At 48.0% G+C, this 57,671-nt stretch carries 44 protein-coding genes and 1 riboswitch (1 of these 45 cut by a window edge); of the genes, 14 read left to right on the forward strand and 30 right to left on the reverse strand.

All coding sequences use genetic code 11. From position 1 onward, the window contains the following. Nucleotides 1-121: 121 nt before the first annotated feature. The 7 genes from ACDE64_RS20000 to ACDE64_RS20030 form a co-directional block, all read right to left on the reverse strand. The gene (locus ACDE64_RS20000; RefSeq protein ID WP_411348020.1) at nucleotides 122-940 is read right to left on the reverse strand and encodes a hypothetical protein; all 819 of its coding nucleotides are present in this window, start codon (nucleotides 938-940) and stop codon (nucleotides 122-124) included. Nucleotides 941-1,044: 104 nt separating this feature from the next. Next, nucleotides 1,045-1,461 carry a hypothetical protein gene (locus ACDE64_RS20005; protein WP_411348021.1) on the reverse strand — a complete coding sequence of 139 codons (417 nt, stop codon included), beginning with the start codon at nucleotides 1,459-1,461 and terminating at the stop codon, nucleotides 1,045-1,047. 393 nt (nucleotides 1,462-1,854) lie between these two features. Then, nucleotides 1,855-3,135: a helix-turn-helix domain-containing protein gene (locus ACDE64_RS20010; protein WP_411348022.1), complete on the reverse strand. Its 1,281-nt coding sequence runs from the start codon at nucleotides 3,133-3,135 to the stop codon at nucleotides 1,855-1,857. Between the two features lie 186 nt (nucleotides 3,136-3,321). Then, nucleotides 3,322-4,008 (reverse strand): thiamine phosphate synthase, encoded by a 687-nt coding sequence (gene thiE, locus ACDE64_RS20015; protein WP_411348023.1) that lies wholly within the window; start codon nucleotides 4,006-4,008, stop codon nucleotides 3,322-3,324. After that, a complete protein-coding gene (thiD, locus tag ACDE64_RS20020) occupies nucleotides 4,005-4,814 on the reverse strand; it encodes a bifunctional hydroxymethylpyrimidine kinase/phosphomethylpyrimidine kinase (RefSeq protein ID WP_411348024.1) in 810 nt (269 codons plus the stop codon). Before thiD ends, thiE begins: the two co-directional genes overlap by 4 nt. A gap of 21 nt (nucleotides 4,815-4,835) precedes the next feature. After that, nucleotides 4,836-5,669: a hydroxyethylthiazole kinase gene (gene thiM, locus ACDE64_RS20025; RefSeq protein WP_411348025.1), complete on the reverse strand. Its 834-nt coding sequence runs from the start codon at nucleotides 5,667-5,669 to the stop codon at nucleotides 4,836-4,838. Nucleotides 5,670-5,806: 137 nt separating this feature from the next. Beyond that, a riboswitch (TPP riboswitch) is annotated at nucleotides 5,807-5,908 on the reverse strand. Nucleotides 5,909-6,006: 98 nt separating this feature from the next. Beyond that, nucleotides 6,007-6,837: an alpha/beta hydrolase gene (locus ACDE64_RS20030; RefSeq protein ID WP_411348026.1), complete on the reverse strand. Its 831-nt coding sequence runs from the start codon at nucleotides 6,835-6,837 to the stop codon at nucleotides 6,007-6,009. 482 nt (nucleotides 6,838-7,319) lie between these two features. On the opposite strand from ACDE64_RS20030, the gene ACDE64_RS20035 reads away from it, so the two are divergent. Next, complete coding sequence (locus ACDE64_RS20035) at nucleotides 7,320-7,988, forward strand: DUF1129 family protein (protein ID WP_411348027.1); 669 nt, start codon at nucleotides 7,320-7,322, stop codon at nucleotides 7,986-7,988. 74 nt (nucleotides 7,989-8,062) lie between these two features. Here ACDE64_RS20035 and ACDE64_RS20040 read toward each other — a convergent pair whose 3' ends face one another. The 3 genes from ACDE64_RS20040 to ACDE64_RS20050 are packed head-to-tail and all read right to left on the reverse strand — an operon-like array spanning nucleotide 8,063 to nucleotide 12,039. Next, complete coding sequence (locus ACDE64_RS20040) at nucleotides 8,063-9,061, reverse strand: FecCD family ABC transporter permease (protein ID WP_411348028.1); 999 nt, start codon at nucleotides 9,059-9,061, stop codon at nucleotides 8,063-8,065. Further along, on the reverse strand, nucleotides 9,058-10,104 hold the full coding sequence (locus ACDE64_RS20045) for a FecCD family ABC transporter permease (RefSeq protein WP_411348029.1): 1,047 nt from the start codon (nucleotides 10,102-10,104) through the stop codon (nucleotides 9,058-9,060). Before ACDE64_RS20045 ends, ACDE64_RS20040 begins: the two co-directional genes overlap by 4 nt. Nucleotides 10,105-10,122: 18 nt before the next feature. Further along, on the reverse strand, nucleotides 10,123-12,039 hold the full coding sequence (locus ACDE64_RS20050; RefSeq protein ID WP_411348030.1) for an ABC transporter substrate-binding protein: 1,917 nt from the start codon (nucleotides 12,037-12,039) through the stop codon (nucleotides 10,123-10,125). A gap of 388 nt (nucleotides 12,040-12,427) precedes the next feature. Here ACDE64_RS20050 and ACDE64_RS20055 point away from each other — a divergent pair, with 388 nt between their 5' ends. Beyond that, on the forward strand, nucleotides 12,428-13,486 hold the full coding sequence (locus tag ACDE64_RS20055) for an ester cyclase (RefSeq protein ID WP_411348031.1): 1,059 nt from the start codon (nucleotides 12,428-12,430) through the stop codon (nucleotides 13,484-13,486). 115 nt (nucleotides 13,487-13,601) lie between these two features. Here ACDE64_RS20055 and ACDE64_RS20060 read toward each other — a convergent pair whose 3' ends face one another. Next, on the reverse strand, nucleotides 13,602-14,642 hold the full coding sequence (locus ACDE64_RS20060) for a YeiH family protein (RefSeq protein ID WP_411348032.1): 1,041 nt from the start codon (nucleotides 14,640-14,642) through the stop codon (nucleotides 13,602-13,604). Nucleotides 14,643-14,825: 183 nt separating this feature from the next. On the opposite strand from ACDE64_RS20060, the gene ACDE64_RS20065 reads away from it, so the two are divergent. The 4 genes from ACDE64_RS20065 to ppk1 all read left to right on the forward strand — a co-directional run bounded on the left by ACDE64_RS20065 (nucleotide 14,826) and on the right by ppk1 (nucleotide 19,568). Beyond that, complete coding sequence (locus ACDE64_RS20065) at nucleotides 14,826-15,710, forward strand: LysR substrate-binding domain-containing protein (RefSeq protein ID WP_411348033.1); 885 nt, start codon at nucleotides 14,826-14,828, stop codon at nucleotides 15,708-15,710. A 99-nt stretch (nucleotides 15,711-15,809) separates the two neighbouring features. Next, nucleotides 15,810-16,799, forward strand: coding sequence for a polysaccharide deacetylase family protein (locus ACDE64_RS20070; RefSeq protein WP_411348034.1), 990 nt, complete (start codon nucleotides 15,810-15,812; stop codon nucleotides 16,797-16,799). A gap of 253 nt (nucleotides 16,800-17,052) precedes the next feature. Next, a complete protein-coding gene (locus tag ACDE64_RS20075; protein ID WP_411343841.1) occupies nucleotides 17,053-17,271 on the forward strand; it encodes a hypothetical protein in 219 nt (72 codons plus the stop codon). A gap of 152 nt (nucleotides 17,272-17,423) precedes the next feature. Further along, a complete protein-coding gene (gene ppk1 / locus ACDE64_RS20080; protein ID WP_411348035.1) occupies nucleotides 17,424-19,568 on the forward strand; it encodes a polyphosphate kinase 1 in 2,145 nt (714 codons plus the stop codon). On the opposite strand, the gene ACDE64_RS20085 is transcribed toward ppk1, so the two are convergent. Further along, the gene (locus ACDE64_RS20085; protein WP_411348036.1) at nucleotides 19,501-21,057 is read right to left on the reverse strand and encodes a Ppx/GppA family phosphatase; all 1,557 of its coding nucleotides are present in this window, start codon (nucleotides 21,055-21,057) and stop codon (nucleotides 19,501-19,503) included. The genes ppk1 and ACDE64_RS20085 overlap by 68 nt on opposite strands. A 476-nt stretch (nucleotides 21,058-21,533) precedes the next feature. Between ACDE64_RS20085 and ACDE64_RS20090 the strand changes: the two genes are divergently transcribed. Next, nucleotides 21,534-22,256 carry an HAD family hydrolase gene (locus ACDE64_RS20090; RefSeq protein WP_411348037.1) on the forward strand — a complete coding sequence of 241 codons (723 nt, stop codon included), beginning with the start codon at nucleotides 21,534-21,536 and terminating at the stop codon, nucleotides 22,254-22,256. A 231-nt stretch (nucleotides 22,257-22,487) separates the two neighbouring features. On the opposite strand, the gene ACDE64_RS20095 is transcribed toward ACDE64_RS20090, so the two are convergent. Then, nucleotides 22,488-24,584 carry a Na+/H+ antiporter gene (locus tag ACDE64_RS20095; protein ID WP_411348038.1) on the reverse strand — a complete coding sequence of 699 codons (2,097 nt, stop codon included), beginning with the start codon at nucleotides 24,582-24,584 and terminating at the stop codon, nucleotides 22,488-22,490. A gap of 196 nt (nucleotides 24,585-24,780) precedes the next feature. Here ACDE64_RS20095 and ACDE64_RS20100 point away from each other — a divergent pair, with 196 nt between their 5' ends. Further along, a complete protein-coding gene (locus tag ACDE64_RS20100) occupies nucleotides 24,781-25,476 on the forward strand; it encodes an ArsR/SmtB family transcription factor (protein ID WP_411343846.1) in 696 nt (231 codons plus the stop codon). Between the two features lie 26 nt (nucleotides 25,477-25,502). Here the strand turns inward: ACDE64_RS20100 and ACDE64_RS20105 are convergent, their stop codons facing one another. Together ACDE64_RS20105 and ACDE64_RS20110 are read right to left on the reverse strand one after the other, a co-directional pair. After that, complete coding sequence (locus tag ACDE64_RS20105) at nucleotides 25,503-25,721, reverse strand: hypothetical protein (RefSeq protein ID WP_411348039.1); 219 nt, start codon at nucleotides 25,719-25,721, stop codon at nucleotides 25,503-25,505. A 46-nt stretch (nucleotides 25,722-25,767) separates the two neighbouring features. Continuing rightward, entirely contained in the window at nucleotides 25,768-26,661 is an 894-nt protein-coding gene (locus ACDE64_RS20110; protein ID WP_411348040.1) for a DMT family transporter, read from the reverse strand. Between the two features lie 460 nt (nucleotides 26,662-27,121). On the opposite strand from ACDE64_RS20110, the gene ACDE64_RS20115 reads away from it, so the two are divergent. Continuing rightward, the gene (locus tag ACDE64_RS20115; protein ID WP_411348041.1) at nucleotides 27,122-30,292 is read left to right on the forward strand and encodes an alpha-mannosidase; all 3,171 of its coding nucleotides are present in this window, start codon (nucleotides 27,122-27,124) and stop codon (nucleotides 30,290-30,292) included. A gap of 172 nt (nucleotides 30,293-30,464) precedes the next feature. Here the strand turns inward: ACDE64_RS20115 and ACDE64_RS20120 are convergent, their stop codons facing one another. Beyond that, entirely contained in the window at nucleotides 30,465-31,034 is a 570-nt protein-coding gene (locus ACDE64_RS20120; RefSeq protein WP_411348042.1) for a CueP family metal-binding protein, read from the reverse strand. A gap of 465 nt (nucleotides 31,035-31,499) precedes the next feature. On the opposite strand from ACDE64_RS20120, the gene ACDE64_RS20125 reads away from it, so the two are divergent. After that, nucleotides 31,500-32,459, forward strand: a complete 960-nt coding sequence (locus tag ACDE64_RS20125; RefSeq protein WP_411348043.1) for a polysaccharide deacetylase family protein — start codon at nucleotides 31,500-31,502, stop codon at nucleotides 32,457-32,459. A 151-nt stretch (nucleotides 32,460-32,610) separates the two neighbouring features. Here the strand turns inward: ACDE64_RS20125 and ACDE64_RS20130 are convergent, their stop codons facing one another. From ACDE64_RS20130 to ACDE64_RS20155, 6 genes are all read right to left on the reverse strand, one after another. Next, nucleotides 32,611-33,258 carry an S-layer homology domain-containing protein gene (locus ACDE64_RS20130; RefSeq protein WP_411348044.1) on the reverse strand — a complete coding sequence of 216 codons (648 nt, stop codon included), beginning with the start codon at nucleotides 33,256-33,258 and terminating at the stop codon, nucleotides 32,611-32,613. A gap of 46 nt (nucleotides 33,259-33,304) precedes the next feature. Next, entirely contained in the window at nucleotides 33,305-35,488 is a 2,184-nt protein-coding gene (locus ACDE64_RS20135) for a S8 family serine peptidase (protein WP_411348045.1), read from the reverse strand. Between the two features lie 340 nt (nucleotides 35,489-35,828). Then, nucleotides 35,829-36,128, reverse strand: a complete 300-nt coding sequence (locus tag ACDE64_RS20140; RefSeq protein ID WP_411343853.1) for a putative quinol monooxygenase — start codon at nucleotides 36,126-36,128, stop codon at nucleotides 35,829-35,831. A gap of 175 nt (nucleotides 36,129-36,303) precedes the next feature. Continuing rightward, nucleotides 36,304-37,575 carry a threonine ammonia-lyase IlvA gene (gene ilvA, locus ACDE64_RS20145; protein WP_411348046.1) on the reverse strand — a complete coding sequence of 424 codons (1,272 nt, stop codon included), beginning with the start codon at nucleotides 37,573-37,575 and terminating at the stop codon, nucleotides 36,304-36,306. Nucleotides 37,576-37,838: 263 nt separating this feature from the next. Next, nucleotides 37,839-38,636, reverse strand: coding sequence for a DeoR/GlpR family DNA-binding transcription regulator (locus ACDE64_RS20150; protein WP_411343855.1), 798 nt, complete (start codon nucleotides 38,634-38,636; stop codon nucleotides 37,839-37,841). A 548-nt stretch (nucleotides 38,637-39,184) separates the two neighbouring features. Beyond that, the gene (locus ACDE64_RS20155; RefSeq protein WP_411348047.1) at nucleotides 39,185-40,108 is read right to left on the reverse strand and encodes a nucleoside hydrolase; all 924 of its coding nucleotides are present in this window, start codon (nucleotides 40,106-40,108) and stop codon (nucleotides 39,185-39,187) included. 342 nt (nucleotides 40,109-40,450) lie between these two features. Between ACDE64_RS20155 and ACDE64_RS20160 the strand changes: the two genes are divergently transcribed. The 3 genes from ACDE64_RS20160 (at nucleotide 40,451) to ACDE64_RS20170 (ending at nucleotide 43,424) form a co-directional block, all read left to right on the forward strand. Beyond that, nucleotides 40,451-41,911, forward strand: coding sequence for an amino acid ABC transporter substrate-binding protein/permease (locus tag ACDE64_RS20160; protein ID WP_411346864.1), 1,461 nt, complete (start codon nucleotides 40,451-40,453; stop codon nucleotides 41,909-41,911). After that, entirely contained in the window at nucleotides 41,904-42,632 is a 729-nt protein-coding gene (locus ACDE64_RS20165; RefSeq protein WP_411343857.1) for an amino acid ABC transporter ATP-binding protein, read from the forward strand. The genes ACDE64_RS20160 and ACDE64_RS20165 overlap by 8 nt, the downstream gene beginning before the upstream one ends. Nucleotides 42,633-42,977: 345 nt before the next feature. Beyond that, complete coding sequence (locus tag ACDE64_RS20170) at nucleotides 42,978-43,424, forward strand: GNAT family N-acetyltransferase (RefSeq protein ID WP_411348048.1); 447 nt, start codon at nucleotides 42,978-42,980, stop codon at nucleotides 43,422-43,424. 187 nt (nucleotides 43,425-43,611) lie between these two features. On the opposite strand, the gene ACDE64_RS20175 is transcribed toward ACDE64_RS20170, so the two are convergent. From ACDE64_RS20175 to ACDE64_RS20185, 3 genes are all read right to left on the reverse strand, one after another. Then, on the reverse strand, nucleotides 43,612-43,836 hold the full coding sequence (locus tag ACDE64_RS20175) for a hypothetical protein (RefSeq protein ID WP_411348049.1): 225 nt from the start codon (nucleotides 43,834-43,836) through the stop codon (nucleotides 43,612-43,614). Between the two features lie 142 nt (nucleotides 43,837-43,978). After that, a complete protein-coding gene (locus ACDE64_RS20180) occupies nucleotides 43,979-45,109 on the reverse strand; it encodes a M20 peptidase aminoacylase family protein (RefSeq protein WP_411348050.1) in 1,131 nt (376 codons plus the stop codon). A 96-nt stretch (nucleotides 45,110-45,205) separates the two neighbouring features. Further along, nucleotides 45,206-46,036 (reverse strand): MurR/RpiR family transcriptional regulator, encoded by an 831-nt coding sequence (locus tag ACDE64_RS20185; protein ID WP_411348051.1) that lies wholly within the window; start codon nucleotides 46,034-46,036, stop codon nucleotides 45,206-45,208. Nucleotides 46,037-46,369: 333 nt separating this feature from the next. Between ACDE64_RS20185 and ACDE64_RS20190 the strand changes: the two genes are divergently transcribed. Beyond that, on the forward strand, nucleotides 46,370-47,812 hold the full coding sequence (locus ACDE64_RS20190; RefSeq protein ID WP_411348052.1) for a YfcC family protein: 1,443 nt from the start codon (nucleotides 46,370-46,372) through the stop codon (nucleotides 47,810-47,812). A 300-nt stretch (nucleotides 47,813-48,112) separates the two neighbouring features. Here ACDE64_RS20190 and ACDE64_RS20195 read toward each other — a convergent pair whose 3' ends face one another. From ACDE64_RS20195 to ACDE64_RS20215, 5 genes are all read right to left on the reverse strand, one after another. Continuing rightward, nucleotides 48,113-48,598, reverse strand: a complete 486-nt coding sequence (locus ACDE64_RS20195) for a hypothetical protein (protein ID WP_411343863.1) — start codon at nucleotides 48,596-48,598, stop codon at nucleotides 48,113-48,115. Nucleotides 48,599-48,951: 353 nt separating this feature from the next. Further along, nucleotides 48,952-49,152 (reverse strand): hypothetical protein, encoded by a 201-nt coding sequence (locus ACDE64_RS20200; RefSeq protein WP_411348053.1) that lies wholly within the window; start codon nucleotides 49,150-49,152, stop codon nucleotides 48,952-48,954. A 124-nt stretch (nucleotides 49,153-49,276) separates the two neighbouring features. Beyond that, nucleotides 49,277-49,831 (reverse strand): RHS repeat-associated core domain-containing protein, encoded by a 555-nt coding sequence (locus ACDE64_RS20205; protein WP_411348054.1) that lies wholly within the window; start codon nucleotides 49,829-49,831, stop codon nucleotides 49,277-49,279. A gap of 345 nt (nucleotides 49,832-50,176) precedes the next feature. Beyond that, nucleotides 50,177-50,581: a hypothetical protein gene (locus ACDE64_RS20210; protein WP_411348055.1), complete on the reverse strand. Its 405-nt coding sequence runs from the start codon at nucleotides 50,579-50,581 to the stop codon at nucleotides 50,177-50,179. Nucleotides 50,582-50,592: 11 nt separating this feature from the next. Next, nucleotides 50,593-57,671: the 3' portion of a polymorphic toxin-type HINT domain-containing protein gene (locus ACDE64_RS20215; RefSeq protein WP_411348056.1), read on the reverse strand. 1,504 nt of this gene lie beyond the right edge of the window; only the last 7,079 of its 8,583 coding nucleotides appear in the window; its start codon lies off the right edge, out of view; its stop codon occupies nucleotides 50,593-50,595.

A 57,671-nucleotide genomic window follows, 5' to 3' on the forward strand; every position in this document is an offset into this window, starting at 1 on the left:
TGTATTTGCCGTAAATCAGATGTAGCGTCGGAATCAGATGATAACAATAGCCAGTCTCGTGTAGGCGGATATGCTGCTTAGACGAGACTGGCTATTTTATATGCAAATGAACTTGAGGTGATTATCCTCTCTTTGTCGTTGCGTCCATTCCACCAAACGCGCGTTGCAGATCTTGCTCGCCCGTTGATAGCATCAAGGCTACGTCATCCGGGCATTGCTCGGAATACATCACACGGATGATATGCCCTTGTTGTAGTTGTGAGAGATTACTTTCGAAAATATCTTTTTGCGTATGGATGGTGCGTGTTTCGCCGTTGGATCTAGTTAGGCTCAGTGTGAATTGTAAGGAAAGCTTGCCATTATGAGTGTTGCCAAGGTGCACAACGTCCAGTACTTTGGCATACAGCTGTTCACCATGACGTGCAATCTCTATCGTTTTCGGGTCTACTCCTTGCCGAATCATCTGTTCATTGAGCAAGGACTGCATATCGTACTGCGACACTTGACCATTGCGATCCAGACCGACCTGAGATGGATGCTTGGCAGAGACTAGTAGTGGAATGACACTACCCGGCTGGAATTGTGGCATAGCCGTTTGCGGGATGATGGCTTTGAACGATGCTGGGTAAGGCTCCTGTCCATGACGTGTGACCATCACTTCGATCAGTAACTGTGGTTGCTCATTGATGTATGTGCCCGTTTGCTGAATGTGTCGGATCAGACCGACCGCCGGTTCGCCGGATGTAACCGTGCGCAGACTGAATATGGTACTCAGAATAGGTGGGATACATACCAGTCCGAAGCCGGTGTATAGTAGCGGCTTGTACCATGAGGTATCAATAATGGAGAACGCGTCTCCGCCAGTGAAATTAGCATAGAGTGGTAGGAATAACACCGCCATCAAACATAGTATACCCGTTGTTGTCAGAATTTTAATCATTATTCATTCCTCATTTCACAGCAAAATTTATTCGTTATTCGTTATTCGTTATTCGTTATTCGTTATTCGTTATTCGTTGCAATGGAATATACCCGTAATAGCATTCAGTCAAGTGGTCCCATATAGATAAATGAAGATGGATGCGCGGGGTGAGTGCCAAGCCCGATCACATCGCCGGGACGCGGGATTTGCATCTTTGGTACGAGCGTCTCCATAGTATGGGAATAACGGTCACCACAATTCTCAACTACATTCAGCGACAAGACCACAATCGGATCAAAATTGACCAGTTTGCCCGTATCTGTGACAGATACGACGGTTGCCATTGCGGTTATTGCTACCTGACCGGATGATGCACATTGTCGCTGCTTGGCGGCTTCCAGCCCAGCGTTCATATGCTGACGATGTTCCTGAGGAATCAGCCCTTTGATAAGCATACCGCTCAAGCCTTTGTTTAACGCCTGATCTGCCTGCTGCAATCGGTCGTTAGAATCAGCTTTCTTTTTAAAAAATTTCATCATGGATCATATTCTCCTTTAACGTTCAAATGGTATAGTGTGGGTTGATTCGAGATGAATGGGCAAAGAACATATCAATTGGTTCACTCCTGCATTCCTATGGCTTACTTTCATTATAGAAAGGGTGATTGACTGCTACAATACGTTTGAGAACATACAAAAAAGCAGGCAAAATGCCTGCTTGAGTCACACAAAATGATAGGACTGTGCGGAGAATGGGTGCTTTTTTGCAAATAAATACGGAGAATCCGTCGTTTATAGGAGCGTGGATTGCGTTGATATTGCTTGTTTGGGCGAATATAACAGTGGTTGAGCAACATAATTTCACTTGATTGCATCTAATTCTCCACCTTTCGTTCTCTCACATTCCATTTCTAAACATTCCATCCTCCATCATCAAGCGCGACGCAGCACATAGACTAGCTTGCGATAATAAAGTGCTGCATCCTTGTATCGTCGCTGCTCCTCCGCCACCGTCGCTAATCCTTCATACAGCACACTCAATCTCTCCTGCTGACGAATCTGTTCAAAATACGGCAAACATTGCAGCGCCTGCTCAGCAAACGACTCATTTTGCCCGGCGGATAGCGATAGCTGACTTTCATAAAAGCATAGCGACATCTGCTGATCGGCGGTCAATGTACATGCACGCAGCATATCCAGTAGCTCCACCAGCTTGCCCCAGCTCTGACGCGTCCAAGCGATATCGCAGCGATAGATCAGCAACGTCGGCTCCCACTGCTGCTGGACTTCTTGCGGCTGCATCTGCACGATACTTTGAAAGTTATCAATCTCTTGCTCTGCCTGCGACCATTCCCCACTGCGGGTGAGCATAATAATGCGATTGTTCATAATGGCGCTTAGCGTATCGCTCTGCTGCTGTGTATGTACGAGATGCGCTTCCGCCATAGATAGGGCGGTTAACGCTTCCTGTGTCCACTCCATCGAAAAGCAATATCCGCTATACAGCACATACAAACCGGATAACCGATGAAACATGCGTTGTTGGTAGATATGTGAGGTGATCGTTTCAAAAGAAGCTTTGGCTTGTTCCAATTGCCGCGTATGTACATAAGCTTCAAGGCGAATCTGCTGTGCCGTCAACCATGTTTCGCTGCCATGTGCCAGCAATGGTAGCCACAATTCCAATTGGTGTAGCACATCATGATATTGCCCGAGCGAACGGAAGTGCTGGATTTTATAAAAAAGCAATGCTTGACGTAGCGGTGTCGGCAATTGAATATGATCTTGCCGTCCGAAGTGCTCCAGATATACGTTCAAATAGGACTGATGTACATACCGATACGCATCCTGATCGTTCAACTGCTGATAGTAGGTCGCCTTCATGAGTGCGGTTGTCAACTCCACAGTCAGCGCTGGATGCCGATCCGGCAGAACATTCACGCTCTGCTCCGAAATGGATGAAGCCTGTGCCGACAACATGTCCACAATTCGCTGTGCTTCTCGTAAAATATGCTCCTCAGTGTTGTCCGTCTGTGTAATATAGTCCGTCTCTACGCCAAGACGCTGTGCTACAGCTTGTGCCAGATCATCCGGTAGCGGATAACGCCCCGCCAAAATATTGGAAAAGTGCGCCTGTGTCACCAAGCCGTCAGTTAACTCCTTGCGGGACAATTGCTTCTTATCGCAGAGGTATTGTATTCGTTCTTTTAGCATACAGATTGCTCCTTCCGGCATCGCTTGCGTATGCTCTCCTGTGTGCATATGTTGATTCGATCTCTACATTGATGAACAGTTACTCTATATTTCAGTAGGATCATACGCAGCTCGTATACACACAGGAGATTTTCAATCCCATTATAGGCAAATGCACACAGCAACTCAAACGATGCGGAATAACCTTCAACCTAAGTGTTCCATGATCACTTTTTTCAAATGCTGTGCTGCGGTTGAAGGCTCGTCAGACGCAGCAATGGCGGAGATGACCGCGACACCATCGGCACCGTCGATTAATACCGGCGCAGCATTATGTTCGTGAATGCCGCCGATGCCGACCAGTGGGATAGTCAGTCCAGAGTGGCGTAATTGCTGGATAACTTCTGTGCCGCGTACTGGCTCTGCATCGTCTTTGGATGTGGTGGGATAGATCGGACCGATGCCCAGATAGTCTGCTCCCGCGGCGATGGCGCGGCTGGCTTCGACTAGTGAATGGGACGATACGCCGACAATTTTGTCAGGACCGAGGCGCTCACGTATCCATTCTGCCGGGGCGTCGTCCTGTCCGACATGCAGCCCATCCGCATCCAGCTCCAATGCCAGCTCCAGATCGTCATTCACGATAAACGGCACCTGATGCTTCCGGCAAATATCCTGCAAACGCCGTGCCAGCTTCACATATGCTGAGCCGTGCAGCGCTTGTATGCCCTTTTCCCGGTATTGAAATAGCGTAACGCCACCGGCAATCGCCTGCTCCAGTACCTGCTCTGGCGTATGCTTGCAATTCACACTGCCCATGACGAGATAAAGAGGCAAGCGTTCACGTATCCATTGTATGCGTGTTGTCGTACCGCTGGATGGTAGATGATTCATCGTACAGCACCCCTTTTTCGATAGGCAAAATGATTGGTCGGTCCGTGTACGGAGCCGATGCCCAATCCGTCTTCGATTGCTGCATGCACGAATGCTTTGGCGGTTTGTACTGCTTCCAGCAATCCGTTGCCTTTGGCTAATTCAGCGGTCATAGCTGCGGAATAGGTACAGCCCGTGCCATGCGTATGCGGAGTGTCTACACGCGGACGCTCTACATAATGAAATTGCGTACCGTCGAACAGTACATCGACTGCTTGCGCGGTGGATGTATCATGCCCGCCTTTGATAACGGCGGCACGAGCGCCCATCTGAACAAGTTGCCGCGCCGCCTGTTCGCGTTCGCTTAGTGTGCGGATGGTGTTACCCGTTAAGAGTTCCGCTTCCGGTACATTGGGCGTGATGACTGCCGCCAGCGGCAATAGCTCCTGAATGAGCGCTTGCATCGCCTGTTGTTGCAGCAGTACGGAACCGCCCTTTGCCACCATCACGGGATCGATTACCAGCTTGCTCCACTCATACTGTCGCACGGCTGCTGCCACTTCGCGAATAATGTCAGCGCTGAATAACATGCCGGTCTTCACCGCATCCGGCTGTAGATCGTCGCCGATGGAATGCAGCTGCGCGACCACACCTTGCTGCTCAACAGGATATACGCCCTGTACGCCGGCAGTATTTTGCGCGGTAACAGCGGTCACTACGGACATACCGTATACTCCTAGCTCCTGAAATGTTTTCAGATCTGCCTGAATGCCTGCACCGCCGCCGCTATCCGAGCCAGCAATCGTTAATGCCTGATGAATACGCATCGTATATTCTCTCCTTTCTGTTCAAGATAGATGATGATCTGGCTGATGAATGTCTGATTTCTGAGTCATACGCGCCCGCTGCTGTACTTGCTCCGGCGTAACCGTACCTAACATATTTAACAGCTCGATCTGAAAACTACCCGTTCCATGCTGCCCGGCACGTTCCGCCGCCAGCTCCGCAGCTACTCCGTAAAAGGTCAACGCCGCTACCGACGACTGCAACAATTGCGCCCGACTTCCATCCGTAACCGCAGCAAATGCAGACACAACCGAGCTAAGTAGACAACCTGCTCCTGTGACCTGTGTGAGCAGAGGATGACCGTTGGCGATGCCATACACTTGATCCCCATCTGTCACCAGATCCTCAGCACCTGTAATGACCACGATGCAGTGCAACTGGCGCGCCGCCCGAATTGCCAGTTGTACGCGGTCGCCATCTCCGCCGCCTGCATCGACGCCTTTGATCTGCCACGCTTCTCCAATGACGTTGGCAACTTCCGCCACATTGCCGCGCACAATATCGACGCGCACTTCTTCCGTAATTTGCTGAGCAGAAGCGGTGCGGTAGGGCGTCGCTCCGGCACCTACCGGATCGAATACTACCGGTACACCGGCATGATTCGCCGCTTTGCCTGCTAACAAAATCGACTGCACGACATACGGATCAAGCGTACCGATATTGAGCATGACGGCTCCTGCCATCGCTGCTACATCCTCTACTTCCTCATGTGCAAATGCCATAAATGGCGAGGCGCCCAGCGCCAGCAATCCATTCGCAGTAAAGTTCGTAACGACAACATTGGTAATATTGTGAACAAGCGGCTGACGCTCCCGTACCGTTCGCAAAAAAGACATTCTATTTCCTCCTTCAGATGGTTTACAATACAAACAAACGCAAAAAGACCCACCGTTCTCCCGTAGGAGACAGGTGGGTCGTATCCTTTCACTAGAAACCGCCATGTTATGATCACAATGGCTGTCTGTTGCATGAACGAATCGATGTTCCACTTCCCTCCGCTGGTATCATCCAGATCAGGTTCCAAGGGTCCGGAACAATATTCCGTCTCAGCCGTCAGGCTCCCCTAGTGAAATGCGTATAACCTATACAGTTTGATTGTGCCTATACTAGTTGTTGCATGTTTACCATATCACGCTCATGATCATTTGGCAAAAAAGGATCGGTGTACGATACTCAGATCATCCAGTGCTGCCACTGTGTCTGTGCCGCTTCGCGCTCGGCAAGCCATTGGCGCGTATGATCCAGCAGTTCGCGTCGATGCGGACCGGATGAGTACGTATGGTCTGCCTGAAAAATAATCTGCTTATCACAGCGACCTTCCGTCCGTGTCCAAAATTCCTTTTGGTATAGGAACGAATAGTCGACCGGAATCACATCGTCGCCTGTGCCATGCACGACCAGCACATCGCCAGTAAACCGGCGTGCTTCTTGGAACGGTTGGAAGTTGCCCAACGATTCAAAATAAGCCGGCGTGAACGTATAGCTCTGATGATCTGCTTCCCCTTGAATGACCGCCTGCTCATACGTTTCGCGACCGACGATTTTGACAATATCGTTAAATGGATGACCAACCGCCGACCAGAGCACCAAATGATTCACACGGCGATCCCGCACCGCAGTCAGCAGCGCTACCGCACCACCCAGACTGTGACCGAGCAACGTTACACGCGTTGGATCAATATCATTGCAGTTGACGACATAATCCAATACGGTACGCGTCTGCTCAACCATGGACTCAATGCCCTGTTGACCATATTGACCACCACTCTCACCGCAACCCGCATAGTCAAAACGAACAACCATGTATCCGTCTGCTGCCAGTTCGCGCGCACTGTTGACAAACAGGCGATCTGTACCGATCCGATTGCCGATAAACCCGTGGCAGATCACGACCAGCGGTGTTCGCCCTTTACCCTTGCCTTCCGACTTGTGCTCCTGCGCCGGGTAATGAATACTGGCTGCCAGATCTACATCATGATGACGAATCGTAATATTCCGTTCCATGGTAATTCCTCCTTGTCTGTATGGTTGCTGCATGAGGCATGGCTTCATCAGCGCTCCGATATCCATTTCCTCTATTGTTAGATCTGTCCATCTACATGTCAGCTACACAACGCAAAGTGCAAACCAAATGGACAATTTCATTTAAAATTAAATAATTCCGATATGTTTAGTAAGTTTTATTTATATTCCTATAATATCATTTTGCCGAGTGAATTGTCAATCTTGCGAAAGTGTGGCAAAATAGTGGTTTCCGGGTTGATCGGTACATGCGTGCAAGTACGATTGCAAGCGCTATATGTATCAGATGCAGAGCGCCCTGCGCATGGCATCATAACCTGCGACATATCCCGTGTATTCCGGGTAATAGTGAATATACATATCCTGCATATCAGGTATGATCCGCATGTTCGTCCGTAACATTCACTGTCAGACGACAGGCGGTTTAACTATCATAAAATCTAGCGAGAAATGGAGGAACAGCTATGAGTACAGTGCGTCATTTGGTCAAAGACATCAATGTGATCCGGGATCAGCTCAATACGGAAAATCTGAACTATTATGATGATGTGATCGTCTATGTTCGAGATGCCCGGATCGAGCGCCAGTCCGGCGAAGAATTGCTGCTGGAAATGGGACAGCATCTACTGGATGCACAGAAACGGAAGCAGAGCGCCTTACAGCTGTTCGGCAAAGACTCCGACACATATGCCACTCAGTTGATAGAGAATTTGCCGGAGCGCCGGCAACTCAGCAAACCGATGTATTATATTATGATCGTCTGGATCGCGCTTACGTGGGTATTTCTACTGCAAGCACTTGCCGGCTTTTTCAAAATCAACGTCAGCGGCACGGGTGTCGTCGGCGAGATCAGTCTATCGACGCTTGTACTGGTTGCCGCTGGTGCGATCGTGCTGGTGGAGCTGGTCACGCGTGTAGCGAATCAGCCAGTAGAAAAGAGCGATCTGGATCGTCCGCGTATGCAGATCAACGCTCGTTCTGTATTGACGTATGTGGTCATTCTGGTCGCTATTATCGTGGTCGGCAACTATCTGCGTAATGTGATGCCAGTCGTGATCATTTCGCCGTGGATTAGCCTTGTCCTGTGCATTATCGGTATTCTAGGTCAAAAGTTTATCTTTATGCGCCGCTAACGAATGATCCCTTCTATACTATGAATGATGAAAAGGCACGCTGTCGCTAGATTGTGACAGCGTGCCCTTTTTGATTATGCGCGTGCACGCGCAGGACGGAACTCGCGCCATAACAAATATAGAAAATACGGCGCTCCGATCGCCGCCGTTACTAGCCCTGCCGGAAATTCTACCGGTGGTGCCAGAATACGCCCGATCATATCGGCAAGCAGCACAAGCGCTGCACCGACTAGTGCTGTAACCGGAATCAATATGCGGTGTCCCCGGCTGACTAGTCGCCTTGCCATATGTGGACTGACCAGACCAGCGAATCCGATCATGCCCGCCGCTGCGACCGAACCGCCAGCCAGCGCAATTGCGAATCCGAACAACAATAATCGCACCGGCTCCAAACGCAAACCAAGCCCGCGCGACGTCTCATCCCCTAGCGCCAGTATATCCAGCCGCCGCGCCAGTACCCATGTTACTGGCAACGCTAGCCCGATAATAGGTAGCGACTGTATCACCTGATCCCAAGTGCGCCCCCATAGCGATCCATTTAACCATAACAGCACGGTACTAGCATTCGCCGCAAACCGAGTCACGAGCAGTTGAACAAGTGTACTGCCGCACGCGCTAACCGCAATGCCGACTAACGCCAATCGTACGGGATCAATACCACCGCTATACGACAATCCGTACACTAACATTCCACCGACGAACCCACCAATGAGCGCCGCCAGTGGTGTCACCCATACAGGCTGACCGGGCGGCAATATTAGCACAGTCAGCACCGCACCTAGCGAAGCTCCGGCAGAGATGCCGAGCGTATCCGGTGCTGCAAGCGGATTGCGTAGTAACGCCTGTGTGATCAAGCCCGATACTGCCAATCCGCTGCCAACCAGAATCGCGACGACAATTCGTGGCAAACGGTAATGCAGCACAATATACCTTTGATCCGAATCGCTTCGCCCTGTCAAAGCTTGCAGTATATCCAGCCAGCCGATTGATACCGCCCCTACCTTGATACTCAGCAGACTTAGTAGCAGAACGAGCAGCGACAACATCGTCAATACCATCACATTACGCTTCATGCCTGCCTCCTGCTCTGGCGCCGTGCCAAATAAACAAAATACGGTGCTCCGATCAACGCGGTCACGATACCAACCGGTGTTTCCGCCGGAAAATTCACAAAGCGCGAGCACACATCTGCCATCGTTAACAGAATGGCGCCAAGCAATGCACTAAGCGGCAATAGACGGCGATAGTCCGTTCCTAACAAATAGCGCGCGATATGCGGTACGATCAAGCCAACAAACCCAATCGGTCCCACAACAGCTACCGCCGAACCTGCCAACAGTACAACAATCAGCGTCCCGATCAACCGCACTGTCCAGATTCGTTGTCCAAGTCCACGCGCCATCTCCTCACCGAGACTGATCAGGGATAACGAACGTCCCAGAAACATCGCTGCCAATAAGCCGATCCCACAGCAGATGGACAGCACATATACCTCATCCCACTGCACCCCCGCCGCCGAACCTGCTAGCCAGAATAATAGACGCGATGCTGATTCTTCGTTGAAGATCAACAGCCCTTGTGTAAATGAAGATAGCAGCGCCTGAATCACTACACCGATCAGCGCCATGCGAATATCAGCACGTCCGCCGCGAATCGCAGCACTCATGCCTACGATCAGCAACACAGTCAGTAATCCACCTGCGAATCCCGCCGCTGACAATCCCAATCCATTGATTGCTGGAAAATGGATCGTACAGAGTACAATTACAAACGACGCACCTGCATGAATACCGAATACACTTGGTGATGCCAGCGGATTACGCGTGAGTGCCTGCATGATGCACCCTGCCACGCCAAGCGCTGCCCCAATGAGCAGCACTGTCAGCATACGCGGTACACGTAAAATATGCAGCACAACATGGTCTTTGATCGTTTCCGAATTATTCAACACATATCCGACAATGCTTGACCAGCCAATCCATGCTGGTCCGATCATTAATGACAACAGGGCAAATATGAACAGCAGCACTCCCGCCGCTGCAAAGCAAAACAATGGCAAGCTGTAGATGCCTGTCCGTTTCGCCTGACTGTCGGTACGATTGCTGCTGCTCATCATGTATAGCTCCTGTTCATTTTAGAAATAACCTGCTGCTTCGTTCATAATGTTGTTCAATGCAGGCAGACTGCGCTGTCTGGACCATGTTGCCAGCTCCACCTCGTGTGCTTGACCATGTTGTACCGCCTGCAATTGATTCCAGAGCGGATTATCCTTTTGCGCGTCCAATACGGAATCGTTATCTTCATTGATTAAAATAAGCAAATGCTGCGGATCTATCGCCATCAGCTGTTCGGTCGTCATCAACTGGCTGACTTCCGCATCGTCCTTGAGTGCATAATCCAGTCCGGCTGCTGCCAAGAATGAACCGTGAAACGAAGACGTCGTTCGTACTTGGAACGAATTGCTCTCCTCTTCATCCGGTGCGATGATCAGCACGGATTGTCCTTGCTGCACCGCTTGGCGTAGCGTCTCCATTTGCTGCTTGTGGTCGTTCAACAGTGTCTGCACATCCTGCTCCTTGCCGAGTGCGAGTCCGATTTGTTCAGTGGACTGTACAATCTCGTCGTAATTAGCAGTGTCATTTTTGAAAACGATCGTCGGTGCAATGTCAGATAACTGATCATATACATTGGTGTGACGGCTTGTATCGGCGATGATCAGATCAGGCTTGAGCGTGCGAATCACTTCCAGATTCGGTTCAGAGCGCGTACCTACCGAGGTGTAGCCTTCAATATAAGAAAGGGTATCCTGTGGGAAACGCTCCGGTTTGTTATCGTCCGCCACACCAACAGGCTTGACCTTCAATGCCGCAACCGTCTGGGTAAAGCCCTGCTCCAGCACGACGATGCGCTCTGGGTTTTCTTTGACATCGGTGGAACCGAGATCGTGCTGAATCGTGCGCATACCGTTCTCGGCTGTCGCACTTTGTACCGACTCATTGCCGCTGGTGGCATTGCTATTTGTATTCGGAGCCGCGGATGAACAGGCACCCAGCAACAGACTGAAGCTGAGTAGCAGCATCCATACGGCAGAACGCCGCGAATAGTTATACATCATGTGAGACCCTCCACTGCTTTTTTCTTTTTGAGAATTATTATCAATATAGACATCATTCCCAATCGCAGCAATGGAGAAATCAGACTTACCAGATGGCATATTCGGACGACGCTGCTGCTGACGATATAACCCGGGCGCCAGCCCGCTGTACTTTTTGAACATTCGGCTAAAATGATACACGTCCTCGTACCCGACACTACGTGCAATCTCCTGTACACTGAGTCGGCTTACTGTCAGCAATTCACAAGCACGCTCCATCCGCAAATGCAGTAAATACGACGATGGACTTTGCCCGATGCCTTGCTTGCGAAATAGACGCGATAGATGACGTGTACTGCATCCGAGACGATCCGCCAGTTCATCCATCGTACATGGATCTGTATAATGTTCTTCCATATAACGCATCGCCTGTGCAACGGGATCAAGCATATGCTGCTGGTCTTCGTTGCCAAGCTGATGCAGAATCTCGTACATCATTTGCCCGAACAGCGCGTGCACCCGATAAAGATGCAGTGCATCACCAGTACGCAGACTATCGTACATATGTAGGATGCGATCTCGCATTACCAGCGGCTGCTCTGGTTGCAAATGATACCGTGTGCGCAGTAGCGTCAGGTCATCAGGCAACGCCTGCCGCTCTTCCCACTCCCCGTTCGGTCGGTAAAAGATCAAGTAACACGCTATGCCCTCTTCGCCCGCTCCCGGTCTCAGACTCAGCTTCATCCCTTTTCCGGCGTGCAGCAGATGAAACGGCTCAATCCGGCAAACATAATCATCCAGCACCAGCTGACCACTGCCACCGGTTACATAAATGTATCCATGGAGCGGCATCTCATACTTCGATAGCCGCTTGTTCTGTTCCAGCATTGTATATTCTATATGATCCACGCGCATGGAAATCTGATTCCACAGCGCGGTGTAACGCGCAATATCCATCCTCATCACCCCTGTTACCGCAGTCCAAATATCGATCATGCAGGCTGCAACACTGCAATCTATCTCTCTTTATTTTAATGATAACCATTCTCAATGACAATGGAAAAGAATGGCGAGTGTCGTACCAATTGTCCATATAGCGCAACCTGTTCCTTCCTTTACTCGTCAATACAGGTGAAGGATCTTGTCCATGATGTCGCCAATTTCATGCAGGATAGGCGAGCCTTGTTTGCTTGGACGTATGATTCAGGCAGCGTCATTTCCATCATCCGGTGTCAATTTTGTTCCATTCATCGACCGGGAATATGGTTATATAACGAGAGATAATCATGTGAGTTGAATATGCTGTTCGCTGCCGCAAATCACAACCATCAAAGGAGCTGTCATTATGAAAAAAGCAAGTCTTTTGCTGGCGAGCCTGATGCTAATCGCCATTTTGTCCGCCTGTTCAGGTACATCAGAAGCACCTGGTACAACAACACCGGAAGCTACCGAAAATTCGGGCAACACCGCCCCGGAGACAGGCACGACCACCACACCAGAAAGCACGCCATCTGCTGAAGAAGCCAAAATTATCGCCAATAAGCAGCTGGTACTGAATATGTATAACGATATTTTAAACGGTCATCAATTGGACAAAGCCGACCAGTATCTGGCGGAAGATTATATTCAGCATAATCCGTATGCCGCTACTGGACGTGAAGGCTTCGTATCGTTCTTTACGCCATTTATCAAAGAAAACCCGGATTACAAAGTCAATATGCGCGGTATGATCGGTCAGGGCGATCTGGTCGCTGTGTTCACGACACCGGACACATCCGCTTCGACTCCATCACCGGGTACGACTGAATCCAACGAATCGTCCAGCAATACCGAATCGGCAGCAAGCACCTCAGCTTCTACAGCTGTCGCACCGGGCGCTGTTGTAGACATTTACCGAATTGCCGATGGTAAAATCGCTGAACATTGGGACGTATCGCAGTCCGCTGGCAGTACTACCGATGACGCAGCTCTGCAAAATCTGCTGCCTTCGGCATCAACCGAAGCCAAGCTTGCTGACACAGATCGCGCAACAGTAGCTGCAAATGCCAGCTTCGTAAGCAACTTTGTTAACAGCTTCTTTAACGAACACAACACAGACATCGCCAACGAAGCCGTCAGTGAAAACGTCACGCAACACGGCTCCGATATCCAAAACGGTCGCAGCGCCCTGATCAGTCACTATCTGACGCAGTTCCGTTCCAACCCGAATAGCAAAGCAACCGTAAGCAACACGATTGCCGAAGGCGATCTCGTTCTCGTACACAGCCATATGCAAACTAGCGACACCGACCGCGGCAACTCTGTCATCAACATCTTCCGCGTCGATAATGGTCAAATCGCCGAAATGTGGACTCTGTCTCAACCTGTCCCAGAGAAATCTGCTAACGACAACACCATGTTCTAAATAAGCACAGGACACTACTTGAGGCATATGGTTGCATCTTCAGTCTATGCCTTTATATTGCAACACAACAATGCAAAACACCTGCTAGTTTTGAGGCAGGTGTTTTGCGTTGTTATTAGCTCAATCCCAACCATTGCACCAGCTCAAATCCCAATCCTGCCAAAATGATCGAACCTAGCAATCCTGCGACAAATGGACGTAGCCCCATCCGACGAAAAGTAGCCAAATGGACATTTAACCCCAATCCAGCCATAGCCATACCAATTAATAGATAAGCAATATCCACCATATGATCTGCCCAAGCTTCAGGCAAGATGCCTAGCGTATGCACCCCACTTGCCAGCAGAAATCCTACAATAAACCACGGAATCGGAATATCTCTCCAGCTCGCCTGTACTGCTTGTGCATTGACTTTGCGTTCTCTCGCATTCGTCCAAATTCCTATCAAAATCGCTACCGGCACTAGTAACGCTACACGCGTTAATTTTACGATAACTGCCAGATCGACCGATGCCTGTCCGGCAGGTGCCGCTGCTGCAATCACATGAGCAATCTCGTGCAGCGTCGCTCCGGCAAATATACCGTACCCATTAGCGCTCAACCCAAGCCATGGATATAATACAATGTACATCAATGTAAACAACGTACCTAGAATCGCTACTGTAGCAGCACCAATTGCTGTCTCGTCATCCGTTGCCTTCATTTGGGGAGCAATCGCCACCACTGCCGCGGCTCCACAAATTGCCGTTCCGCAAGCGGTCAGCACGCCTAGCCGATGTTCTACTTTGAAGCAACGAGCAATGCCATAAACGACGGGAATCGTAACCGCAATATTGATAACTGCAATTATCAATACTTTCGGTCCGGCATGAACAATATCCAGCAGATTCAACCGCATCCCCAGCAAAATAATCCCATAACGCAACAATCGTTTGCTTGAAAAGGAAATGCCTTCATGCCATTGATTAGGAATTCCAATCGTACTTCTCCAGATCATACCGATCAAAATAGCAATAACCAGTTGTCCCATTACACTCAAAAAAGGAAAACCAGATATATATTTGGCGATGCCAGCAATGAGTAACGTAATAGCTATACCTAGAATCCATCCTTTATATTGATGCGGTTTCGTGAGATATTGTTCACTCGTATGCATCCTGTTCACTCCTATTCTCAACTTACAATCATGCCTTTGCTTATATTCACTATAAAAGGCGCCAGTCAGAAAGAGAAATACGCATCTGCTATTTCAATGATAAGTAAAACTTATGATTACATTGCGATGTAGCAGGAAGCGATGTACGATGAACAACATGAGATAACGTTAAGGAGTGATGGCATGATTGTCGAGACATTGCGTGTATTTGTTACCGTAGCTGAACAGTTAAACTTCTCACGGGCAGCAGAATTGCTGAATTTGTCGCAACCGGGTGTGAGTTTGCATATACGGAATTTGGAAAATGAATTCGGAGCAACACTCATGCACCGTTCTCCCAAAATGGTCAAACTCACTGAGGCGGGTGACATTTTATATCGTCGTGCCAAAGAGATCCTCCTGCTTCATGAAGCTGCCAAGCAGGATATTATGCGACTGCATGATAAAGTGACCGGTTCCCTACACATCGGTGCAAGTTTTACGATTGGAGAGTATGTCTTGCCACGTATGTTGGCAACGTTTGCGATGAAATATCCGCAGGCAGATATCGAATTAACGATTGGCAATACAGCCGAAATTATTCAAGCGGTTCAGCATCAACGACTGGATCTAGGTCTGGTTGAAGGGGAAGTTTGGCTGTCTTCACTTCATATTCGCCCTTATGCAAAGGATGAGATGATCATTATAGCTGCTGCCAATCATCCACTAGCTGCGTTGCGCGTTGTGGACACCACCAATTTGAACAATCAAGTCTGGGTGTTGCGCGAGCCTGGATCAGGTACGCGTGCTTTTAGCGATCGTCTTCTGGATACTACTGGTTGTACGCCGAAGAAAACGTATGTATTCAATAGCAGTCAAGGTGTCAAAGAAGCTGTTCTTGCAGGTTTGGGCATCTCCATGCTATCCAGATGTATTGTGCAAAAGGAGCTTGAACAGGGAGAATTGGTAGAACTTGTAGTCAAAGGCATTCAGCAGGAACGGAACTTTTCTTTGATCACGTCTCCAGAAATGGCATCAACACGAGTTCATGAAGTATTCATCGAACAGTTATTTTCCTCATCATTATGATTCTTTAGTAACATAAAAAATGCTCCTTCTTTGTCCGATGTTATAGATAGACAACCTTTAACAAAGGATCAACTCACACAAAAAGGAGCTTTCGAAGACATGCAACTGAGACGTATCCGTAATCTAATCATAGTCATGCTCTACATATCGATTGCCTTCGTCGTTGCCTTCTATGTGTTGAGCCTGAAATATCCTCACGCTTCGGCATTCTCGTATGAAACATGCCGGGCGACCTACGATATGCAGGACGACCTGTTCCAGACCTTGAACGGCGATGCACCGGAAGCGGATCAACATATCGCATCCGCCGCTGAACTTCCTGTCGTCAAATCCGTATCTAACGGCAAAGCCAGTCACGTCGCGGTGCTGATGTACCATTATGTCGTACCGGAAAAATACAATGTCGAACCGAACAATGCCCGGATTAATCTGGAAGCATTTGAACAGGGTATGAAATATTTACATGACGAAGGCTATCATACCGCCACACTCAAAGAATTGGAGCAATATGTACGCGGTGAAATTCAACTGCCGGAGAAGACGGTCGTGCTTACCTTTGACGACGGCTATCAGAATAACGTGATTTATGCTTATCCGGTTCTAAAAAAATACGGCTTCCACGCCAACATCTTTATCGTCGGTACCAAATTGACTGCCAAAACGCAAACATTCGTACCAACTGCCAAAACAACCATTTCCCGCGCCGAAATGAAAAAAACCGCAGACGTATTCGATTACCATAGTCATACGTACAATCTGCATTACAAAAGTCTCGTGCAATGCGCTGAATACTATGTGGCTGGCAAAGACGGCAATCGGTTCAACCATGATATTGATCTGATGAAAAGCAAAACCGGGATCGACACACCATATTTCGCCTATCCATATGGCGAATACAACCCACAAATGATCTATGACCTGAAAACACACGGGTATCGCATGGCATTCACCGTTCGCCCCGGCTACGTCCATCCCGGCGACGATCTGATGTATTTGCCAAGATTGAATGTCACCTCTACGACCACGGTCAAGCACTTACTGAGCTTACCGGATGTGGATGATAAGAGTCTGGTTAAGAAGAAACAGTAAATATATATCCACCACGTCCCGACAGAAACGGTGCTGCTTCCAAGCATCGCTGTCGGGGCTTTTTTCGTATTCTGTATTTTGCAATTTCAGCGAGATTCACTCAAAATAGAAGGAAGCGGGTAATACGTTAATACATGCCACCGACACAGCCGACGAAAGTCTACAGGGACAAGCAGTTCTGCATCACATTGCTTATCGTCCTTGATGTCTCTGTTAACGGTCGGTACGCAACCATTGCCCAGGAGGATTTCCCATGACAATCGGCGAATGCCTGAATATGCTGCACGATAGTGTGATTCTAATCGATCTGACCCGTCCCGGTTATCCAACCTTGACAGTCAAACAATTGAAAAAGACGCTGCCGCTAGATGAGGACGGGTATGAAGTCCGTCTGCGCAGCTTTAATTTTGGTCGGACCCAGAAACGTTCCATCGCCAGAATCGACGGACCTAATTTGTGGAACGAAAGTTAACGCTGGTTTTTACACAGCGTTAACAATAACGGGCTATACTGGCTACATACGATGAAATGTTGCAGCATTCGACATTGCTGGTTCTCTGCTGCACCAACCTCTAGCACTACAACCCGGCAAATTCAGGAATAAAATCATGAACCGGAGGCATTATGGAAAACAAACATGGACATCACCAAGCGCAAGCAACTTATATTAACCGGGATCTCAGCTGGATCGAGTTCAATACCCGCGTTATGGAAGAAGCGCAGGATACCGATACACCGCTGCTGGAACGAATCAAGTTCCTCGGTATCGTTTCCCGCAATCTGGACGAGTTTATGAGTGTACGGGTAGCCGGTATCCGCAACCAGATCAAAGCTGGATATACAAAAAAGGATTTTACCGGTTATGCACCCGCTGGATTATACAAACGATTGACCAAACGCGTCGAGAAAATGGTCGCCCAGCAGTACCGTACATACCGGGATCTGTCGCGTCAACTTGTAAAACAGGGCATTATGCTTACTCACTATAACGATCTGAGCGCCACCCAGCGTAAAGCGGCAGATACGTACTACCATGAAGTGATCTATCCGGTATTAACACCGATGGCGGTTGACCAGAGTCGTCCGTTTCCCCTTGTACACGGATTAAGCGTCTATCTGTCGGTCGTGCTGGAGCATCCGAATCTCAAGGCATTGGAATCGGAAGAAGGCGAGGCGTATTATTTTGCCATTATTCAGATTCCATCCAATCTGCCGCGCGCCGTCGTGCTTCCCCATCGCCAAAACAGTAAAAAGCAGCAATATATTCTGATTGAAGACTTGATCTGCCAGCATATACAGACGTTATTCGGCGGCTATACGCCGATTGCGGTCGATGCCTTCCGTCTGACGCGGAATGCAGATCTCGATATTAACGAAGAAGATGCCGAAGATCTGATGGAAGAGATCGAGAACCAGCTGCGCAAACGTAGACGCAGTGCGCCGGTTCGATTGGAGATTCAGAAGGACTTCCATCCGTATGCACTTGCCCAGCTGTTAGAAGAATTTGATGTTAGTGAAGCGGTATACGAGATTGATGGTCCGCTGGATCTGGGCTTTTTGTTAAGCTTTTCCGATTCGATTGTTGGACGCGATTCCCTGCGTTACACGCCGGAGATCCAGCGCTATGCGCCAGAGTTTCCAGAAGGCAGTGAAACTGACTTTTTCAGTGTCATCAAGGAACGGGATGTGCTGCTGTACCATCCGTATGAATCGTTTGATGCGATTAGCGATTTTATCGAACAGGCGGCGGATGATCCAGATGTCATGGCGATCAAAATGACGCTGTATCGGGTTAGCGGCAAGTCATCGCTAATCCACTCACTCGCTCGCGCCGCTGAATCCGGTAAGCAAGTCACGGTTGTCGTGGAACTGAAGGCACGTTTTGATGAGGAGCGCAATATCGTATGGGCGCGCATGCTGGAAAAGGCAGGCTGTCACGTCGTTTACGGTCTCGTTGGATTGAAGACGCACGCCAAGGTCATTCTCGTCGTACGCCGCGAAGGTGCCGCGCTGCGTCGGTATATTCATATCGGTACAGGCAACTACAACGCCTCCACTGCCAAGCTGTATACAGATGTCGGTCTGCTCACCGTCAATCCACAGATCGGCGAGGATGCGTCAGAAGTGTTCAATCATATTACCGGCTACACGGAAACGCATGACTGGCAAGCCGTTGCGGTCGCGCCAAGCACGATGATGAACAAATTCGTCGAGCTGATCCGCCGCGAAGCTGATCATGCACGGGCAGGCAAACCGGCACGCATTATCGCCAAGATGAACTCGCTCTCCAATCAGCAGATTATCGACGAGCTGTATATGGCGTCACAAGCTGGTGTGCAGATTGATCTGATCGTGCGCGGCGTCTGCTGTCTGCGTCCGGGCGTACCGGGACTGAGTGAGAATGTGCGCGTTCGCAGCATCGTGGATCGTTATCTGGAACATTCCCGCATCTTCGCCTTTGACAACGGCGGTGAGCAGGAAGTATGGCTGGCAAGCGCGGACTGGATGACTCGCAATCTGACCCGCCGGGTCGAGTTAATGTGTCCACTGTTCGATAAAAATGCAAAAGCCGCCGTGCTCAATATCCTGAACCTTATCCTTGGAGATAACGTCAAAGCCAGAATATTGCTGCCCAGCGGCAATTATGAATTTTATAAAAATGGAGAACCGCCGCTACGCAGCCAGTTCAAGGCGTGGGAGATCAGCTCCTGGAAACCGTACGTACCACCAGCCGCACTCGGACATCCCACTCCTTCTCCAAATCTTTAACAGCTTCCGTAATTTCAACAACTTCCATAGAGGCTTCGGTGCGACATTGAATGGTCAGCTCGAAGTCTCTTCCTTTGCGTACAGCTTGCATACGTTCCACCGGCTGTGTTTCGCTCGTGTCCATCGATGCTGCCAGTTGCAACAAGGCGCCCAGACGACGAATACGCTCCTCATCATTCGGATGCAGGATATCGGCATATTCGACCGAAATGCGTCTTTTTTTAATTTTCCCCTTGCTGCCAAAGATCGCGATAAAGGCAACCAGTACCGTTTCCCGGTGATCCAGCCCTGCTAGTGCGCGTGTCGTCAATAGGTAGCGGGTATGCTCCTCGTAATCGTGGTAGCTCACCTTCATACCCACCTGATGCAGTAGAGCAGCTGTACGTAGCAATTTGACATTCCACGGATCATCCAGCCCTTCGCCTAACGCCTGATATAGCTGCACCGACAGATCAGCGACTTGACGCAGATGACGCTGGCGTGGCAATGGTTCGCTGTCCATTACCGATTCAATCTCGTATTCCAGCACATCGTCCAAGACAGCATTCGCTTTGCCACGTTCCCATTCAAAATACAGACCGTCGCGTAGACCGCTACCACTGATCACATAGTGCGCACACTGCATATGACGGAACAATGTTCGCAAAATGATCGTGCCCGGCACGATAATATCCGTACGGTTTTTGCTCAGACCAGCGATACGTTTGCGTTCTTCATTGGTCATGGACGGCAACTGCTGGTAATAATAATCCGTATCTTCTGCTTGCAGCTGGTATTGATGAATCTGCTCCATCGAATATTTGCGTTTGCGCTGATGCATTTTACCAATCGCACGGATCGTACCGCCTAGACCGACCATCGGCAGCCCGGGATGCTGGCTAATCCACGGATGTTCGTTGGCTGCTTTCATCACCATCGTTTCCAGTCCCGATATTGCTTTCTCGTCCCAGCGCCCTTCCTGCTTGCCGCCGAAGCGGACATTCATATTGACCGCACCAAATGGGAATGACACGCTGGAGATGCGTTTACGCTCCTGAAACAGCGTAATCTCTGTACTACCACCACCAATATCGATAATAAAGCCGTCTCGAATATCGATCCGGTTCACAACGCCAAGAAAGCCATAATGCCCTTCCATCTCGCCCGGCAGCAATTCGATCGCAAGTCCAGTTTCCTGATTCAAATACTGGATCACTTGCTCGCCATTGACTGCATTGCGAATCGCCGCTGTTGCCACCGCACGAATCTCGCTTACTTCATATGCCCGACTAACTTCAGCAAACTGACGCAGCACCGGTACGATCTGGCTGACCGACTCCAGTGGCATCACACCTTCCGGTGTAACGATAGCGCTCAGTCGCGCCGATTCCCGGCATTCTTTCAGTACTTTAAAGCCCATACCGCTTCCATTCTCATAAATGACCAGTCGAATCGAGTTAGACCCGATATCCATAATGCCGACACGGCTTTGCTTCGATGAATTGTGCATAGTATCCTCCTGTCTCTGCGGGCTTGGCAGGGTGCCATGTGTGCCTCCTGTCGATAGTCAGGCTGGATGATTCCGTACCGTTCTGCTCATCCCTCATGCTATTGATACCCAAATACTGTCCATGTTCTACAATGAATCACGGTTACAGTCTATCTTAATTGGCGCGGGTATACAATACAATGGCTTACCCCCACTTTCCGATGTGCAAACACTTGCAGTAGCAGTGTATGATAGGAAAACAATCAAATGAGGGTAAATACTATTGTGCAAAAAGTGCCATAATGATGATATCATTGCATACGGCGCTATATACGTCACTTTATGTAGTTGCTTCAACCAGCACCATTCGCGTCAAACCGTCTAACGGACTACCTAATACAACGGCAAGTTTTCCTTTCGTCAAGTACGGGATAGACGCGCCCACTCTAACCATGGCTACCATACTGGACCGGTTATTTTACAGGAGGATTATAGAAATGAATCTCATATTCGATGTAGATGATACGTTATACAATCAGCTGGAACCGTTTGGAGAAGCGTACCGGCATACGTTTGGTAAATACAAGTATGATTGCTCACTGGATGATCTGTTCATTCGCAGTCGATTGTATAGTGATGAGGTGTTTGAGCAGGTCAGTCGTGGCGATATGACTGATCAGCAGATGCATATTTATCGGATCACGCACGCCTTTGCCGATCTCGGAATTGATATTCCAGAGGAAGAAGCGATTAGCTTTCAACAGTGTTATGCGGACAATCAGCAGCGACTACGCGTCGACCCACGGATGGAAGAAGCATTGAATTTTGCGCGTGATCAGGGGCTACGGATCGGAATCATTACGAACGGTCCCGCTCAGCATCAGGCGGACAAAGTACGGCAGCTGCGTATGGAGCGCTGGGTACAGCCGCAGGATGTGTTCATTTCGGGCAAAGTCGGCATCGCCAAGCCTGATCCGGGCATTTTCCGTGCCGTCGAGCAGGGCATGCACATTCAGCCGTCCGATACGTATTATCTCGGCGACTCATATACTAACGATGTCGTCGGCGCCAAGCAGTCAGGCTGGTATTCGATCTGGATCAATCGCCATCAGCAGACTATTCCAAGCGATGCGGAGTTTCAGCCGGATTATGTGGTAGATAAGGACGATAGTGTGCTGGATGTGGTGAAGGCGATTTGGGCGAAGACGGCGGGGAAATAAGCATATGTTCCAGTCGTTCCAGCCACCTACAATCACATAGGAACATAAAAAAGAACCGGAACGCATTGTTCCGGTTCTTTTTGCACAGTATGGTCTCTATGCACAATAATTTACCATCTTTACCGTTAAAAGTCTAATTTTCAGGGAAAGTTACTGACACGTACAGTCAGAGATGAGGCATATGCAAGGAAATATGCTGCTTCTGTTCTATCTATTGTACGATGTCGTAGCTTACGTCTCCATCAGAATCCATTTCTCCAAATCCTGAACAAAACTGCGCATCTTACGCGCATACTGCCGGTCGATCTCACCGCTTTCGTACAATTCCTGTACCGTATCGCGCTGATTTTGCACGGCGCTAGTGATCAGGTTGAGCTTATTCTCATCCAGGGTAATATCCGGGGCGATCTTTTCGTTAAAATATTGGATGGAGCTCATAATTTTGCGATAGCGAGAAATGACTTTCTCTGCTGCTTCCTCATTCTGGTCAGTCATGCGACTGCGAATCGCCTCAATCGCTGCCGGACAGGATTGCAGCTTGAGATGCTTGAGCATGCGGATTTTGTCCAGTTTGCTGATCGGAACAACTTCGCTATCAGGCTGCTCGTCGTTCTCCGCATCTTTGGCAGGACCAATTGGTACGGGTACGTGCATCGGCAGCATCCCTTTCCATTTGTCCACACATTCAGCAATCCCTGTATCCATCCGATCAGTCAACACATTCTGAATGCGATCCAGCCGGTATTCAAATTCCATTGCCAACTCTGGCGTAATCTCACCGTTATCCCGCATCTGACGTGCCACTTTACGCTCCGCCTGAATCGCGGTCATGTACATCTCGATCTCCTGCTGATTCAAGTTCGCATCGTGCAGTAGCGTTGCTGGCTGCAAGCTATTCTGCTTGAACATGTACTGCGTAATGTCCGAGATCAGCATTTTGGCAGCATCACGGTTAGAATCATTCGTACTGGATTCGACCGATTGCACAGCTGCAGACAGAATTTTCATCCGAATCTGGTCTTCGGCAAATTTGCGCCGCATCTTGTTCTGCCCTGCAACATCTGCTGGTGTCATCTCCGTCGCCTCTGGTGTAGGAGACAGTAATGGCAGCAGCAGACTTGCCAGCACCAGTGACAGCAAAATCACGCCTGCGGCGATGAACAGAATCAATTCCCGCTGCGGAAATGCCGAATTGTCATCCAGCACATACGGAATCGAAAAGGCAGCCGCCAATGTTAGCGCGCCCCGCACCCCCGATAACGATGTTAACAAAATCCCGCGTACATCTGGACGTTTATCATCCATCTGACGACTCATGACATAACGAACGTTCCAATAACAATAAATCCAGATAAATCGCAGCACATACAGCAGTAGCGTAATGAGCGCCACATAGCCTAATACGAGCCCATTATTGAACTCTGGATTGGTGAAAATGCTGCCCATCACTTCTGGAATCTGCAACCCGAGAATCATAAATACTAATCCGTTCAGCGTATACACAATGACCGACCATGTACTTGTCGAGACAATCTGCATTTTGAGCTGTACCGATTCGGCGCGATCTTTTTCCATCGCATAGACGATACCGCCTGCGACGACTGCCAGGATACCAGATACCCCTACTTCCTCCGCGAGCAAATAAATGACAAACGGAGTCAAAATCTGCCACAGCACATGGACGGTAATATCCTCCATCCCCCATTTACGCACCATCACCTGACAGCGAATGAGCACAAACGATGCCAGCGTTCCAATCGCCAAGCCGCCCAGCGCAACTAGCAGGAAATTCAGAGACGCCTGCCAGAGGGAAAAGGTACCCGTTACCATAGCGGCAACTGCAAATTTGAACGCAACCAGTCCGGAAGCGTCATTCAGCAACGATTCACCCTCTAACAGCCGATGAATCGAACCCGGCAAATGAATCCGTTTCGCCAGTGAGCCAACCGCTACCGCATCCGTCGGTGACAAAATCGCCGCCAGCGCGAATGCAGCCGGAAGCGGAATACTTGGAATCAGATAATGGATCGCATACCCGCCGACAATGACGGTCACAAATACCAAGCCAAACGCCAGCAAAATAATCGGCACCCGCAGATGCCATAGCTCATTACGCGGCGTCTGACGTGCATCGTTATACAATAGCGGCGCGATAAACAGCACCAAAAATAGCTCCGGGTTCAGCTCCACCTTTAACCCGAATAAGGCAACCCCGATTCCAAGTACAATTTGGAATAGTGGCACCGGTACAAAGGGGACTAGCCGATTCAGCACGTTGGAGATGCCGATAAAAAATAAAATAACAAGCACTGCAATAAAATGCTCCATAGCTCTCCCCTTTCGATAATGGCGGAAGATTGCCCCGCCGATCAACACAGCATTCAGTCGGTTGTCAGATCTATCTTTATTTTACCATGCTAGGCAAGTAGAGAAACGGATGCTGTATAGGTTTGCTTTTCTATGTATACTATAATTAAATAAGTATCGAAATATGAATGTATCTCTACAAAAAGGAGCAAGTATCATGACCCTTCATTCCAATATATCCAATGTTGCCGTCATTCTGGGCGAGCCTTCGCGTGCCAATATGCTGACCGCGCTGCTCGACGGACGATTTCATACTGCTGGCGAGCTGGCTCATGCCGCCTCAATCACACCGCAAACTGCCAGCTTCCATCTAGCGCGTCTGAACGAACAAGGCTGGGTCAGTATGGAAAAGCACGGTCGCTATCGCTACTATCGTTTATCCAGCCGTGAGATGGCGCAGACACTAGAGCAATTCCTCGCTATCTGCCCAGTGCCAGAAGTGCGCTCGTTAACACAATCCCAGCAAATGGATCGGCTACGCTACGGGCGTACTTGCTACGATCATCTGGCAGGGCAGCTAGGTGTGACGCTGACAACGGCGCTGGTGCAACACGGGCATCTAGTAGCTACAGATGGCGAGTTTGAGATCAGTACGACAGGAGAAGACTTTTTTGCTAGGCTCGGTATGGATGTACCGCAACTGCGACGCAAACGCCGCGCTTTTGCCCATGCTTGTCTCGATTGGAGTGAGCGTCAGCATCATCTGGGCGGTGCACTTGGATTCGGGCTGCTGCATCTGTGTCTGGATCATGGTTGGATTGAACGCGTGCCGGGCATTCGAGCGGTAACGGTGACTGGCGCTGGGCAGGCTGCGTTTGATCGGCATTTCGGCGTGCAGCTAGATGTTCGTTAAGCAAAGGTTGGACGGATGATTCGCCGCTAATTTTCAACACCAGACATTACAAAAAGAGCAGTACGGCGAATCATTCTCCGTCCTGCTTTTTTCGTCGTTCGTCGTTCGTCGTTCGTCGTTCGTCGTTCGTCGTTCGTCGTTCGTCGTTCGTCGTTCGTCGTTCGTCGTTCGTCGTTCGTCGTTCGTCGTTCGTCGTTCGTCGTTCGTCGTTCGTCGTTCGTCGTTCGTCGTTCGTCGCGTCGCAAATTATCGTTTATCTCGCCAAAATAGTTAACTTTGCATCACAGGCAATCAACGATCACTTTCTCCTTGCAACTGAGGCACTTCCCTCGTGCCAAAGCGTCGATTCACCAGATAGATCCCCGCCAGAATACATATTCCACCTGTAATCAGCGACGGATACAAAGACTCACCCAACAGCAACCATCCAGTCAATACGCCGAAAAACGGTGCCAAAAACAGAAAGGCACTCGTACGCCCCGGATCACTGTTTTGTAGTACATAATACCAGCCCGCAAACTGTACAATCGAAGACATCAGACTCAGCCATAACAAGATCAAAACTGATGCGCCTGTCCAGATGAAAAACGGCTGCTCTAACAACGGACTACACACTAGCAAGATCACCCCACCACCCAGCATCTGGTACGCCGATAGCACCCATGTGTTCAACCCGCTACCCCAGCGGTTCACAAGCAGTGTCGCCGTTGCCCAGGATACCGCGGAAGCCAGACCGAACACTAGACCGATCTTCCATTGCAGCTGGGCACCGACCGTAATACTCACCCCGATCAGCCCCAACAGCACACCGATCCACTGATACCACCGATAACGCATACCAGCAAACAAGGTGCCAAACACGACCACCAGCAGCGGATTGGTAAATGTCAGAATCGACGATTCCCCTGCCGTAATCGTGCGCAAACTAATAAACACACAGCCCATCACACCTGCCGTCTGAAAAGCACCGATCAGCAGCATTTTCCCCCAGTCTGCCGCGTTGTTCGGATGTGGCTGACGCAGCACACGCACTAGCACCGCCATAATAAGCCCAGCAATGAGAAAGCGTACACCTGCCAGCAGTAGTGGCGATGCGTACACCAATCCCATTTTCCCGATAGCAAAGGATGACCCCATCAGGAAGGTAGTCAATACAATCAATACCAGCATGTGAATCCGATTCATCTATTTCTCTCCTTTAGTTATGCTTCAGCAGACGCATCATGCAACTGCCGAATAAGCATCATTCCGCATCATATAGATGGTATGTCATTACCCATTTATATGTTGCAAACGTCATATTTGCTACGCGCTGACATGATTATATCGTGAGACATCTTCAGTCGTGATCGAAATGTGGATTCCATTTGGCTAGGAATCATAAAATACGAGAAATATGTAGCTTTTGCTCTGATACAACGCAGAATAGCTGTATGCTCCGCGTTTTTAAGATTCTATACACACACAGGTATGTCGTATTTGCAGTGTTCTGCGGACTTCAGAGATGACATATTGTGCTGGAATGTTTCCTATGACAATATGATATCGAAGAAACCGTAATGATCTACCCCAACTATTGCACAGGCATACGAATGTATTCACCGATTGAGTAACGGAAATCTACCAATGATCAAGGAGTGAAGGTATGTTTTTGACAGAGCAAAAGATCACATCCCGTCTGCGTGAGCTGGACGGTTATCGTTATCGGGAAGCCATTATATTCTCTTCTTTTCAGGCGTTGGAAGACGAAGGTCAACAGATTCACGGAGCGGCACCGCAGCCAGATGAACAATGGACAACGATGAATCTGGGCGATAGCTGGAGCGGACGCGACCGCTATTTATGGCTCGCAGCAAGTGTAGATGTACCTGCACAATGGCAGGGCAAGCAGATTCTCGGACGTTTTCATTTTGGCAAAACAGGCGGTGGCACCAATTCTGGCTTTGAATCGTTGCTGTATGTGAACGGTCAGCCGTATCAAGGTGTGGATTCCAATCACATGGAGGTCTTTCTACCGGATACTGCTGCCGGACAGACGCAGCAGTTGACCTTTCGTTTGTGGACGGGGCTGGAAGGCGGCGGACAACCACGCTTGCAAACACATCAACTGAAAACAGCCGAACTGTGCTGGCTGGATGAAGCAGCGGACAATCTGTATTATACCGGCATGACGGTCATCGAGACGATTGCGGTGCTGGATGAACATGCACCAGAGCGCGCCGATCTGCTGCGCGCGGTGGATCGTGCCTTTCGCCTGATCGACTGGACGGAGCCGGGATCAGATGTATTTTATGAGAGCGTTTCCGAAGCGAGCGAACGATTAGAGCAGATGATTAGCGAAATTGGCAAGCATTCTTCGGTCAAGCTAACGGCGCTTGGTCATACGCATATCGATGTCGCTTGGTTATGGCGACTCAAGCATACGCGTGAAAAGGCGATTCGTTCCTTCTCTACCGTTATGCGGCTGATGGACAAGTTCCCGGAATATGTCTTTTTGCAAACTCAGCCACAATTGTATGACTATGTGAAGCAGGATGCACCAGAGCTATATGAACAGATCAAGCAAAAGATTGCCGAAGGTCGCTGGGAAGCAGGCGGTGCTATGTGGCTGGAAGCGGACTGTAACCTGACTAGCGGCGAATCGCTGACTCGTCAGCTGCTGCTCGGTACGCGCTTTTTCCGTGAAGAGTTTGGCGTGGAAAATGACTATCTGTGGCTGCCCGATGTGTTCGGCTATAGCTGGGCATTGCCGCAGATTTTGAAAAAGTCCGGCATTCATACGTTTATGACGACCAAGATTAGCTGGAATCAGTACAACCGGATGCCGCATGATACTTTTCACTGGCGCGGCATTGACGGTTCCGAAGTACTGACCCATTTTATTACAACGACTGAGCCATGGTCAGAGCCAGGCTCATGGTTTTACACGTATAATGGTCAACTCGTACCGAAGACGATCAAGGGCAGCTGGGAAGCATATCGTGACAAAGAAATGAACCGTGAACTGCTCGTCTCGTATGGATACGGCGACGGCGGTGGTGGCGTCAATCGAACGATGCTGGAAATGCGCCGACGGATCGACCGGATGCCGGGCTTGCCACATCTGGATACGGGCACCGCAGGCGATTATTTCCGCCGCTTGCAGGATACGGTGAACAATACTGACAGCTATGTGCACACTTGGGATGGCGAGCTGTATTTGGAATACCATCGCGGCACGTATACAAGTCAGGCATACAATAAACGTATGAACCGCAAGCTGGAACTATTGTATCGGGAAGCGGAATGGCTCAATGTCTGGCAAAGTGCTATCAGTACAGATTGGTCATCCTATCCGCAGCAGCAATTGAATGATGGCTGGAAAATCGTGCTGCGCAACCAGTTCCACGATATAATCCCCGGTTCGTCTATTCGCGAGGTATATGAGGACAGCACCGTGGAATATGCAGAAGCATGGCAGATCGGCACCGATGCACTTTGGCAGGCACAGCAGACGCTAGTTGCAGATCATACCGATGCCGCCCAGTCGTCAGCTTCTTCAACGTATACTGTCTGGAATTCTGCTCCATGGGCAAGCGATGGTGTGATGGTCATTCCAGCACATACAGAGGCGCAAACCGGCAGTTGGACAGATGCTCACGGCAATGCACTGTCTGCCCAGCTCAAGCATGATCATTGGGTCGTGCATGTAAAAGAAGTACCTTCCCTTGGCTACACGACGATCACACTGGATTCTGCTACGGACACGACGGAATACGCGTCTCCATTTACGGTGGAGCAGCAGCGCGTTCTGACGCCATTTTACGAGTTGGAATGGAATGAATATGGTCAATTAACAAGACTATATGATCGTCAGGCAGACCGTGAGGTGCTAGCAGATGGAGCCAAAGGCAATGTGCTGCAATTGTTCGAGGATAAGCCGCTGAATTTTGATGCGTGGGATATCGATATTTATTATCAGGAGAAAATGAAAGAAGTACAGCAGCTCACCCATACCGAAGTGCTGGAAACCGGCATGCTACGCACGGTGATCCAGTTTGTATGGAGCGTAGGACAATCGACGATTCGCCAGCAGATGATTGTATACGCGGATGACCGCCGCATCGACTTTGTGACCGAAGCCGATTGGCAGGAACGTCAGCAATTGTTAAAAGTCGCCTTCCCGGTCAATGTGCGTTCTACCGAAGCGACATACGATATTCAGTACGGCAATGTGAAGCGCCCAACCCATTGGAATACGAGCTGGGATACTGCACGCTTCGAATCGGTTGGTCACCAGTGGGCAGACTTGTCCGACCGCGGCTATGGTGTCAGTCTGTTAAACGATTGCAAATACGGCTACGATATCAAACATAATGTGCTGCGTCTGTCGCTGATCAAATGCGCCATCCATCCAGACATAGAAGCCGATCAAGGGCACCATGAATTTACGTATTCGCTGCTGCCGCATGAAGGCGACTGGTTGCAAGGTGGCACTGTACCTGCTGCATGGGCGCTAAACAGCCCGCTTCGTTATAGCGAGGGCAGCGCAGCTACTCCCACTCGCTCGTTGTTCACGCTATCTCATGCAACCGCCATGATCTCTGCCGTCAAAAAAGCGGAAGACAGCGGTCATATCATCCTGCGTGTACACGACTACTCTGGCAGTCGTCAACGTCTGCAACTGCATAGTGAGCTGGGTATTACGAGTTATCGCGAATGCAATCTGATGGAGAAGCCAGAGCAGGAAGATTGGACGCAAGCAGACAGCATCCAGTTTGTATTGGAACCATACGAGATCCAGACATTCGAGATTCAGTTGAACGACAAACGCTAAATACTAAATAGCATCAGATGGGATCAGCGTTTCGCAATTTGAGTATAAAAACAAGCACCGACATTCTTTTCAACAAGGAAAAGCGCGTCGGTGCTTGTTATTTGTTTTGTTACACATTGTTGCATTCTATACACTGTATCTGTGCTCATACCCAATCCACTTAGCGCAATGGTTAACTCAATTGCATTGTGGATATACAGGTATCGTCATTGGCAAATGTCGAGATGGTCTGCTCCGCCGTTTTGCCGTCTTGTTCTACCTTGACGGTATATGTATCATTACGCGGCAACCATAGATCGATAAATCCGTTATCGCCGGACACCTGCTTCTGTTGATTCATTATAATGGTGCCGGATGAATCTGTAATCGTCAGCACAAACTCCTGATTTGTCAGCTCACCCTGACAGCCAGTCAGACTGTGAATCTGGCAATCATGCGTCTTCTGAAGATAGGGCGCAATCGAAACGAAATATTCATCCTTTGGCAAATCATACTGGGTTTGCTGTCCATTTGCCGTAACCTGTAATTGATATGATGTGATCGATGCGGACTCTACTTCCTTGCCTTCTCCTTGCTTGCTGCTGATCTGCTGTACCAGCTGCTTCACTTGCGCAGGAGCAAGGGAAAGCGAACTCACTTTTGTCGGTGTGGGCGATGCGGCTGGTGTACCGGAACTACATGCAGTCACAACCGCTAACAACAGAGCAGCGGGTGCAAACATAACAATGGAATGGCGCTTCATCTTCATGTTCCTCCTTGTCATTGAGGTCAAACGAAACTTTTTCGTTTGATTGGCGTTTTACTTATAGCTTACATACAATGTAATTCATTACCATGCAAAAAGAAGACTTTATCTATCACATGTAGCACGTTTCAGCATCAAGATGCGTGCCGTTTGCTGGCTCCTGTCTACTATAGCCAACAACAACTAGTAAAGGCTGTTACATTTGGCATAGTCTGGTTCATGCCTTCTCACACACTTTTCACATATATTTCTGATATAACTAAAAAACGAAAACTGGTACAATGGCTGCGGCTGTCCGCCGATAAACATGTATGAAACCAAAAGTCAACCGCCGTGCTGTTACTATTCTTCAGCCGGAATGTAACTTTTCGCACAATCAATTGTTTTAAGATAAATGAGGATTGGCGCCGCAACGCCGTTTGCTGCCCGTATATTAACATCAAAGGAGACATACCTAAAAGCATGCGTAAGCCTTGGAAAAAGTATATGTTCGCCCTGCTGGCGATGCTGCTCGTCGTCTATGTGCTCGGGGTGAATTTCCCCAAATCTTCGGTTGTAGCCCACAAAATATGTAGTTCCTGGGTCGCCGCCAAAAATGAAGCCTTCTATCTGGAGCATCGCGATGTGCTGGATCAACGCAATGTCGCGCTCGCAGCCGATTATGTGGTGCCACAAGGTACTGCTGACAAGGTGCCTGTGCTCATGTACCATTACATCGTTCCGGCAAAATACAACACAGAGCCGAATAACAATTCCATCATCAATCTGGAAGCGTTTGAGAAAGATATGCAGTATCTGCATGACAACCACTACCATACCGCGACCTTGCAAGAACTGGAGCAATACGTCGATGAGCAAAAGACAATGCCGGAAAATACGGTTGTACTTAGCTTTGACGACGGCTACCAGAACAATATGATCTACGCCTATCCGATTATGAAAAAGTACGGGTTTCACGCAACGATGTTTGTCGTCGGCTCCAAAATCCAGTCAACGACGCAAACGTTCAACCCGTCCAAAACGAGCTATGTATCGCGTGCCGAGATGAAAGAGAGCAGCGATGTATTTGAGTTCAACAGCCATACGTACAACCTGCACTTCAAAGCTCCACTCCATTGCGGTGACGATTATGCCGCAGGTATGGATCAGGACAAATTTATGGCAGATGACAAAATCATGCGCGCGCAAGCAGGCATCGACACACCATATTTTGCTTATCCATTCGGTGACTTCCGAATGCAAATGATCTATGCGCTCAAAGAATCCGGTTACCGCATGGCGTTCACCGTCCATCAGGGCTTTGTCCGCCCCGGCGATGATCCATATCAACTGAAGCGCCTGACCGTCATTTCCACCACCAACCTGCCGGAACTGCTGCACATGGATCATGATCCTGACGGCTCAGCACCGGTCGCATTTTAGCAAAATATAACACTATACTTATCACATCTCTCATCGCAAAAAGCCTCTTTTCCTGTGCAATTTGGCAACCCTATAGGGTATACCTGTTGCATATGGAAAAGAGGCTTTTTATATTGTATACATCATTTGTATGAAAACAGATACGGCTGCATCAACGATCCGCTACCGCCGGAATATCTGACGCATTCGATGCTTCCTGTGGACGATCCAGCAGACCGCCTGCACCGTAATCAACAAAGTTTTTTATAAATTGCAATGCTTCGGCACGAGTCAACGACTGATTTCCTTTAAACGAAGATACCGTCGCCTGCCCGGCATCGCTACCGTTCGCCAGCCCAAATGCCAGCAGATAGCGAATCGCATTGTCGCCACTAAAATTCACACCGTCCGCTGCCGAGATCAGCTCAGCGACTTTGGCACGGGTAATGACTTTGCTGCGGGAGGATAGATCGGTATAGCTGGATACCGGATAACGGAGCGCTTTGGCGCGAACATAATAGGGAGATGCCCAGTTGCCTTTGCTGCTCGCGGTCACTTCCGGTTCATACGAACGGATGATCATTGCCAGAAATTCAGCTTCCGTTACCGTCTTGCTCGGCTTGAAGGTGCCATCTGCATACCCTTTGACCAGACCGGCGTTGACGCCCCATTCAATCGTATCATATGCCCAGTAACTGTTCGATACATCGGAAAAGAGCGTTCCGTCCGCCGCCTGTGCTTGCTGAGCTGGCAAGGCAGCGGTTATGGTGAGTAACAGGCACAGACTGAGCAGCAATCCTGCCAGTGTTTGTTTATTCATGATTGTACACCTTTCCTCATCTAGCGGCATGCCGTGATGAATGATCTTATCGGGTAGTAAATTGCAGAATGAGCGGGTTGGTCAGTGCATTGGATTGATCGGTATTGGCGGATGCTTTGCCTTTCACGCCTTTTTCCAGTACAACGGTGTACGTCTGACCGGAGCTGAAGCTACCGGTTGTTGGCGTAATGAAGATACGATTGAATTTTACATCCAGCTTCACATTGCCTATGGCGTTGCCGCTGCTGTCCAATACGATGACATTGTCCGTATTGATCGTCGTTGGATCGATATATTTGTACTGACTGTTCTGCGTAGCAACTTGCAAGCTAATGCGGACAGGAACGGTATTCGGCAAGCTAGTGCGCGTCGGTAAGTCTTTGATACCGAGACTTTGTTTCAATTGCGACAGTTGCTTATTGAAGCTGGCATCGTTCAATCCACGACCGGCAAAACTGGCTTTGATCACATCTGCGGCTTTGCCAGATGTTTTGGCGTTGCTTAACTGCTGCTGCGCCTTCTGTGTCGGTGTGAGTGATGCGGTTGGTGTCTGAGCGGCAGGTGTAGTTACGGTAGCTGGGCGTGGTGCTGCTGCACCGCCTCCACCACCACCGCCCCCGCCTCCGCCGCCACCAGCAGCAGGTACAATTGCTACTTGATCTGTCGGTGCTGGAGTAGTTACGACCGGTACAGCTACAACAGGAGTCGGTGTAACGACTGGCGTTGGTGTGACTGTCGGTGTTGTATTTACGGATTCAGTCGGGCTATTGCTTGGCGTATTCGCAGATGATTCCAGTGCAGACGTTTTTGCACTTACACTTTTACCTGCGGATTCATTGCCTTTTTGGTCAAATGTTTTCATTGTAAAGCTGTATATAGTATCTGGCGTTAATCCTTGCGCGGTATATACATTGTTTTGTACGGTTTGGACAAGCTGGCTGCTGCTGTCATAGACATGTACACCGGCAAAGTCGCTATCCGCTGGATTTTGCCATTTGAATGTAATCGTGTCGGTGCCGATCTGACTTGCTTGCAGCTGACTCACTTCGCCCGGTGCCGTTGTATCCATTTTCGGACGGAAGGTGACAAAGCCATATCCGTATTCGTTATCCCGTCCTGCTGTTCCAAGATCGACAGCGTAATCCTGCAATTTACTACGTAGTGCCGATGCGGATAAGGATGGATTTTCCTGCTTCAAAATCGCTGCCATCGCAGCGACATGTGGCGCCGCCTGTGATGTACCGCTAGCGATTGCGTATCCGTTGTTCAAATACGTGGAGATAATATCTACACCCGGTGCGGCTACTTCTACTTTGGGACCAGTTGAGGAAAAGCTACCGCGTTGCAGATTTTGATCAACCGCTGCAACTGCGATCACGCTGCTGTATTTGGCAGGATAGTTGACCGTATCTGTACCAGAACCGCTGTTGCCTGCTGATGCGATGACAATGATACCGTCCTGATACGCTTGATCCAGCATATTGTGCAGCAACTGGGAATCGTATTCCGTACCAAGCGATAGGTTAATCACATTCATATGATTCTGGATCGCCCAATCGACGCCTTCCAGCACATCCTGTAGATTCCCTTTGCCATCCGAACCCATCGCTTTGATCGCATATAGCTGTACGCCCGGTGCCATACCAGTCACCTGACCATCATTATTGTGAGCGGCGATAATACCGGCGACGTGTGTACCGTGCCCATTATCGTCGGCATAAGAAGTCGTATAATCGACTGTCGATACACCGCCAGCTACCGTCAATTCGGAGTGCGACGCGATACCGGAATCGATAACAGCAACCTTGATGCCGGCACCGTTATAACCTTTTGCCCATTCCAGATTCGGTTGCTCTGCTTGGTAATTCCAACGCGATTGTTCATTGGCATTTACCGGATCGGTGCTTGCCAGCGGCGTAATCTCGTCATCTGTTAATTGAAAGGGAACATTGCGTTCCACATAAGCAATATTCGGGTCATTGACCAGATCGTTCAGGTCAGCCTGCGTCACGGTTGCTGATACAGCAGGCACTGTCTCAAATTCGTGCTGTACTTCTACGCTTTGATCCAGCACGGCTTCTTTGCCGTCCTCATTTTTGTATACAACGATAACATCCTGCTCCGCACCTGCGGCGAATGCCTGATTCGGTCCGTATGCCGATGTCGTGCCAACGAGGCAGGACACGGTAAATAACGAAGCGATCCACAGAGTCATTGTCTTTTTCCTCATGCTGTTTGTTTCCTCCCATCCGGCTTGAACGCAATACGTATTGCTGCCGGTCTATATAGTGGATGGTGCTGTGGATAGCTGGAATGTCGCCGCCCTGCAAATGGATTCGGTACGCAAAGAACTGGTATATAGAAAAGAGGATGCTATCTTTCTCCGTAATCATTCGAGCTTATTCGACAAGCTAACTTAGTGAGATATATCGGATGTGTTTCTGGCTTTATGTATAGCAACTATAAAAAAATCCCCCTTTTTCACAAAGGAGGATGGGAATTTCTATTTTGTATACAAACATTGTCATATTGGTATTCAAATTACATACATATGACAATTGGGGCGTGCATTAACCACGTTTTACTTCCGTACCTTCAAATACTTTAACATCCAGTGGTGCTGCCGCAAATTGCTGCATATCCTGAACGAATTTCTGGAAATGAGCAGTACCATTATGCGCTTGAATCGCTTCATTGTCTTTCCATTCTTCTACCATTGTGAACAGGTTATCCTGCTTCACATCGCGTTTCAGTACGTAGCTAATGTTGCCTTCTTCGGCTTGGGATGCTGTCAATAGCGCATCCACTTGTGTGAGAAATTCATCTACTTTTTCCGGTTTGATCAGCATATTGGCATGAATAATAAACATAGGGTGGTTCCTCCTCATCGGTTATCAACTGTATGTTGCTTACTTTATATAGTATAAATCATTTCGATCTAAAAACCAAACGCCGCCTTATTCAGCACATTGCAAGCCGTATTCTTTACATGAAAAATAGCCCGGCAGCGGTTGAAGATCAACCATTCTACCGGGCATATCTGCATCAGATCAACAGATTGAACAAATTCGGATCGCGGTTCAACTCCACATAGCGGATGCCGTGATCTTCCATACGCTGAATGAGTGCACCGTAGTCATCCGGCGAACTCAGCTCAATACCGACCAATGCCGGTCCGTTCTCTTTGTTGTGCTTTTTCGTATATTCAAAACGAGCAATATCGTCATTCGGACCAAGTACCTTTTCCAAAAACTCACGCAATGCGCCTGCACGCTGCGGGAAGTTGATCGTGAAGTAGTATTTCAAACCTTCGTAGATCAGGGAGCGTTCCTTAATCTCCTGCATCCGGTCGATATCATTGTTACCGCCACTGATAATACAGACAATCGTCTTGCCTTTGATCTGCTCACGATACATATCGAGCGCAGCAATCGGCAATGCGCCTGCCGGCTCGGCAACAATCGCATTTTCGTTATATAGATCAAGAATCGCGGAGCAGACTTTGCCTTCTGGGACTTTGACCACATCGTCAAGTACTTCGCGGCAAATGTCATACGTCATCTGACCGACCCGCTTCACAGCTGCGCCATCGATAAACTTGTCGATCTCATCCAGCGTAACGACTTGATTTTGTGCAATCGCTTCGCTCATGGATGCCGCACCAAGTGGCTCTACGCCAATCAGACGTGTGGACGGGCTGATCGTATGAATATATTTGCCAACGCCAGCTGCCAGACCGCCGCCGCCGATTGTAATAAACATATAGTCTGCTGGACGATCCAGACTTTCCATAATCTCCATGCCAACTGTACCGTTACCCGCGATAATATGCGGATCATCAAATGGATGGATAAAGCTCATATTGTGCTCGGTGCATGTTTTGATCGCTTCCGCATAAGCATCGTCAAACGTATCACCGATTAGAATCACTTCCACATTGGCACCACCGAACTTTTTCACCATTTTGACTTTTTGGTTCGGGGTTGTGCTTGGCATATATACTTTGCCGCGAATGTTGAGCTGACGGCACGAAAAAGCGAAGCCTTGTGCGTGGTTACCCGCACTTGCGCAGACGATGCCACGTTCCAGTTCGTCAGTGGACAAGCTGCGAATCCGGTTGTACGAACCACGAATTTTGAATGAGCGTACCATCTGCATATCTTCACGCTTCAAATACACGTCACATTCGTATTTCTCGGACAATGTGACATCGCGCTGTAGCGGAGTGCGTACAATAACATCGCGCAGCACATGATGTGCCCGTACAATATCCTCCATGCCGACTGTTTGCGAATTGTGTTCCTCCGTTGCTTTCATTTCTTTTCTCCTCACTCCAGACGCCCATCCCGTCATGTTTCGTTTTATTGTCTACGCTGTGTACCGTTGGACTTAATCTGTACTCATACTACATGCTGTCAGAAACGGATGCAATTGAATATTACGAATTCTGTCATTTTTCTAAAGTACTCCTATGTATATGTAATTTCAAGTACAGGTTGTGTGTCGGCTATAGAATCAGTACCGATATGCAAAACGTATACAAAAAAGCCGCCCTGTTCCATCCAGTGCGGCAAAAGACTTCATTCCACTACGATGACGTCTACGCCCATCTCTTCCAGCTCGTGAATCGCCTCTTCTGGAAGCTGATCGTCCGTAATAAAACGATGCAGATCCTCCATACCCATAAAACGGACCAGCGACTTGCGGCGAAACTTGGAACTATCGGTCAGCAGAATCAATTCGTCGGAAATCTCGATAATTTTCTTTTTTAATTGTACATGTGCTTCAGACGGTTCCGTTAGTCCCCGCGTCAGATCAAAGCCGTGGCAGGAAAATAGAAACTTGTCGACATGATAGCTCTCGACCATCTTCTCGGCATGAATGCCCGTATTCGCCATCGAATCCCGATCCAGATAACCGCCGATCAAAATCACATTAATCTCTGTCTTCGGCACCAGTTCATTGGCAATCGCCAGCGAATAGGTGAGTACGGTCAGCGGACGGTTCGGCAATTGCTTCACCAGATGCAGACAGGTTGTGCTTGCATCTAGAGCGATAACGTCACCCGGCTGAATGAGCGACAGTGCGTGTTCCACGATCGCCTTTTTCTCCTGAATATTTTGAGTCTCCCGCTGAACTGCTGGAGATTCGTATTGTTCACGGTTGCGGTTGAACACCGCGCCACCGTGCGTACGCACAACGATTCCTTCGACTTCCAGACGTTCCAGATCACGCCGAATCGTCTCCTCGGTCACATTGAATCGGCGGCTCAGTCCAGATACACGGACTGTTCCTTCCGCTTCAAGAATTCGCAGGGTCTCGAGTTTGCGTTGTGCTGCGGATAATGCATCTTGTCGCCTCGGATTTTTGCTGCTCATTGAGTACACCTGGCCTTACTATATATATTGTCAATCGGGTCTGCAAGCTTCGGATTTTGGTGGAAACATCAGTGTAGAATACAATTGAGGCATGCAACAATGAAATATAGGCTACATGCAGTCGAAAAGGTATTGCGATTCCAGTATCTTGCTTGTGTATTCCGTTCTGCCTACAGAAAGATCATTGGGCATGAGAACAGCATGTAAACGCTTATGGTTTTATACCTGTTATGATTGCACGTCTGCAAAATGTTCATATATTTCAATATACCGTATTTGGAGTTTCGTCACAATAAAAAAGGACGTATTCTCTTATTTTGACTTTGGATTTCTTGAATCCATTCCATTTATTACATTAATTGGTTGTGAAACGTTTCGATTGAATGCTACAAAGCAAGAGATAATAGGAATCCACTTCACGATTGTACTCTGACCTTACTTCATACCTATAACAAACCTATAACAAAGCCGCACTTCTATTATACAGAGTGCGGCTTGTCCGATTCATAGTATGAGACATGCAATCTTTCTCTTTTGACAACTAGTATTTAAACGATCCGACTTAGAAAATGTGCTAAAAATCGCTCAGCATCTACATCCAGCGCTACATCAATACGCGGTCCATCGCCAGCATGGACACCAGTCGTTTTGCCCAAAATAGTAGCGTCTCCGCACTCCACATGCACATGATACGATTCTGTCTGCACAAAGCTGGCATCAATCGCCGCACCCACTGCAAGCGGATCATGGAGTGCACAGCCACGACCGTCGGGAATAAAACCTTTGTATGCTTCCATATAAAAGTCGGTCATATCCGCGAGAAAATTCGCCACCTTGCTGTTCGTACTGCGCCATTGCTCCAGATGTGTAGCAGTCAGCAGTGTACGCATCGTCACATCCAAGCCGACCAGCGTTACTTTCAAGCCGGAACCAAACACGAGCGCTGCCGCATCTGGATCGGAATACGTATTCGCTTCTGCATACGGCGTCACATTGCCGGGTACAGTCACTGCGCCGCCCATCACAATCAGTTGCTCCATATGCTCTGCAATACGTGGCTCCAATTGAAGCGCGCGGGCAATATTGGTCAGCGGACCAACCGCAATTACCGTAACCTGACCCGGATTATCCATCACCTGCTGCACGATAAACTCCGGTGCAGACAATGCTTCCGCCTGACGTGCAGACGGCTCACGATACTGATTGCCAATCCCATCCTCGCCGTGGATATGACGGGCAAATGGCTTCGTATAATCACGACTCAGCGGCTTCCCTTCGCCTGTATACACTGGCAACGGACGCTCCAGCTGATCCAATACGATCAGTGTATTGCGCGTCGCTTCTTCAACGGTAATGTTACCGAATACCGTCGTCATGCCCAGAATGTCCAGCTCTGGCGAATGGACAGCGTATGCAATAGCGAGCGAGTCGTCGATTCCTGTATCTACATCTAAAATAACTGATTTTTTCATCTGTCGATCTCCTTATCTTTATATATGGTTGTTTCATATAATACGTTGGTCAGCAGTACAATGACAATATCTGAATTTAAAATCGTAGTTGGGCTGCATATTGATAACGCTTCCGGCAGGTTATGTGCCACAATATACAGCATATTCCTCAAATTGCATTCATTCTAGCTTCACAGTACTATAGTCAACCGACGTTTTTTTTTGTAGAATAAGAAGACATGTGATGTGAGACATTTAATGTTACATACGATGTGCATGCAATATTACTCTTCCATCAGATTGGAAGAATTCCATCGATGATCATCACAATCGAAATTACGGAGCAAACGAATGGAGGATATTATGAAGAAATCCAGGTTGATGTGGCTATCCATGGCTTTCCTTCTTGTTTTCGGAATCTGTACAGGTAGCTTCAGCCCCAGTGCATCCGCCCAATCCACAGAAGGCAAGACGTATCTAATCGGAACGGATATTACGTTCGCACCGTTCGAGTTCCAGCAGGACGGTAAATATATCGGGATTGATATGGATTTACTTGCTGCAATCGCACAAGATCAAGGGTTTAAATATGAAGTTAGACCTTTAGGGTTTAATGCTGCTTTGCAAGGACTGCAATCCAATCAGTTGGACGGTATGATTGCAGGAATGAGTATCACAGATGAACGTAAGCAAACTTTTGATTTTTCCCAGCCTTATTATGAATCAGGCGTTGTTATGGCTGTCGGACAAACTAGTGACATCAAGTCGTACTCTGATTTAAGTGGAAAACGTGTAGCTGTCAAAACAGGTACTGAAGGATATTCATTTGCAAACTCTATCAAAGATAAATACAACTTTACCTTAGTGCCGTTTGACGACTCTGTTCAAATGTATCAAGAGGTAACTTCAGGTAATTCGGTAGCCTGCTTTGACGATTATCCTGTTGTTGCCTATGCTATCCAACAAGGTTTACAACTCAAAACTGTTACCGATAAAGAAAAAGGATCTCCGTATGGATTTGCTGTGAACAAAGGTAAAAATCCTGAATTGCTACAAAAATTTGATGCTGGTTTGGCTAATTTAAAAGCCAATGGCGAATACGATCGCATCGTAGCTAAATATTTGGGTGATACTAAACCTGGTCAAGAATCTACAACCGCTCCGCCTGCTAAAAATCAATTACAGATTATGAAAGAAGCTTTACCTGAATTGATCAAAGGTTTAGGTATGACGCTATTATATACAGTTATGTCACTATTCTTTGCTTCTATTTTTGGTCTAGTATTCGGTTTTATGAAAGTCAGTCATAATAAATTAGCTCGTACCATTGCAACGATCTTCGTTGATATTTTCCGTGGTATTCCTCTGCTTGTATTGGGCTTATTCATTTACTTTGGTCTGCCTTATGCATTTGGGTTCCAGATGCCACTGATTGTTGGTGCAGTATTAGCACTCAGTCTGAATGCTGGTGCATACGTAACTGAAATCATACGTGGTGGTATTCAATCAATTGATAAAGGGCAAATGGAAGCAGCCCGCTCACTTGGATTGCCTTATCGCAAAGCCATGATTAAAGTTATCATTCCACAAGCAATCAAAATCATGATTCCTTCGTTTATCAACCAGCTCGTCATTACGCTGAAAGATACGTCGATTATGTCTGTTATCGGTCTAGTTGAACTAACTCAATCCGGTAAAATTATTATTGCTAACAACTACCAGTCGTTTACCATTTATGGCATGGTCGCTATTATGTACTTGATTGTTATCACTATCTTAACCAAAATTGCAGATCGTTTGGAAAGGAGAACACGCCGTGGGTAAAATCGAAGTCACCAATCTCAAAAAGAGCTTTGGCTCCAACGAAGTACTGAAAGACATTAACATGCGCGTCAACGAAGGCGAAGTTGTTTGTGTCATCGGTCCATCCGGTTCTGGTAAAAGTACACTGCTGCGATGTATGAACAAGCTGGAGGAAATTACCGCTGGTCGCGTCGTAGTCGATGATTACGATATTAGCGACAACAAAACAGATATTAACAAAGTCCGCGAAAATATCGGTATGGTGTTCCAGCATTTTAATCTGTTCCCGCATATGAATGTAGTTAAAAATATTACCTTTGCACCAGTCGAATTGAAAAAGCAGTCCGAATCCGAAGCTAGAGCAACTGCACTGAAGCTACTCGATCGTGTAGGATTGTCTGATAAAGCAGAAGCGTTCCCCGGCAGTCTGTCCGGTGGTCAAAAGCAGCGTGTGGCGATTGCACGCGCACTAGCGATGAACCCGGATATTATGCTGTTTGATGAACCAACATCCGCGCTTGACCCGGAAATGGTCGGCGAAGTGCTCGGCGTTATGAAAACTCTCGCGAGTGAGGGCATGACGATGATGATCGTGACGCACGAAATGGGCTTTGCCCGTGAAGTGGCAGATCGCGTGATCTTTATGGATGGCGGGTATATTGTGGAAGAAGGTTCTCCAGAGCAAGTATTTGGCAGTCCGAAGCATGAGCGGACGATTAGCTTTTTGGAGAAGGTTTTGTAGGATTGTAGATATAGTAGTAGGGTATGTAGCTGTTGAAATATTCATTTTGTTCATGTTAATCACGATAAATAAAAGCCTAAGATCAGCATATGATTGTTGATCTCAGGCTTTTATTGTATATATAGTTGGCGTTTAGTTGCTCATGCACGAAATGCTTATAGGATTTCTTCCAGATCACCGGAATCTTCAGAACCGTGGAAACTATCTTCGTCCAGATTAATATGCTCAATAATGAATAAAAATTAATAATATTGAATATTAATTCTAATTAGCATACACTCTGATTTATGTATTATATCAACATACTTCCACAACAAAGCAAGCTACATACAGGAGGAGCAACGAATGAATATCACGATTCGTCAAACAACAGAAGAAGATCTACCCGCAGTCACAACTCTCATGCAGGAATACATCGGCGATTTCTACAAAAAACCATTACCTGCTACCGAGCAGTTGCATCACTTGATTCGCACTATGGTCGCAGGTCAGCATGGAGTTCAATTCATTCTGGAGCAAGACGGCAAAGCGGCAGGCTTCGCTACGTTATACTTTTTATTCAGCAGCATCAAAGCGTCTCCTGTTACCAACATGAACGATCTGTACGTAGCGGAGCATCTGCGCGATACCGAAGCAGAACAGCAATTGTTTGATACGTGTCTCAAGTATACGCGAGATCATCACTTTGCGCATATGGCGTGGGTAGCTACGCCGGATAATGTGCGTGCTCAGCAATTTTTTGAACGGAACGGATGCACCCTTGTACCGTGGGTCGATTATATGATTCAATAAAATAAGTACATACCAAACGGCAGCAATATATGAATATTTTATGCATATAGCGCTACCGCTTATTATATTATTTCTTCTAATCACTAACAGGTAAAATGTAAAATATTCAATTGCAGCCTTTCACTTCAGAACGATGGAATCCAAAAATAGTCATTCCAGACACTATATCAATGATACCGCCAGCGATTCAATCTAGTAAAATTGCCCGATAATTCAGCGCTTCATCCACAATCTGCTCTGCCGTCAAGTCTCGCTCATCCCAGAAGATCAGATTGCTCACCTCTGGATGCGGCACCTGCCGCTGCAAAAGCTCCAACCACTCATCCTGCTTACCCTCGCTGCCTTCACCATCCATAATACGCTGCACCAATGCAATAAGCTGCTGCCGATCAAGCTTTTTCATAGTGTTCATTCAACCTCCCGCGCATTCAATTTGGATCCTATGCTGGTTTTGATACTCTCCTATTCCATATTCATAGCGTGTAGTTGCTAATGTGGCAGAATCGGAGCGCTATTTTTTGTAGCGAATCATTGTCATACCTTCCTCAACGTTATCATTTCGCTTCCCGTTCCAACGTAATCAACAGTGCCTGTGTCAAAATATCCACACCAGTAAACATCGCATCACGGTTAAAGCTCATCTTCGGATGGTGTAGCCCGGGACTAAGATCACAGCCCAGACCAAGCATCGTACCTTTCACATGTGGTTTACGAATCGCTACCTGATGGAAATCGTCTCCACCAGTCGTCAGCAGTGCTGGAGAGGTATTGTCTACACCCAGTATGGCAGTGATCGCTTCCGCCATATATTGCTGCGCCTGTTCATCCACTTTGGCGGCAGCCAGCCCGTGTGCGATTTCCAGTTCTACATCTGCACCATATCGCATCGCTACACTGTCCACGACGCGCTGTACGTTTTCGGTCAATTCTTCCATCACTTCGTTTGTCTGGGCGCGTGTATCTAGCGAAAATTGAGCATTGCCCGGAATAATATTGCGCATCTCCCCCGCATGCAGACTCGTCATCTTCACCGAATGCGGAATACGCGGGTCCATATGAATATGCCCCAACTCATTAACGATGGATGCCGCCACTTCAATGGCATTGGTACCAAGATGTGGACGTGCACCATGTGCGTCATCGCCGCGAATCACACCTTTCACACCGCGACTGGCTCCGTGCACAATTGCTGGTGCCGCTTTCCCATCCGGCAGCTCCTGAATCGGACGCAAATGTACGCCAAAATAGAAATCCATATCGTCAAAAACACCTTTTTCTACTAGCGCAATCGCCCCCGCACCGATCTCCTCAGCAGGCTGAAAGACAAAGCGAATGGTTCCTTGGGGCAGTTTACCTGTTTCCTTGAGCGCCATCACTGTACCCAGCACCATCGTCATGTGTGCATCGTGCCCGCAAGAATGATTCCCGCAATATTCACCGTCGACCTCCTGCCAGAGCGCATCCATATCTGCTCGTAACCCAATCACCGGTTGACCAGAGCCGAGCTCGCCAATAACGCCCGGGCAATCGTCAAAAGTAGTCACCCGGCAGCCGAGCTTCTCCAGCCATTGCTTGATATATGCCGTCGTCTCCCATTCCTTCATGCTCAATTCAGGATGAGCGTGTAGATGTTCAAATACTTCCGTCAATGTAGCGCGTAACTGTGTATCCGTCGCGACTGTCATGCAAGATCATTCCTTTCCCTATTCATCTTCATATTTATATTCGTATTCAACCAACACATACTTATCCAGAACATCTCATTTGCTTCAGCAGATCGTTTATGGAATATAAAATTTATTAATATGCTGCTCCTCAATCTGCTTCACACTGCCTTCATTCCGGTTCGCAATCTCCATGATGATCGCATTCAGCAACGAGAAGATCACTGGCGACATCTGGATAATCGAACGTGAAGGCAGATCTAGCGTGAATACAAGATCAGCATGCGGAATCACCGGCGCTGCCTTGTAATCGGTAAAAGCAATGACATATATGCCCTTCTTCTTCGCTTCCTCCGCAATCCATAATGGCTCCATCAGATACCGGTAAAAGGAAAACACAACCACTACACTCTGCTCGTTCAAATAATTCAGATGAATGTTCTCCTCTGGACGATACAGTCGACAATTGCCCTTGATCGAATTGAGCGAAAAGGACAACCAGTGTGCCATCGAAAAGCCAAAGTTCAGACCAGTCACCAGCACCTGATCTGCATGATCCAGTCGGTCAATCGCCGTCTTTAGCTGTTCTTCCGATAGCGATTTTGCCACCTTATCAATGTTCACCTGATCCAGCCGCATCGCCTGCCGATAATATGGCAACTGTTCATCCTGAGTTTGCCCATCTGTTTGCAGATCATGCACATCGGTATAGATGTTGTATACTGCCTGACGCACATCCTGCTGCAACTCGCTGTACCCCTGATATCCGAGCGAGTAGCAGAGCCGCACGACCATCGTTTCACTGACGCCCAATGCTTCGCCAACCTTTTTGGCAGACTGAGCGGCAAAGATGGTCGGATCATTCAGTAGGGCATCGGCTACTTTTTTCATACCTTTCGTTAATGACGCATATTGTTCAGCGATACGATCCTGATATGATGTCAGCATTTATCACCTCGATTAAAGTTTTTAATTCAAAAAATGATTGAAATGAAGGAAATCCTTTATTATGATATAGCATAACACCAGAACGGTTGTAAGAAAAGTTGGGATATGTGCAAATTACTTTACATGAATCGAAGCAAATCACCAGATTACAACATAGCTATTACCAGATATAGTACATCACTTGTAAGCTGGCTATGCTATGTAATATGACTGCAATATGACCGCCTACAATTTGTAATCGACTTGCCTGCATCATTCCATGCTTGCTCATACCTTTATGTATGTTCGCGTTTGTTGAAATATACACCTTTATTCCTGAAGGAGGAAATGTTTATGGATACTCCCCGTCACTTGGATACGGCACCACCTGTTGCACCATCACCACAAAAGAAGCGGCTCAAAATGCCGGATGCGTACGTCTTGCTGTTTCTGGTAGCACTCGTCTGTGCAATTGCTACGTATATTGTCCCTTCCGGTGCATTCGACCGGGTCACAAACGATGAGATTACGACTACCGTACCGGGCAGTTACCATACGGTTGAGCGTTCGCCGGTTACATTTGTCGGCTTCTTCTCAGCTATCGCCGAAGGCATGGCAAACGCTGGACCGATCATTTTCCTGATCCTATTCACCGGTGGAGCAATTGCCGTACTGGAACAAACAGGCGCAATTACCGGCATGGTACATAGCATCGTTAACAAATTCCGTGAGCGGCAATTTCTATTTATCCTCATCGTAGCTGCCATCTTCTCCATCCTCGGCACCACCGGAATTGTCGTCAATTCCGTGATCGGCTTCATTCCACTCGGCATCATCGTCGCCCGTGCGCTAAAATGGGATGCGATGCTGGGCGCGGCTGTCATCTATCTCGGTACATATGCAGGCTTTAACTCCACTCTGCTCTCCCCGTCACCGCTGGGCATTTCGCAAACCATCGCCGAGCTGCCGTTGTTTTCGGGTATTGGATTGCGTACGGTCATCTATATCTGCTTTGTCGCAGCGACCATTGTATACTTGGCATCCTATGCACGCCGATTGAAAAGTGACAAGGGCAGTCTGCTCGGTAGCGACTGGTTTCCCAGCAAAGCATTGGTAAGCGACACTGAGGATAGTGAGAACGTTGTTTGGACAGGTAAACAAAAGCTGATTATTCTTGTCACCGCACTTTGTCTCGCTGGTTTCTTGGTTGGTACGTTTCAACTCGGTTGGGGCGATAAGGAAATGGCGGGAACCTTTATCCTGATTGCCATCATCGCTGGGCTGATCGGCGGCATGGGCGGCAACGGTATCGCCAAAACATTTATCGGTGGCTGTCAAAAGCTCGTCTACGGTGCATTAATCTGCGGTATGGCACGATGTATCTCAATTATTCTCGACGATGGAAATATTCTGGACACGATTGTAAATGGACTCGCCAACCTGCTGCAAGGGCATGGTCCGATTTTTGTCTCGGTTGGTATGTATCTGGTGAGTGCTCTGCTGCATTTCCTGATCTCCTCCGGCTCTGGCGAATCCGTCGTGCTAATTCCAATTCTAGCGCCGCTCTCCGATCTGCTCGGCGTCACTCGTCAGGTGACTGTGCAGGCGGTAATGATGGGTGAAGGCGTTGTGAACTGTCTCAATCCGACGTCAGGTGTTCTGATGGCGATTCTGGCAGCGACGGGGATTCCGTATACCCGCTGGCTAAAATTCATGTGGCCGCTAGCGCTGACGTGGTTCTTGATCGGACTCGCTTCCATTATCGTCGGCGTGCTGATCAAGTGGGGCCCATTTTGATTGCTGGGCGGTTCATACATAGCAGCCAAGTTCTGAGTTCTGAGTTCTGAGTTCTGAGTTCTGAGTTCTGAGTTCTGAGTTCTGAGTTCTGAGTTCTGAGTTCTGAGTTCTGAGTTCTGAGTTCTGAGTTCTGAGAAAAGTATACGTAGTGCAATATGAATGGCAATCAAAATGTTGTTGTAGACTGAACTGTAAACTTGTTCAGCATTTATATATTAGTGCACATGATGTAATAGTTACAGCAAAGAGCCTTCTTACTAGCAGAAGGCTCTTTTTGGGATACTGCGCAATTAGCAAGAATTATTCGTTCGGATTGCTGTCACTTTCCCACGTGTAAGTCGTTTCCATCTCGACCTCGGCAGTACTAGTGGTAGACAATACGACTCGATATGGCGTTGGCGGGATATAGATCATGTCCGTCGGAACACGGTAGTATACACGAGCCGAACCGTTGAGCAGTTTCACTTGCAGCGGGTCCCACTTTTTCGTAGAGAAATTGTATTTTTCAATCGATACAATCATCTGACCATTCTGCTTGACGTTCAGACCGACATAGCTGTCACCGGATGAGTTGTATTTTGCCGCAACAAAAGCTCCGTCTTTCTTAGTCACTGTAAAATAGTCAAACGTCGTGTCTGATGTGTCCTGCGTCGTGAACCCGCCGCCTCCACCTTTGTTGGCTACATTGCCAGATGGTAAAGTAGATGCTGCATTTGCGGTTTGCGCTGTTGTTGCGATTAACAGTGCACCTGTCAGCAATAAAGTACAATATCGGGATAATTTCATTAATATGTCCACTCCTTTTATTGCCCGAAACCGTGTCAATCTCTCGGGTGAATCTGTAGCTATTCGAACAAACCTGAAGTGTTCACCTCCCTTCCAGGCTTGATCGGCAATGATGCAAGGTTCCTTTTTATGTAATATGAGATCGGAATTTCTTTATACTATACTTTGATTTTGCTGCTGTGTATAATTTAGTGTCTTATGTTGTTTTCGTAATAACGCTGGATCTGGATCACTTGGAATTATTTTCATTTATAAAAAAGCCAGTTCATTTTGCAGCAAGGACGCATCCTTTTGCAAAATGAACTGGCTTTGTGTATATAAAAAGGCAAACATAACAAACTAGTTACAACTAATCAATTGATTTTATACTCAATAAGAATCTCAAAATCTCCATTTGGACAAAATACACCTGGATGTCGACCACTATTTTTGTCAAAGAAAATAAGATTTTTACCACATTTAGGACAACTTACTTTCTCGCCACTCATTACTTTTTGTCTTGTTGTTTGCATTAATTCAATTTCTTTCAATACTTCATCGTGACTTCTTCTCATGACTTACTCCTTTCTCAAAAGGTAAGGCAGTTCAGGATAATTATTTTTAACCATTTTGATAATTTCTTTTATCTCACTAATTTTTTGCCTGGCAAGAAGCTTAACAGTGTTCCTCCACCAGCTACTATCGATCGGCTACCGACAATTGCTGTCCCGTAATCAGATCCACACCGGTAAAAACTTCCTGAATCCCTTTCACGGTGCCTACTCCCGGTAACGCATCGACTCCGTAGCTAAAACCACTTTGCCACCATGTCGCCCCATCTGCACTGAGTCCAAACGGATCAATATACGACACCGAATTCACATACGCATACCGGTTCATCGTGAGTCCATTATCAATACTTCCCGTCAGTACATCGCGGTTTACGAAGCGCTTGATCTCTGGATTGTAGTAGCGCGCACGCATCTGGTACAAGCCGTTGGCATCAGTCTGTACACTATCGCTTCCATTATACTGGAATGGCTGCTCATTGGCACCGGTTTGTTCCAGCTGTTCTCCATACGTGTCGTAGGTGTACGTATCTGTGACTTGACCATTGTTGTCGGTCAGCGCAATGGTGCTACCGCGCATGTCGTACAGGTAGGTTTGGTAATTGCCGCTGCCATCTTCGCGACTGATGAGTCCCAGACCGTACACGTACCATGCTTGCGGTGTGCCAAAAGCGTCAGTTTCCATCAGCACTTGCAACAGAACAGCATGTGGGTTAATGACCTGCTTCGTCGTTATACCGTTTATTGTAACTTTATTACGCTTATCCTCATTTCATTAAGTTGTTTTACTAAAATAACTTAATAAGAAAATTAAGAACATCACATAGCAGTCTTTTATACAAAAGAAAGAAAAAAGTAAACAAAGAACCCCCATTCAGTCTAATTACAATCTGAATGGGGGTTTATAGGTTTTTGTGAATACAGAAAATTTTTAATTAATCTCTATATACGACATATTTTTCATTATCTTTCCTTAAAAAGATAACATCTATGCATATAGCAACCACATTTTTTCGTCATCTAATCAAATTTAAGCTTTCAGAAAAGGATCCTCATTTAGAATTTTAACTGAAATTTTTTTAGCTATGATAATAAGAGGCGATATATTGGCCTCCTCTGTATTTATTTTAAAAATATAATTACCTTGTTCCACGTTATATTTTTTATTCATTTCAATGATTTCAGCTTCATTTGCTAACTCAATAAATACTTTAGATGTGTCCGCATGCCATAAAAATAAGCTTGAAATAAAATAGGGTTCTTCAAACTCAATATCTATCGCATATTCGTCAATACTTGGATCTATACTACCTGATAAGACAACTTGCCATGCATTCATTTGACAAAGTTCAAAGTCCATCCATAAGCATCGACTTAGAAACGAATTAATTTTATTCATTTCTTCTCTGACATCATTTAAAGTCATTACAAACATAATATCCTCTCCTACGGCAAATCTATATGGGTATTTTTTGAACCTACAACATCAAAATTCGGATTCGGCTCTTTTTTTCTGTTGAACTCTTTTAACACACTTTCTTTATACCACTTACCATCCATACCCAAGTACTCTGTTCCACTTCCTTGAACTTTTGGATCAGGATTGGGAGCTGACTTCCTTGAAACTCTATAAATAGTATCTGCATTTGTATATCTTTGATCTCCAGCATGTATCCTTACTTCATACACGTAGCTATTTGCAGTCCACCGATGCTTAATTTCTTTTGGTATATTGGATAAACCTTGTTGTTCTAACGCTTCATTAAGAAAGTCTCTGGGATTAACAGAGTTAAGAAGATTTCTTACACTTCCCCCTGAGCTCTTAATGAAACCATTAACATCGCAATTATCATTATTCGTATTATGGACCCAAATACCAAGATCACTTACAAAATACGTATGGAAATCGGCGACAGTCATATTATAGACTCTAACCTGTCGTTCCTCACGCTGAATATCTTTAATATCTAGCGTAGTTCCATCGTCTTTGACAAGCAAATCTCCAACTTTCAAGTCTTTGACGTATGTCCATCCTTTCCCTTCCACCCAGAATGGATGATTATACGTTGATTCAATCTCCTGATCGCCTACATGAATCGTATAGATTTCTTCAGTCATGTGATTGAAAGTAGCTGTAACCGCCTTATAGTCTTCTTTACCGGTTGCTTCGTCTTTGGAGAGAACCCGATCGCCAACTTGAATATCTTCGATATTCTTCTCGCCTTGATCTGTTTTCACTTTTGTACCTGCTGTAAAGCAGTTACAGCCATCCACTAACTTCCCTGCTGACTTTTTAGCTTTGGTACTCCATCCGAATACATCTACAGCTTTCTCACCTGTCCAGATTAACCCTTTGGCAGTATATTTACCTGCATATTTTGAACCTGGGATAGGAAATAAACCTGTGATCCCACCAGCAGCATCTGCCACGCGATCGCCAATTGTCAATTGCTCGCCTGTTACGTAGTTGACACCCGTGAACACTTGCTGCCATGACTTCGCGGAACCTACGATTGGAGTCATATCTGCAAGAACGTCGCCTACTGTTATATACCAGTCGGTTCCATCTGCACTCAGTCCAAACGGATCAATATACGATACCGGATTGCCATTCACATACGCATACCGGTTCATCGTGAGTCCATTGTCAATACTGCCTGTCAGTACATCGCGATTCACGAAGCGCTTAATCTCTGGATTATAGTAACGCGCGCGCATCTGGTACAAACCGTTAGAATCCGTCTGTACACCGTCACGTCCATTGTACTGGAATGGTTGTTCACTTGCACCGGTGTGCTCCAGTTGTTCGCCATAGGTGTCGTAGGTGTACGTATCGGTAACTTGACCTTTGTTATCGGTCAAAGCGATCGTACTACCGCGCATGTCGTACTGATACGTTTGGTAATTGCCGCTGGCATCTTCGCGACTGATGAGTCCTTGACCGTACACATACCATGCTTGCGGTGTGCCGGAAGCGTCGGTTTCCATCAGCACTTGCGACAGAACGGCATGTGGGTTGATGATCTGCTTCGTCATTACACCGTTCACAGTAATGGAATTACGGTTATTTTCGTTATCGTATCCGTAGCTTACGCCACCGGCTTGGATCAGGCGGTTGCGAGCATCGTAGCGATAGTCTTGCATACTACCAGTTAGTGGACCATGCAGCATATTACCTTCAGCATCGTATTGAACCGCTTGTCCGTTGACGGTAGCCAGACGGTTGTCTGCGGTATATGCCAATTGCAAATCGCCATACAATCCGTAGCTGTCTTCAGTAACGGTTGTTGGCTCTCCTGCTCTATTGGTTTTGCCGTTAGCAGCTTGATTGGTATCATTTGCAGTATTGCCATTGGCATTTTCAGCATCGCCACGATTCGCTTCAGTGTCATTACCGTTTGCTGCGGAAGGGTTGTATACATCCTGCTGGACGCTGGCGTTGTCTTCCGTTTGTGCAGCTGTAGCGGATAATCCGCTTTGGATCATGACGTCTTCCAGTTCTGGTGACAGACCTGGACCGTATACGTCGTAGGTTACGCTATTGAGCGGGCTTTGGACTTCGCCGCCCTCTTCTTGAATGACGTTACCTGCGGCATCGTAGGTGTAGCTCGTTTCGACCATAACACTGCCATCTGGGTTCAGCACGGTCAGGCTAGTCAATTGTCCAGCGGCATTGTACGAACGGGTTTCTTTCGTTCCGTCTGCACGTGACGTGGAAGTTAGGCGACCGTTGGCGTCGTAGCTGTATGCCGTTTTGCGTCCGTTCCAATCGGTGACGGTGGACATATGACCGACGGTATCGTACGTGTAGTGTACTTTTTTGCCGTCTGGATAGGCCAAAGTCGTTAATTGTCCCGCCGCATCGTAGCTGTAGCCGATGGTATTACCGTCGCCGTCAGTATATGTTTCGACGCGGTTGAGGGCATCGAATGTGCGGCGTAGCACCTTGCCGTCGCTGCCTGTGACGGACAGGATGTTTCCATTCTCGTCGTACTGATACGATACGTTGCCTGCTTGGTCGGCAAACTGGATCAGGTTGCCTGCGGCATCGTAGGTGTAGTTCGTATTACGTCCATTTTTGTCGGTTTCTTTGCTCAACAGCCCGACGGTATTGTATTCATACGTATGACTGCCGCCTGCGGCGTCTTTTTCATTCGTCAGACGACCGAGCAGATCGTATTGATATTGTGCCTGATTTCCATTGGCATCCATCATGGTGGTGATCTGTCCGAATGCATCCATTACTTGTGATGTGTGCCCTTGGATGGCATCGCTGACGTCGGTCAGTTGACCCAATTTGTCGTAGCTGTAGTTCGTTTTACGGTTCAGCGGATCGACGGATTGGGTGAGCTGGTTCAGCTGGTTATATGCACTCGTATACGTGTTGCCGAGAGCATCGGTCATTTTCACCGGATTGCCAGCGGTGTCGTACTCCACGGTGTACATTTTGTTGTTGAGTGCATCCCGTGCTTCGGTTGGACGACCAAGCTTGTCGTACGCATACCGGATGCTGGCACCCTGCGCATTGGTTTCGCTGAGCAGTTGACCGGCTTTATCGTAGGCAAAGACGGTTTTGCGATTCAGCGGGTCGGTCACACCGGTCATGCGTCCTTCGGCATCGTATTGGATACCGATTTTGCCGCCCAGTGCATTGGTCATGCCTGTCAATTGACCGTTAGCATCGTAGGTGTAGCGGGTCACATTGCCTTTGGCATCTGTCACACTGGTCAGGTTGTCGTGACCGTCGTACGTGTAGCTGTTCTTATGATTCAGCTCGTCGATAACGGACGTCAGTTGATCGTTGTCATTGTAAACGATACTCGCTGTATTGCCTGCGGCATCCGTCTGTGTCGTCATGCGACCAGCCTTGTCGTAGCCGATGAGTGTGGCTTCGCCGGTGGATTGGGTGACTTTGTTCAATCGGAAACCGTCGTAGCTGTACAGCGTTTTGCCGCCACGCGGATCGGTTGCCGAGGTGAGCAGCCCCTGATCGTTGTATGCATAGGTGACACTTTGACCTTCCGGGTTGGTTGTCGTCAGCAATCGTCCCTGATTGTCGTAGGTGCTCGTAATGCTGTTGCCATCTGGTCCGGTTGCTTTCAGCAAATTGCCAAGACCATCGTAGGTCATAGTCATAGATTGACCGGACGGATCGGTCACTTTGACGACATTGTTTTTGTCATCGTAGACAAAGCGTGCCGTCTGATTCAGCGCATTGGTAATGCTCGTACGGTTGCCCTGATTGTCGTACGTGTACGATGTCTGACCTTCCAGTGCATCCTGTACTTGAAGAAGCTGATAATTGGCATCATGGACACGCTTCTGTACGTTGCCGTTACGGTCAGTAATGGTCGTTGTGAATCCATTATTATCCTGACTGTAGGACAGCGTCGTCTGATGACCGTTGATACCGTCGGTTTGTTTCAGGATACGTCCTTTGCTGTCGTAACTGTTGGCGAACACTTGCTGACCATCTAGCTTGCCAGTCAGAATCTGATGATTTTTGTTATACGTGTATTCATCTTTGATTCCATTTGGAGATGTCAAGGTGATGAGTCGTCCGGTATCATCGTAGGCAAAGCTTGCCTTGCGTCCCGACTGATCTGCAACGGAGCTGATGCGTCCGGCAGTATCGTAATCCAGTACGAGTTTGGCACCTGTTGCCGGTTCGATCACACTAGAGATTTTGCCGCTGGCATTGTATTGCATATTCAATGTGATGCCGCCAGAATTGCCCATCGATTGCAGCTTGCCATCTTTGGAAAATTGTAAATTCGTACGGTCGTATCGATTTAGGCTATAGCTGCCGTCTTTGTTTTTGAGCAATTGATCGTTGCGTACCGCCTTCTGGCTGGACACATAACTACCGTCTGCCTGCCGGGTAAAGGTATTATACCGGAAATCGTTCCAGTATAGATTGACGCTGCCGTCTTTGGCACTCTCTTGCAGGCGCATCGCATAGTTATGACTCCAACCTTTGCCCATCGTGCCATTGCCTTGCAGCAGAGAATAATATTGTGCCTGGAATGGAATATCCAGACTGCCATGTGCGGACAGCATTGTTTTATTAATGATCTGTGCGCCAGTCGATGTATCAATCGGATCAGCGTAGAACGTTTGCGGATCATAGCTGCCGGGATCAAGCGAGCTGACCGGCTGACCTGTCGGCGGCGTTGGTGTCGGTGCAGGGATGACCGGATCGGTCGTTTCTTCCCAGCGGAACAGACCGTATGGACTGTATACGTCTACCGTTTTGCCGCTTGTATTGCGTACGATTGCGGTATTGCCACCACCGATGGAAACGGGACCATTGCCCGGTTGCTCGGCTGCTTGTTCAATCCAATAATGGAATGTACCGTTGACTGTCAACGTATGAGCTTTGTTGGTCACATTCAGTGATTTGAGCATATTGGCGGCACCCAGACTGTAGACGGACAACGCTTCATGCTCAGCATCGACAAAAGAGAAATTGTCTTTGTTCGCATTGACTGTTGTGGCTGCGGTCTGGCGTGCAGTCAGAATGGCATAGCCACCAGATGGTACGGTAACGGAAGTTGCGGTACTCAAGCGCTCGTAAGAGGCGTTCGGTTCACCGGAAGCATCGTATACGGCGACATCGTACGTGCCATCTACACTCAAGCGAGCCGTTCCGCCGGAGTTGTTGACTGCTTTCATACTTTGTCCGTTGTTGAGCGATTTGATCAGCAGATCATTGCCCTGCGTGATGCGAATCGCTTCCGTTGGAGCGTAGACGGTCACTGGTGCAGTATCGACGTTAGTCACGACGATGCGCACGGATGGCTGCAACGTATGCGTACTCACGGTAGTACTGTCGTTGCTGCTAGTCATCGTACCTGCTGCATTATACAACTGGTACGCATGCGTTCCGTTCACCCGCAGATTGAATCCACCTGGCGAAATGTTACGAATTGAATAGCTTTCGCCGGGTTCCAGCGTTTTGACGGTTACTGGTCGCCCTTCCACATTATTGATCTGGAAAGCATCGTAGGAACCGGACAGCTTCACTTGCTGATCCGCTGCACCCGAGATAACAAAGCGGTCGCCTTTGGATAGTGCGTGCACTGTTCCGGTATCAGCAACTGCATAATCTTCTGGATTCCCACTCGCTCTATAGCGAGCATAATCATATGTGCCTTCGGTATACAGATTGGCTGGGGACAGTACATTTTGTACCAATGCAATCGTGCGCTGCGAATCTACATTCATCGTAAAGGTAACTGGATGTTGACGGTCTTTGAATGTAAATGACTCGTATGGTGCATAGACGATCATGTCTTCGGTATCGTTATTTTGAATACCGATGCGTCCACCAGAAGGCAATTCTTGCGTGGACACGCCATTTACGCGATACGTATATGCTGTTAGGCTACCATCGGCTGCATAACGAGCCAGACTGTATGCGCCTGTCAGACGTACAGATGAATCCAATGCTTCGATATTGCTGGCATCCATATATTCGCCAACTTGCAGTGTGCGTTTGATGAGTGTCGGGTTGGTTCTATTTTGGATATCAAAGGCATCGTAAGGTCCTTCGATAATCGCAGGCTGCGTCGTATCAGAGCCTGTTACCGCCAGCTTATAGCCTGCGGATACGGCTTTGAGCTTACCGTCATTCATCAATTGTAGCTCGTCGACCTCACCACTTGCTTTGCGTTCTACATAATCGTAAACGCCGCCGATGGAATACAGACTGAACGACTTGTCTGTCGTATTGGTCAGATTCAGACTTTGCCCGTTAGTCAGCGTTTTGCGGAACGTGACAGGAGTGGTGCGTTGGTTATCGGTAAATAATTCGTATGCCGCGTACACTTCAATTGGTTTCTCGTCCGTATTCATCGCAGCTAATCGCTGACTTGCATCTACGGAACGGTAGCCTGTTGTCGTCTGTCTGACATAACTATTCGGTTTGCCTGCAGGATCATAATCCATCAGATCATGGCGACCAGTAAAATAAACCTGCTCGGTGCTTGACGCTTTGTTAACAAACTCCAGACTCTGGTTGATGGCAAGCTGCTTGATCAGTAGTGCCGGGTTGGCGCTGGATTGTACAGCCGTGACATCATATGGCGTTAACAGCACAAATTGACTATTCCCAGAATTGGTCAATGTGGCACGTTCGCCGCTATAAAATGGCAATGAGATTTGCGTACGGTTATGATCCAGCGAGCGCAGCGAATTGTCCGCTTTGTAGCTAGCCTGATCATAGGTGCCTTCTGTATACAAATTGAAATTGCCCGGACTGTTGTTAGACAGTTTCAAACTTTGCCCAGCGTTCAAATATCCTTTGTACAATGCTGGTTCGGAGCGGTTGCTCCAATCGAAAGCATCGGCTGGACCATAGACGGTCAGCGGGGTATTGTCGCTGTTGGTCACAATAGCCTTTTGCTCTTTGGTGACGGTATGCGTATCGGCTTTGATCGGATTGCCAAAGCTAGCGACACGATTGTCCGCCTGATCGTATACTACATAATGATGCTGCCCGTCCGCTGTCACAGGGAACGAAT

The organism is Paenibacillus sp. WLX2291 (genome assembly GCF_046603665.1).
Taxonomy (GTDB): Bacteria; Bacillota; Bacilli; order Paenibacillales; family Paenibacillaceae; genus Saccharibacillus.

What these genes read in the sequence shown, in the direction of transcription:
- ACDE64_RS20185 (WP_411348051.1), bottom strand. Translation starts at nt 46,036, where the DNA reads ATGCTGACATCATATCAGGATCGTATCGCTGAACAATATGCGTCATTA.
- ACDE64_RS20125 (WP_411348043.1), top strand. Translation starts at nt 31,500, where the DNA reads ATGCGTAAGCCTTGGAAAAAGTATATGTTCGCCCTGCTGGCGATGCTG.
- ACDE64_RS20175 (WP_411348049.1), bottom strand. Translation starts at nt 43,836, where the DNA reads ATGAACACTATGAAAAAGCTTGATCGGCAGCAGCTTATTGCATTGGTG.
- ACDE64_RS20055 (WP_411348031.1), top strand. Translation starts at nt 12,428, where the DNA reads ATGAAAAAAGCAAGTCTTTTGCTGGCGAGCCTGATGCTAATCGCCATT.
- ACDE64_RS20085 (WP_411348036.1), bottom strand. Translation starts at nt 21,057, where the DNA reads ATGCACAATTCATCGAAGCAAAGCCGTGTCGGCATTATGGATATCGGG.
- ACDE64_RS20070 (WP_411348034.1), top strand. Translation starts at nt 15,810, where the DNA reads ATGCAACTGAGACGTATCCGTAATCTAATCATAGTCATGCTCTACATA.
- ACDE64_RS20010 (WP_411348022.1), bottom strand. Translation starts at nt 3,135, where the DNA reads ATGCTAAAAGAACGAATACAATACCTCTGCGATAAGAAGCAATTGTCC.
- ACDE64_RS20180 (WP_411348050.1), bottom strand. Translation starts at nt 45,109, where the DNA reads ATGACAGTCGCGACGGATACACAGTTACGCGCTACATTGACGGAAGTA.
- thiE (WP_411348023.1), bottom strand. Translation starts at nt 4,008, where the DNA reads ATGAATCATCTACCATCCAGCGGTACGACAACACGCATACAATGGATA.
- ACDE64_RS20000 (WP_411348020.1), bottom strand. Translation starts at nt 940, where the DNA reads ATGATTAAAATTCTGACAACAACGGGTATACTATGTTTGATGGCGGTG.
- ACDE64_RS20135 (WP_411348045.1), bottom strand. Translation starts at nt 35,488, where the DNA reads ATGAGGAAAAAGACAATGACTCTGTGGATCGCTTCGTTATTTACCGTG.
- ACDE64_RS20210 (WP_411348055.1), bottom strand. Translation starts at nt 50,581, where the DNA reads ATGTTTGTAATGACTTTAAATGATGTCAGAGAAGAAATGAATAAAATT.
- ACDE64_RS20040 (WP_411348028.1), bottom strand. Translation starts at nt 9,061, where the DNA reads ATGAAGCGTAATGTGATGGTATTGACGATGTTGTCGCTGCTCGTTCTG.
- ACDE64_RS20060 (WP_411348032.1), bottom strand. Translation starts at nt 14,642, where the DNA reads ATGCATACGAGTGAACAATATCTCACGAAACCGCATCAATATAAAGGA.
- ACDE64_RS20115 (WP_411348041.1), top strand. Translation starts at nt 27,122, where the DNA reads ATGTTTTTGACAGAGCAAAAGATCACATCCCGTCTGCGTGAGCTGGAC.
- ACDE64_RS20160 (WP_411346864.1), top strand. Translation starts at nt 40,451, where the DNA reads ATGAAGAAATCCAGGTTGATGTGGCTATCCATGGCTTTCCTTCTTGTT.
- ACDE64_RS20200 (WP_411348053.1), bottom strand. Translation starts at nt 49,152, where the DNA reads ATGAGAAGAAGTCACGATGAAGTATTGAAAGAAATTGAATTAATGCAA.
- ACDE64_RS20045 (WP_411348029.1), bottom strand. Translation starts at nt 10,104, where the DNA reads ATGATGAGCAGCAGCAATCGTACCGACAGTCAGGCGAAACGGACAGGC.
- ACDE64_RS20030 (WP_411348026.1), bottom strand. Translation starts at nt 6,837, where the DNA reads ATGGAACGGAATATTACGATTCGTCATCATGATGTAGATCTGGCAGCC.
- ilvA (WP_411348046.1), bottom strand. Translation starts at nt 37,575, where the DNA reads ATGAAAGCAACGGAGGAACACAATTCGCAAACAGTCGGCATGGAGGAT.
- ACDE64_RS20155 (WP_411348047.1), bottom strand. Translation starts at nt 40,108, where the DNA reads ATGAAAAAATCAGTTATTTTAGATGTAGATACAGGAATCGACGACTCG.
- ACDE64_RS20075 (WP_411343841.1), top strand. Translation starts at nt 17,053, where the DNA reads ATGACAATCGGCGAATGCCTGAATATGCTGCACGATAGTGTGATTCTA.
- thiD (WP_411348024.1), bottom strand. Translation starts at nt 4,814, where the DNA reads ATGCGTATTCATCAGGCATTAACGATTGCTGGCTCGGATAGCGGCGGC.
- ACDE64_RS20100 (WP_411343846.1), top strand. Translation starts at nt 24,781, where the DNA reads ATGACCCTTCATTCCAATATATCCAATGTTGCCGTCATTCTGGGCGAG.
- ACDE64_RS20170 (WP_411348048.1), top strand. Translation starts at nt 42,978, where the DNA reads ATGAATATCACGATTCGTCAAACAACAGAAGAAGATCTACCCGCAGTC.
- thiM (WP_411348025.1), bottom strand. Translation starts at nt 5,669, where the DNA reads ATGTCTTTTTTGCGAACGGTACGGGAGCGTCAGCCGCTTGTTCACAAT.
- ACDE64_RS20190 (WP_411348052.1), top strand. Translation starts at nt 46,370, where the DNA reads ATGGATACTCCCCGTCACTTGGATACGGCACCACCTGTTGCACCATCA.
- ACDE64_RS20095 (WP_411348038.1), bottom strand. Translation starts at nt 24,584, where the DNA reads ATGGAGCATTTTATTGCAGTGCTTGTTATTTTATTTTTTATCGGCATC.
- ACDE64_RS20050 (WP_411348030.1), bottom strand. Translation starts at nt 12,039, where the DNA reads ATGGATATTGCGCGTTACACCGCGCTGTGGAATCAGATTTCCATGCGC.
- ACDE64_RS20090 (WP_411348037.1), top strand. Translation starts at nt 21,534, where the DNA reads ATGAATCTCATATTCGATGTAGATGATACGTTATACAATCAGCTGGAA.
- ACDE64_RS20005 (WP_411348021.1), bottom strand. Translation starts at nt 1,461, where the DNA reads ATGATGAAATTTTTTAAAAAGAAAGCTGATTCTAACGACCGATTGCAG.
- ACDE64_RS20130 (WP_411348044.1), bottom strand. Translation starts at nt 33,258, where the DNA reads ATGAATAAACAAACACTGGCAGGATTGCTGCTCAGTCTGTGCCTGTTA.
- ACDE64_RS20195 (WP_411343863.1), bottom strand. Translation starts at nt 48,598, where the DNA reads ATGAAATTATCCCGATATTGTACTTTATTGCTGACAGGTGCACTGTTA.
- ACDE64_RS20110 (WP_411348040.1), bottom strand. Translation starts at nt 26,661, where the DNA reads ATGAATCGGATTCACATGCTGGTATTGATTGTATTGACTACCTTCCTG.
- ACDE64_RS20205 (WP_411348054.1), bottom strand. Translation starts at nt 49,831, where the DNA reads ATGGAAACTGACGCTTTTGGCACACCGCAAGCATGGTACGTGTACGGT.
- ACDE64_RS20150 (WP_411343855.1), bottom strand. Translation starts at nt 38,636, where the DNA reads ATGAGCAGCAAAAATCCGAGGCGACAAGATGCATTATCCGCAGCACAA.
- ppk1 (WP_411348035.1), top strand. Translation starts at nt 17,424, where the DNA reads ATGGAAAACAAACATGGACATCACCAAGCGCAAGCAACTTATATTAAC.
- ACDE64_RS20120 (WP_411348042.1), bottom strand. Translation starts at nt 31,034, where the DNA reads ATGAAGCGCCATTCCATTGTTATGTTTGCACCCGCTGCTCTGTTGTTA.
- ACDE64_RS20065 (WP_411348033.1), top strand. Translation starts at nt 14,826, where the DNA reads ATGATTGTCGAGACATTGCGTGTATTTGTTACCGTAGCTGAACAGTTA.
- ACDE64_RS20140 (WP_411343853.1), bottom strand. Translation starts at nt 36,128, where the DNA reads ATGTTTATTATTCATGCCAATATGCTGATCAAACCGGAAAAAGTAGAT.
- ACDE64_RS20035 (WP_411348027.1), top strand. Translation starts at nt 7,320, where the DNA reads ATGAGTACAGTGCGTCATTTGGTCAAAGACATCAATGTGATCCGGGAT.